At 43.5% G+C, this 51,012-nt stretch carries 42 protein-coding genes and 1 tRNA gene; 24 read left to right on the forward strand and 19 right to left on the reverse strand.

The annotated features are described in order from the left end of the window. Window positions 1-121: 121 nt before the first annotated feature. Window positions 122-856, reverse strand: coding sequence for a tRNA pseudouridine(38-40) synthase TruA (gene truA, locus RB622_RS26240; RefSeq protein ID WP_308049753.1), 735 nt, complete (start codon window positions 854-856; stop codon window positions 122-124). A gap of 223 nt (window positions 857-1,079) precedes the next feature. On the opposite strand from truA, the gene RB622_RS26245 reads away from it, so the two are divergent. From RB622_RS26245 to RB622_RS26270, 6 genes are all read left to right on the forward strand, one after another. Continuing rightward, a complete protein-coding gene (locus tag RB622_RS26245) occupies window positions 1,080-2,753 on the forward strand; it encodes a glutamine--tRNA ligase/YqeY domain fusion protein (RefSeq protein WP_308049754.1) in 1,674 nt (557 codons plus the stop codon). Between the two features lie 150 nt (window positions 2,754-2,903). Continuing rightward, window positions 2,904-3,485, forward strand: a complete 582-nt coding sequence (locus RB622_RS26250; protein WP_308049755.1) for a hypothetical protein — start codon at window positions 2,904-2,906, stop codon at window positions 3,483-3,485. Between the two features lie 137 nt (window positions 3,486-3,622). Continuing rightward, window positions 3,623-3,970, forward strand: a complete 348-nt coding sequence (locus tag RB622_RS26255) for a hypothetical protein (protein ID WP_308049757.1) — start codon at window positions 3,623-3,625, stop codon at window positions 3,968-3,970. Between the two features lie 112 nt (window positions 3,971-4,082). After that, window positions 4,083-4,607 (forward strand): ferritin, encoded by a 525-nt coding sequence (locus RB622_RS26260; protein WP_308049758.1) that lies wholly within the window; start codon window positions 4,083-4,085, stop codon window positions 4,605-4,607. A 134-nt stretch (window positions 4,608-4,741) separates the two neighbouring features. Next, window positions 4,742-5,188: a MarR family transcriptional regulator gene (locus tag RB622_RS26265; protein WP_308049759.1), complete on the forward strand. Its 447-nt coding sequence runs from the start codon at window positions 4,742-4,744 to the stop codon at window positions 5,186-5,188. 29 nt (window positions 5,189-5,217) lie between these two features. Next, window positions 5,218-5,655: an organic hydroperoxide resistance protein gene (locus RB622_RS26270; RefSeq protein WP_308049760.1), complete on the forward strand. Its 438-nt coding sequence runs from the start codon at window positions 5,218-5,220 to the stop codon at window positions 5,653-5,655. 192 nt (window positions 5,656-5,847) lie between these two features. Here RB622_RS26270 and RB622_RS26275 read toward each other — a convergent pair whose 3' ends face one another. The 4 genes from RB622_RS26275 to RB622_RS26290 are packed head-to-tail and all read right to left on the reverse strand — an operon-like array spanning window position 5,848 to window position 8,849. Then, window positions 5,848-6,405: a GNAT family protein gene (locus RB622_RS26275; protein WP_308049761.1), complete on the reverse strand. Its 558-nt coding sequence runs from the start codon at window positions 6,403-6,405 to the stop codon at window positions 5,848-5,850. Between the two features lie 11 nt (window positions 6,406-6,416). Then, window positions 6,417-6,899, reverse strand: a complete 483-nt coding sequence (locus RB622_RS26280) for a GNAT family N-acetyltransferase (RefSeq protein ID WP_308049762.1) — start codon at window positions 6,897-6,899, stop codon at window positions 6,417-6,419. Between the two features lie 36 nt (window positions 6,900-6,935). Further along, a complete protein-coding gene (locus RB622_RS26285; protein ID WP_308049763.1) occupies window positions 6,936-8,222 on the reverse strand; it encodes a chloride channel protein in 1,287 nt (428 codons plus the stop codon). Between the two features lie 45 nt (window positions 8,223-8,267). After that, entirely contained in the window at window positions 8,268-8,849 is a 582-nt protein-coding gene (locus RB622_RS26290) for an HPP family protein (RefSeq protein WP_308049764.1), read from the reverse strand. A 198-nt stretch (window positions 8,850-9,047) separates the two neighbouring features. Here RB622_RS26290 and RB622_RS26295 point away from each other — a divergent pair, with 198 nt between their 5' ends. After that, window positions 9,048-11,285, forward strand: a complete 2,238-nt coding sequence (locus RB622_RS26295; protein WP_308049765.1) for an FUSC family membrane protein — start codon at window positions 9,048-9,050, stop codon at window positions 11,283-11,285. Here RB622_RS26295 and RB622_RS26300 read toward each other — a convergent pair whose 3' ends face one another. Beyond that, window positions 11,286-12,464, reverse strand: coding sequence for an MFS transporter (locus tag RB622_RS26300; RefSeq protein WP_308049766.1), 1,179 nt, complete (start codon window positions 12,462-12,464; stop codon window positions 11,286-11,288). It lies immediately after the preceding gene. A gap of 424 nt (window positions 12,465-12,888) precedes the next feature. On the opposite strand from RB622_RS26300, the gene RB622_RS26305 reads away from it, so the two are divergent. The 3 genes from RB622_RS26305 to RB622_RS26315 all read left to right on the forward strand — a co-directional run bounded on the left by RB622_RS26305 (window position 12,889) and on the right by RB622_RS26315 (window position 16,211). Then, a complete protein-coding gene (locus RB622_RS26305; protein ID WP_308049767.1) occupies window positions 12,889-13,089 on the forward strand; it encodes a YwbE family protein in 201 nt (66 codons plus the stop codon). 12 nt (window positions 13,090-13,101) lie between these two features. Further along, the gene (locus RB622_RS26310; protein WP_308049768.1) at window positions 13,102-13,962 is read left to right on the forward strand and encodes a DMT family transporter; all 861 of its coding nucleotides are present in this window, start codon (window positions 13,102-13,104) and stop codon (window positions 13,960-13,962) included. A gap of 104 nt (window positions 13,963-14,066) precedes the next feature. After that, the gene (locus RB622_RS26315) at window positions 14,067-16,211 is read left to right on the forward strand and encodes a family 10 glycosylhydrolase (RefSeq protein WP_308049769.1); all 2,145 of its coding nucleotides are present in this window, start codon (window positions 14,067-14,069) and stop codon (window positions 16,209-16,211) included. Window positions 16,212-16,307: 96 nt separating this feature from the next. Here RB622_RS26315 and RB622_RS26320 read toward each other — a convergent pair whose 3' ends face one another. The 3 genes from RB622_RS26320 to RB622_RS26330 form a co-directional block, all read right to left on the reverse strand. Continuing rightward, window positions 16,308-19,508 carry a PAS domain S-box protein gene (locus RB622_RS26320; RefSeq protein WP_308049770.1) on the reverse strand — a complete coding sequence of 1,067 codons (3,201 nt, stop codon included), beginning with the start codon at window positions 19,506-19,508 and terminating at the stop codon, window positions 16,308-16,310. 72 nt (window positions 19,509-19,580) lie between these two features. Continuing rightward, window positions 19,581-20,027, reverse strand: a complete 447-nt coding sequence (locus RB622_RS26325; protein ID WP_308049771.1) for a response regulator — start codon at window positions 20,025-20,027, stop codon at window positions 19,581-19,583. 217 nt (window positions 20,028-20,244) lie between these two features. Continuing rightward, window positions 20,245-22,635 (reverse strand): TonB-dependent receptor domain-containing protein, encoded by a 2,391-nt coding sequence (locus RB622_RS26330; RefSeq protein ID WP_308049772.1) that lies wholly within the window; start codon window positions 22,633-22,635, stop codon window positions 20,245-20,247. Window positions 22,636-22,974: 339 nt separating this feature from the next. On the opposite strand from RB622_RS26330, the gene RB622_RS26335 reads away from it, so the two are divergent. The 5 genes from RB622_RS26335 to hslV all read left to right on the forward strand — a co-directional run bounded on the left by RB622_RS26335 (window position 22,975) and on the right by hslV (window position 28,799). Further along, window positions 22,975-24,210, forward strand: coding sequence for a DUF819 family protein (locus tag RB622_RS26335; RefSeq protein WP_308049773.1), 1,236 nt, complete (start codon window positions 22,975-22,977; stop codon window positions 24,208-24,210). Between the two features lie 49 nt (window positions 24,211-24,259). Next, on the forward strand, window positions 24,260-26,047 hold the full coding sequence (gene lepA, locus RB622_RS26340; RefSeq protein ID WP_308049774.1) for a translation elongation factor 4: 1,788 nt from the start codon (window positions 24,260-24,262) through the stop codon (window positions 26,045-26,047). 117 nt (window positions 26,048-26,164) lie between these two features. After that, a complete protein-coding gene (locus RB622_RS26345; RefSeq protein WP_308049775.1) occupies window positions 26,165-27,811 on the forward strand; it encodes a pyruvate dehydrogenase complex dihydrolipoamide acetyltransferase in 1,647 nt (548 codons plus the stop codon). A 25-nt stretch (window positions 27,812-27,836) separates the two neighbouring features. Continuing rightward, complete coding sequence (locus RB622_RS26350; protein ID WP_308049776.1) at window positions 27,837-28,115, forward strand: hypothetical protein; 279 nt, start codon at window positions 27,837-27,839, stop codon at window positions 28,113-28,115. A gap of 138 nt (window positions 28,116-28,253) precedes the next feature. Then, on the forward strand, window positions 28,254-28,799 hold the full coding sequence (gene hslV, locus RB622_RS26355) for an ATP-dependent protease subunit HslV (protein ID WP_308049777.1): 546 nt from the start codon (window positions 28,254-28,256) through the stop codon (window positions 28,797-28,799). A 50-nt stretch (window positions 28,800-28,849) separates the two neighbouring features. Here hslV and RB622_RS26360 read toward each other — a convergent pair whose 3' ends face one another. Together RB622_RS26360 and dacB are read right to left on the reverse strand one after the other, a co-directional pair. Next, on the reverse strand, window positions 28,850-29,260 hold the full coding sequence (locus RB622_RS26360; protein WP_308049778.1) for a GNAT family N-acetyltransferase: 411 nt from the start codon (window positions 29,258-29,260) through the stop codon (window positions 28,850-28,852). Window positions 29,261-29,268: 8 nt separating this feature from the next. Next, a complete protein-coding gene (dacB, locus tag RB622_RS26365) occupies window positions 29,269-30,741 on the reverse strand; it encodes a D-alanyl-D-alanine carboxypeptidase/D-alanyl-D-alanine-endopeptidase (protein WP_308049779.1) in 1,473 nt (490 codons plus the stop codon). A 286-nt stretch (window positions 30,742-31,027) separates the two neighbouring features. On the opposite strand from dacB, the gene RB622_RS26370 reads away from it, so the two are divergent. The 7 genes from RB622_RS26370 (at window position 31,028) to RB622_RS26400 (ending at window position 38,489) form a co-directional block, all read left to right on the forward strand. After that, window positions 31,028-32,452 (forward strand): MBL fold metallo-hydrolase, encoded by a 1,425-nt coding sequence (locus tag RB622_RS26370; RefSeq protein ID WP_308049780.1) that lies wholly within the window; start codon window positions 31,028-31,030, stop codon window positions 32,450-32,452. Between the two features lie 26 nt (window positions 32,453-32,478). Then, the gene (locus tag RB622_RS26375; RefSeq protein ID WP_308049781.1) at window positions 32,479-33,432 is read left to right on the forward strand and encodes an acetyl-CoA carboxylase carboxyltransferase subunit alpha; all 954 of its coding nucleotides are present in this window, start codon (window positions 32,479-32,481) and stop codon (window positions 33,430-33,432) included. Window positions 33,433-33,450: 18 nt separating this feature from the next. After that, a complete protein-coding gene (locus RB622_RS26380; protein WP_308049782.1) occupies window positions 33,451-34,086 on the forward strand; it encodes an HAD family phosphatase in 636 nt (211 codons plus the stop codon). Next, a complete protein-coding gene (locus tag RB622_RS26385) occupies window positions 34,076-35,272 on the forward strand; it encodes a site-2 protease family protein (protein WP_308049785.1) in 1,197 nt (398 codons plus the stop codon). The genes RB622_RS26380 and RB622_RS26385 overlap by 11 nt, the downstream gene beginning before the upstream one ends. A gap of 39 nt (window positions 35,273-35,311) precedes the next feature. Beyond that, entirely contained in the window at window positions 35,312-35,896 is a 585-nt protein-coding gene (locus tag RB622_RS26390) for a 1-acyl-sn-glycerol-3-phosphate acyltransferase (protein ID WP_308049787.1), read from the forward strand. Window positions 35,897-35,976: 80 nt separating this feature from the next. Continuing rightward, window positions 35,977-36,984: a phosphotriesterase gene (locus RB622_RS26395; protein WP_308049788.1), complete on the forward strand. Its 1,008-nt coding sequence runs from the start codon at window positions 35,977-35,979 to the stop codon at window positions 36,982-36,984. A gap of 41 nt (window positions 36,985-37,025) precedes the next feature. Continuing rightward, complete coding sequence (locus tag RB622_RS26400) at window positions 37,026-38,489, forward strand: hypothetical protein (protein WP_308049789.1); 1,464 nt, start codon at window positions 37,026-37,028, stop codon at window positions 38,487-38,489. Here the strand turns inward: RB622_RS26400 and RB622_RS26405 are convergent. The 8 genes from RB622_RS26405 to RB622_RS26440 form a co-directional block, all read right to left on the reverse strand. After that, window positions 38,417-39,715: an ATP-binding protein gene (locus RB622_RS26405; RefSeq protein WP_308049790.1), complete on the reverse strand. Its 1,299-nt coding sequence runs from the start codon at window positions 39,713-39,715 to the stop codon at window positions 38,417-38,419. The two genes, RB622_RS26400 and RB622_RS26405, sit on opposite strands and share 73 nt — an antisense overlap. Window positions 39,716-39,730: 15 nt before the next feature. Next, a complete protein-coding gene (locus RB622_RS26410; RefSeq protein WP_308049791.1) occupies window positions 39,731-41,101 on the reverse strand; it encodes a sigma-54 dependent transcriptional regulator in 1,371 nt (456 codons plus the stop codon). A gap of 482 nt (window positions 41,102-41,583) precedes the next feature. Then, window positions 41,584-42,750, reverse strand: a complete 1,167-nt coding sequence (locus RB622_RS26415; RefSeq protein WP_308049792.1) for an FtsX-like permease family protein — start codon at window positions 42,748-42,750, stop codon at window positions 41,584-41,586. Window positions 42,751-42,786: 36 nt separating this feature from the next. Continuing rightward, complete coding sequence (locus RB622_RS26420) at window positions 42,787-44,031, reverse strand: ABC transporter permease (protein ID WP_308049793.1); 1,245 nt, start codon at window positions 44,029-44,031, stop codon at window positions 42,787-42,789. A 123-nt stretch (window positions 44,032-44,154) separates the two neighbouring features. Continuing rightward, window positions 44,155-44,817 carry an ABC transporter ATP-binding protein gene (locus tag RB622_RS26425; RefSeq protein WP_308049794.1) on the reverse strand — a complete coding sequence of 221 codons (663 nt, stop codon included), beginning with the start codon at window positions 44,815-44,817 and terminating at the stop codon, window positions 44,155-44,157. A 53-nt stretch (window positions 44,818-44,870) separates the two neighbouring features. Further along, a complete protein-coding gene (locus RB622_RS26430; protein WP_308049795.1) occupies window positions 44,871-46,319 on the reverse strand; it encodes a TolC family protein in 1,449 nt (482 codons plus the stop codon). A 5-nt stretch (window positions 46,320-46,324) separates the two neighbouring features. Beyond that, window positions 46,325-47,569 carry an efflux RND transporter periplasmic adaptor subunit gene (locus RB622_RS26435; protein WP_308049796.1) on the reverse strand — a complete coding sequence of 415 codons (1,245 nt, stop codon included), beginning with the start codon at window positions 47,567-47,569 and terminating at the stop codon, window positions 46,325-46,327. Window positions 47,570-47,747: 178 nt separating this feature from the next. Beyond that, window positions 47,748-49,010, reverse strand: a complete 1,263-nt coding sequence (locus RB622_RS26440; RefSeq protein WP_308049798.1) for an asparagine synthetase B — start codon at window positions 49,008-49,010, stop codon at window positions 47,748-47,750. Window positions 49,011-49,256: 246 nt separating this feature from the next. Here RB622_RS26440 and RB622_RS26445 point away from each other — a divergent pair, with 246 nt between their 5' ends. Both RB622_RS26445 and RB622_RS26450 read left to right on the forward strand, forming a co-directional pair. Beyond that, window positions 49,257-50,501, forward strand: coding sequence for an ABC transporter permease (locus RB622_RS26445; protein WP_308049797.1), 1,245 nt, complete (start codon window positions 49,257-49,259; stop codon window positions 50,499-50,501). Between the two features lie 115 nt (window positions 50,502-50,616). Then, a tRNA-Leu gene (locus RB622_RS26450) sits at window positions 50,617-50,700 on the forward strand. Window positions 50,701-51,012 lie beyond the last annotated feature (312 nt).

Genomic DNA, 51,012 nt, shown 5'->3' on the forward strand with positions numbered 1-51,012 from the left:
TTTAAAAAGTTAGAGGCAGTCCCGATGGACCACCCCTAAACAGGCTGACATAGTGCCGCCTAAAACATAAATTTATAAAAATAAATTAACAAGTGATTGGTTATTAACACAGAATCTCTCTTTATTCCGGATACCCCACCTCAACCAGAAACAAACCCTCCGGCGGAGCCTGCGGTCCTGCTTTGCTCCTATCCTGGGCCAGAATTATCTTTTCAAAATCTTCAATACTTTTTTTACCCGTCCCTACCTCCAAAAGTGTCCCGACCAGCGCACGTACCATTCCGCGTAAAAAACGATTTGATTTGATGCTGAATATCAGTATTCCATCGTTTTCAAACCATTCGGCCAATGTGATATCGCAGAGAAAATTATTTACCTGGGTATGAATTTTACTAAAACTTTCAAAATTTTTGTGCGTCAGTAACAACGCGGCAGCCGAGTTCATGCGCGCAATATCCAATGGCTTATGAAAAATATGTGATTCTCCGCTTAAAAATGGGTTTTTCCGTCGGACAATCCGATATTCATAACGACGGTATGAAGCATCAAAACGCGAATGTGCCGTTTCTTCTACCTCAAAAATACGATGAACCGCAATGTCAGCAGGTAAAAGACTGTTTAACCGGTAAGTCAACAAACCGGAGTCTTTGACCGCATTGGCCGTGTCAAAATGTGCATATTGCTGCTCCGCGTGAACGCCGGTATCGGTCCTGCTGCTGCCCACACTCTCGATGGTTTCTCTAAGGATCAGCGAAAGTGCTTCGTCAAGCAATTGCTGAACCGAAATGGCGTTGTTTTGCCGCTGCCAACCACTGTATTTTGTTCCCTTATAACTGAATTCAATAAAATAACGCATAGGACAAAAGTAAAAATTCGCCGATTATTATCTGGAATCTGGCACCAGATTTATGAAATACTTGTTAATTAGGATTAAGCTATACCTCAAAGTTGTGTATAATCATATCATTTTCACTTTACTTTCTTGAATAAAACAGATATTTCAGGGAAAGCCAATAAATTATTTCGGGGTTGACGTGAAGAACATTAACTTTGACAATTGAAATTATTTCCAGTACTGTATGATTACGGAAGAGAAAAAAGAAGAAAAAAGCCTGAATTTTATTGAAGAGATCATCGAGGCAGACCTGCAAGCGGGAAAGTACAAGGAAATCATTACCCGTTTTCCTCCTGAGCCTAATGGTTATCTTCACATCGGTCATGCGTCAAGCATTTGTCTGAATTTTGGGTTAACGAAGAAATTTCCGGGTTATACCAACCTGCGATTTGATGATACAAATCCTACGACGGAAGACACAGAATATGTTGAAAGCATAAAAAACGACATCCGCTGGATGGGTTTCGAATGGGAAAATGAGCTTTATGCTTCTGACTATTTCGATACTTTATATGGTTATGCGATTCAGCTGATTCATAAGGGTTTGGCATATGTTGACGATTCATCTTCTGAGGAAATTGCAACGCTGAAAGGAACACCGTCTGAACCGGGCAGAAACAGTCCCTTCCGTGACCGTTCCGTTGAAGAAAACCGCCTGCTTTTTGAACAGATGAAAAACGGCACATTTCCAGACGGAAGTCGTACGTTGCGGGCTAAAATTGACATGGCGCACACCAATATGCTGATGCGTGATCCTATTTTGTACCGTATCAAACATGCGCACCATCACCGTACCGGCAACAATTGGTGCATTTATCCGATGTACGATTTTGCACACGGACAAAGCGATTCGATTGAAACCGTAACCCATTCCATCTGTACGCTGGAATTTGTTCCTCACCGTGAATTATACGACTGGCTGATCGAACAATTAGGCATATATCCTTCACATCAATACGAATTTGCACGCCGTAACCTGAATTATACCGTAACCAGCAAAAGAAAATTGCTGCAACTGGTGCAGGAAAAACATGTCAACGGCTGGGACGACCCGCGTATGCCAACCATCAGCGGACTGCGCAGAAGAGGTTATACACCGGCAAGTATCCGCGATTTCTGCGACCGTATCGGTGTGGCCAGGCGTGAGAACATGATCGACGTAGGTTTGCTTGAGTTTTGCGTGCGTGAAGATTTGAACAAAACTTCACTGCGTAGAATGGCGGTTCTTGATCCATTGAAAGTGGTGATCACCAACTTCCCGGAAGAACTTTCGGAAACTTGTCTGAGCGAAAACAATCCGGAAGATATCGCTGCCGGCATGCGTGAAATTTTGTTCACCCGCGAAATTTTCATCGAACGTGAGGACTTCATGGAAGTTCCTTCTAAAAAATATTTCCGGCTTGCACCTGGTAAAATGGTTCGTCTGAAAGGCGCGTACATTATCCAGGCGGAGTCGGTCGTGAAAGATGAAAACGGAGAAATTACGGAAGTGCATTGTACCTATGTTGAAAACAGCAAAAGCGGACAGGATACCACGGGAATTAATGTAAAAGGAACGCTTCACTGGGTTTCTGCCAAACATGGTGTTCCGGTGGAAGTCCGTTTGTATGACCGCTTATTTTCCGTAGAAAATGTCGCTTCGGAAGAAGGCGATTTCAAAGATTATATTAATCCAGACTCGTTGAATATCATTACCGGTTATGCCGAACCCGCTTTGCGTGATGCCAAACCAGGTGAATCATTCCAGTTTTTACGTAAAGGATATTTCGCAGCAGATCCTGATGGCAGCACGGAAAAACCGGTTTTCAACCGTACCGTAACGCTGCGTGATAACTGGGCAAAGGCGGCTGAGAAGTAGCTGACAATAAATTTATTATTACATAAAAAACGTCGTTCTTTGAAAAAAGGAACGACGTTTTTTATTCGGCTAATGTTTATTTTTTATATTGAATTATTTTATATATAAAAATATCTATTATATTTGAATTTCCATTATTTCAATTCTATAATGAAGATTTTTTTATCCGTATTAATATTGATAGCTCTGGTTTCTTGCAAGGAAGAAAAAGACCATTATTGGAGTGATGTCACTTTTGATAATAAAATTTCAGCTAATCCATCATTCAAAAAAATGGATAAGGAAGAATTTGCGTCATCTTATAACAATGAAAATCTAAAAAGAACCAGCGATATAAAATATAGCAATGAAATCCTTGACAGAGCGAGTGGATTTGCCACAAATTACTCGCCCGTTAATTATGGCTGCACCGCTTATTTTGACGATAAATCCGATAAATTAGTAATTGATATTGGCCTACATGGCCCATTTGGAGGAAGCGGCTTTTCCCTTAATTATTTTAACGGAAAATTTTTCGCTAACCCATATAAATATAGTGATATACCCTTGGAGAATGAAACAGAACCAATTTATAAGGTCATTGTCCAAAAGCTAACCTTGGATAAATCTCACTTTCAGGTTGGCGACAGTATTTACGGATTAGTAAATTTTCGAATTATTGAAATTAAAGACAAGATATCGATCGGGCATACCGCCAAAGGTTTCTTCCGTACAAAAATCGCCAAAGAATAATTTGTTTGTACTTCATTAAAATTTAGAACAAAAACCACTCCATATAATTAGATTGGTTTTAAATAACTCTTGCTTCGTTAGCATTTACCCTTTATCTTTGTGCCAGATTCAGGTTTATATATAAAATGCCAGTTACAGTGAAGCACCCGAATGAATTGTTCAGTACCTCGAAAGGTTTTAGTTTTCAGTGTGATAATAGTTCAAGAATTGTAATTCATTTTGGAGAAATGGTTGCATCTTTCCGCATCCAGGATTTCCTGAACTTTCGCCGTTTTGTAAATAAAATCGATATCAAAAGCAGGTTATTCGACCTTTCGGATGAATCTGATTTCGAATTTGTTGAAGCTCCGCAACTGAATATCAATCAGAAGCTTACCCTTTGCGAGCTGATTCAACTACGCGAACTGGTTAACGGAACGCACTTCGCTATCGAGCTTAATTCTTTGCTTCATTCAATTCTTTATGTAGAGTCAGAATTAGTCTAAATAGCTGACGGCCTTCATATTAGACCAATTCCAAATTTATAGTTACGTCTTGTAATGACGAACTTTCCTCTGATATTTGTGCTTATTACTTCAAATGATAAACAGAAATACCATGAAAGACCTACTTAGAGCCCGCACTTCTTTAAAAGAAGAAATAGAAATATTATTGAACAACCAGGTTAAAATGGAAGCAGAAGCTTCAGCTAAATATTTAGCAATGGCTTCATGGTGCGACCGTAATGGTTTCAGAAATAGCGCAGCCTATTTCCTTAAACAAGCCGACGAAGAACGTGCACACATGATGAAAATTTTCAACTACATCATGACTGTTGGCGGGACTGCCGTTTCACCTGAAGTTCCTGCTGTGAAACAAGAATATGCTTCATTCAGAAGTGTATTTGAAACTGCGCTTCAAAGCGAAATCAGTGTAACACAATCGATCAACAGAATCGTTACACAGAGCCGTCGTGAAGAAGATTACGCCACAGAAAACTTCCTTCAGTGGTTCGTGAATGAGCAAATTGAAGAAGAAGATAACGCGCGTCGTGCGGTTGAACTTTTCGATGTAATCGGCGAAGAAGGAACTGGCCGTTACCAAATCGACAAAGCCATTATGAAAATCGGTTCAGGAGAATAAGGTTTAAAAATATTGATTTAGGAGCTGTATCGTGTGATACAGCTCTTTTTTTTGTGCTCAGTAGTAAAATAATCAGTCAAAAGCTTGCAATTAAATTGTATACAATTTAATTTTACACAATCAATATATAACGAATGGAACTGCTAAAACTATCGAATCAACTTTGCTTCCCGCTTTATGCGCTGTCAAGGAAAATTACCAGCCACTACCTTCCGATACTGGAAAAAATAGGACTTACTTATCCACAGTATCTGGTCATGATGGTGCTTTGGGAAGAGAGCGGGCTTTCGGTTAAAGAACTCGGACACCGTCTTATGCTGGACTCCGGCACGCTTTCTCCTCTTTTAAAAAAACTGGAAGACCGGGAAATACTGGTTCGCACACGCTTGAAAGAAGACGAACGTGTGGTTATTATTTCTTTGACCGGGACAGGTGAAAAATTAAGAGAAAAAGCCTCTGAAATACCTGAACAAATCAAATGCTGCCTGGATCTTTCCGATAAGGAGCTAAGAGACTTGCGGACGCTGGCCGCAGGTTTGCTGGATAAAATCAATAAACTGGAAGCTGTTCACAACAATTAAACAAATTAGTAAAACTAAAAATTAGCGTTATGGTTCAGGCAATATACACCGCCACTGCGACAGCAACCGGCGGAAGAAATGGAAAAGTTACGTCCTCTGACGGTATTTTAGATTTAGAAGTACGCCTTCCAAAACAAATGGGCGGTGCAAATAACAACTACACAAATCCCGAACAATTATTTGCAGCGGGTTACGCGGCATGTTTCGACAGCGCGCTAAATCTTGTTATCCAACGCAGCAAAGTGAAAACCGGCACGACATCCGTAACCGCGCATGTGGGAATTGGTAAAAATGAAGCGGATGGTTTTGGTCTGGCTGTTACCCTGGAAGCCAACATTCCCGGCGTTGAACAATCCGTGGCCGACGACCTGATCGCCAAGACACATCAGGTTTGTCCTTACTCAAACGCCACCCGCGGAAACGTCGAAGTGACTTTGATAACAACCGTTGAAGCATTCGCAGAATAAAGATTGGGCGGTCGGTTTTCGGCAGTCGGCTTTCAGATTTGGGGTATGGGGATGTTTACTCCAATCATTCTGATTTGTAGCAATATTTAAGTATAACCCATTGAAAAAGAGAAAGACCGCTGGTAACCTTAATTGCGGTCTTCTCTTTCATTTCTTTAAATCTTTCACTAAAATAGGAAATTATTAAGCCAATTACCGGTAATCGCTGGCGAGCAAAGAATAAACTTCCGTATCCCAAAACGCGCCTTCAAAAAATGTATAATCTTTAAAATAAGCCTCCTTCACAAATCCATGTTTTAAAGCCAGGTTAACCGATGCTTTATTTTTCGGGTTAATAACCGCTTCGATCCGGTGGAATTTCAGGTTATCAAAGCCATATTTCAATACGTCGGCCACAGCTTCGTTCATATATCCTTTGCCCCAATAGGCCGGATCCAGGGAATATCCAATTTCTCCGCGGTAGTTTTCCTTGCTTATTCTCGGATAACCCACCGTTCCGATCATTTCCGGATTTCCTTTAATCGTAATAGCCCAGCTGATACTGATTTTTTGTTCAAACAAAAACTGGTAATTCTTTACCAGATCCTCGGCCTCTTTCTTTGACTGGAGTAAAGGAATCGAGATATATTCCATAAGCTCTTTTCTGCTGCGCTGGTGAAACATCGCGACAACATCATCCTGAGAAATTGCTCTCAAAATCAACCGCTCCGTTTCCAGAACCGGAAATTTATCAAAACTTAAAGTGAGCATGTCTTTATTTTTTACAATTTCCTGAACATAATATGAGCATCCACATAGCCCAGCGTCAAATGATTAAATCCTTCGGGAATTGTCCCGATGATCTCAAAACCATGTTTCTGCCAGAGTTTAACGGCTACTTTATTGGTACTTACGACAAGATTAAACTGCATGGCCTTAAACCCGAAACGTTTCGCTTCGATCAGCGAGTGTTCACAAAGCAAATTGCCAATTCCCCTGCCCTGCGCTTTGGGATGCACCATGTAAGAACCATTGGCAATATGCGATCCCAAATCGATCTGGTTTGGTTTAATCACGTACGTCCCCAGTATTTCGCCATTATCTTCCAGAACATAGGTTTCCATGTAGGGGGCAAACCAAATTTTATCAAGATCCTCTTTGGGCGTATCAGGCGCGAAAACGTACGTGTCTCCGGTCTGAATTACCGAAGTAAAAATCTCCCAAACTTCATGACGATCCTGATCAATAGCTTTTCTGATATGCATAAACCGAGTAAACAAAATGAAAATATGATGTTCTATTTAACTGACTTTCAATAACGCCTTGGCCTTATAGGTGTAAACCGTATACGGAAAAATAAAATGTGCCACAAACCAGGAAATCAGCGAAGCAATCACAATGGGAACAAACAAGATGTAATTGTCCGCTATGGCACATACCAGAAAAATCGAGGTAAGTGGCGCATGGATACTTCCGCTCAAAACTGCCGCCATACCGATCACAATGAAGTTAAGCGGAATAAGATCGAGCTGAAAAAAATAATTTAAGGTCAAAGCGGTGATTAGCCCTAAAAATGCCCCGATAAACAAACTGGGTGCAAATACGCCCCCGTCGCCGCCGGCACCGAGTGTAATGGAAGTCGCAATGGGTTTAAGCAACAACACCACTACAAATGGCAAAAGCAGATAAATATTTTCAGGATGTGGGATAGAAGTCAGGTTTTTGATACCCGCATAACCTTCTCCATACAAACTTGGAAAAAAGAAAACCATCGTCGAAATAATCAGCGATCCTGCCAATATTTTGACGTAATCATTTCCCAAAGAGCCAAAAAACTTCTTGAAAAACAATACGCTTTTAGTCAGAAAAACGGAATTAAAACCGGCGAGAACGCCCAGCAAAATAAAATAGGGAAAGGCTTCCTTATGCCATCCGGTTATATCAAAAGTGAAAACCTTTTGGTAGAAAAAATATTTCGTCAGCAGGTAAGAAGTCAGGATTGCCGTGATCAGTGATGCCAGATGCGTCTTTTTTCTCCTTTTTGTAAAAACCTCAAAAGCAAACATGAAACCGGCAATCGGGGCGTTGAACAATGCGGTCACCCCTGCGGCCAAACCTGCACAAACCAGATCCGTACGGTACTTATTCAAGTGATTGACCTTATGGCTGGACAACGCGCCAATGGATGCCGTTGCCACCACGGTTGAGACTTCAATACCCGTGGAACCTCCGAAAATAACCGTTAAAAATCCGTTGAAATAATGTGAGGGAATTTTATACGCAGGCAATGTTTTCCCGTCTTTTGTGATCGCATCCAACACCTCCTTGATCCCTTTATTAGGCTTGTTACGAAACAGAAAATGTCTTAAAATATGAATTGTGGTGAAACCGATCAGCGGCAATAAAAAAATCAAATACTTATTCTCCTTCAGCCGGTGTACAAAATCATGTTCGTAGTGTTCTGTGATCACTTTCAGTGTGTCGGCAACCAAAGCTGAAAAAACACCGATCATTGCGGCGGCGCCCAACACAGCCATTGTCCTCCTGGCCTTTTTTAGCCGGTACGAAGACGGTGTACTTATAGTCATAAATCCTGAATCGTGTAAATCAAATTATTAAACTTTGCGGCGGGTCTATCTGTACTTGCGCTTCCAGATTTTGTACCACAATTTATTTTTAGGATAGGTCCGGTGAGAAGTCATATTATTAACGACCAAAGCAACGAGCAACAATATCAGTACGCCGGACAAAACCGGACTTAATACGTAAAGATACCCAAGACTGGTAACTTTCTCCGAGCCGATGTTGGCAATGAGCGCCGTGGCCCCACCCGGTGGGTGCAGGGTTTTGGTCATTTGCATGGCTACAATGGATAAAGAAACTGCAAAAGCGGAAGAAAGCCACACTTCGTTGGGAATGATATAATGCACGGTTACGCCTACGAAAGCGCAAATCACATGTCCCCCAACGAGATTTCTCGGCTGTGCAAGCGGACTGTTAACGATACCATAAATCAGCACCGACGATGCTCCAAATGAGCCGATCAAAAAAAGATTATCGGTGTGCGAGAAGTTCTCCTTGTTTAACAAACCAATTAAAGCGATACCCGCAAATGAGCCCAGAAAAGTCCAGAAGTGATCTTTAAAATCAATTAATGTTTCCTTGTAAATGACATAACGCGCCATCCTGGCGTGTTTTCTAAATCGTTTCCTCAAAACTGATACAAATTATTTTGCAAAATGTATTAAATAGAACCCCGTTCTCAAAGTTATGGTTCGGCTTCGTTTCTGCAAAATTTTATAATCTGTCCGCCACATGTCCATAAGCTGAAATTTATTCTAAAAAGGTATCGTTTTTGTCAAACATAAAGCGGATATTGGAAGCATAGAATTAGTCACCGTTTACCGTTTTGCATGAATTACCTTGATGAGTTTAGAAAATTTATTTCCAGCCATTATCTCTACACGGGCGTCAGGCTCACGTTGGGTGCCGTAATTCCATGTCTGATTTTCCATCATTACGGCATACTAAGTGATTTCATCGCATTTCCGCTAGGCACTTTGCTGATCGGCACAACGGATAATCCGGGACCTCTTCACCGCAGGAGAAATTCGCTGATGATCGCCATCCTGACCTGTTTTCTTGTAGCCTGCGCAACCGGTTATCTGCGGCATATCCACTTCATTGCCTTCTTTGAAATTATTCTTTTCGGGATGTTTTTCTCGCTGGTCGGCGTGTATGGCAACCGGGCAAACAGCATCGGACTGATTGCACTGCTGGTTTTTGTTTTCAATGTCGATAACCACATGAGCGGTGATACGGTTTTGAAAAACGCCCTGATTTTCTCAGCGGGCGGCATCTGGTACCTGATCCTTTTTCTTGTTCTTCAGACAATCCGCCCTTATAAGCTTATCCAGCAACTACTGGGGGAAAATTTTGTAGAGCTCGGTAAACTCCTTTCCGTTAAGGCCGGTTATTATTTTGCCAAACCCGACTACGACGAGTTATTCAACCAGATGATTCATCAGCAGGTTATTCTCCGCGAAAACCACGAAACATTACGGGAAATTTTGTTCAAAACCCGCCAGATTGTATCGGAATCTACCAATACCAGCCGTATTCTGATGCTGATGTTTCTGGATAGTGTCGATCTGATGGAGCGTATCATCAATTCCCAGCAAAATTATTCCAACCTGCACCGCGCTTTTGACCACAGCAAAATCCTCCGGCTGTTTGGCACCTACATCACCTGGCTGGCGGCCGAACTTCAGCATATCGGGCTGGCTGTACAAAGTGGTTTTCCATCCAAACCCAAACATGACCTGGATGAAGCTTTCAATAAATGTCAGCGGACTTTTGACAGTATTCGGGAGAGAACGATGACGCATGATAATATCGAAGATTTTATCATGTTACGTCAGATTCTGAACAGCTTACAGGACATTACCGAACGTGTGAAAAAATTACACCGGGCTACCAGATACGACTCAAATCTGGGCAATGAGTACAACCTGAACGTTGAGATCGATGATTTTACGACCAAACAGGAATATCATCCAAGAATTTTACTGGATAACCTCTCGCTAAAATCGAGTCATTTCCGGCATGCGCTTCGGGTCACGATCGGCTTAATCATTGGATTCCTGGTTTCCCTTTTCTTTAGTGTAGGCCACGGTTACTGGATTTTACTGACGATTGTCACCATCATGAAGCCTGCTTTCAGCATCACCAAACAGCGGAATCTTTATCGGATCGCCGGTACGATTGTGGGTGCGTTTGCTGGTTTCATGACGTTATATCTAATTAAGGATGATACTATTATCTTTGTCATCATGATGCTGGCGATGATTTCGGCATACAGTTTTCTTAAAATCAATTATTTCATTGCCTCCATCGGCATCACGCTGTATGTGCTGCTCTGGTTCAACTTTTTAAATCCTGAGCACATCACCGCGGTGTTGCAGGACCGGGTTATCGATACCGTCATTGGATCGATTATCTCCTATTTTGTTTCGTCTTATGTCTTGCCCGTTTGGGAGCACACACAGATTAACCAGTACATGCGGGCGGCACTGGATGCAAACCGGAAGTATTTCGATAACGTTGCACTGAGCTTCACGGGGGCTTCGCTGGATATTCATGAACTTAAACTGCACAGAAAAGAAGCGATCATTGCGATGGCAAACCTGTCGGATAACTTTCAGCGGATGCTGTCCGAGCCTAAAAAGCAGCAGGTTAAAATGGAAGAACATCACCAGTTTGTAGCCACTAGCCACATGCTTACTTCCTACATCGCCTCGCTGTCGACCTATGCCCAAACCGTGGGGCAAACCTATTTTTCAGAAGAATTCAAGCCCATGGTCCGGCAGATAGACCGCCAGTTCGAGTCAGCTATGCAGGTGTTGGATAAAAAGGAAAACGCGGGATTGGAAGTTATAAAAGAATCCCTTCCTCAAAACCAGAAACTTTTGCAGCTTTTGTCGGTCCGGAAGAAGGAAATCAAAGAAATGGGCATTGAAAAGTCTGCCCAGTCACCGGCCAGAAAAGCTTTGTCTGATTTTAAAACCATCAACGGACTCTTCGAACTGATCAGCACGATTACCATTGATGAAATTAAGATTCTGCATAAGATTTCTGGCGGAAAGGCTTGATTATGCCGGTTGCAATTGCGCAATTTCTTCCTTGCTCCGTTTGGAGTGCAGCATCAATACCAGCGAAACCAGGACACCGCCGAAGGCCATACCCGCCCCCACCCATTCCGGCGCATTATAACCCAAACCGGCCGCGATAGGCAAACCGCCAAGGTATGCGCCCAGGGCATTGCCAATATTGAAACTCGCCTGGCTTACAGAAGCAGCCAGCATCTCGGCACCTTTGGCCGTGTTGATCATCAGCATTTGCAGCGGAGAAAGCATCGCAAAAGCAACCGCTCCGGTAATAAATGTAGAGATCAGCGTCAGGATTTGATTATGTGATACAAAATAAACCATGGTCAGTGACAGCACCATAGCCAGCAGCAAAGCGGCCGAGGTGTAAAGCGGTGAGAATTTATCTGCCAGCCTGCCTCCAATGAAATTGCCAACGACCATACCCAATCCTGCCAAAACCAGAATGTACATAATGGAATCTTCATGAAACCCGGCAACTTCTGTCAGCAAAGGCGCGATGTAGCTATACCACGAAAAGAACCCGCCAGTCCCGATTGCAATGACCAACACGATCAGCCAGGCGTCAAGACGTGTAAAAAATTTCAGTTCACTCAGCAAACCTTTTGTATTGGTCACTGAAAGCGCCGGCATCCACAATTTAATGCTTGTGGTTGTCAGCAAACCAATCACACCAACGATCATAAACGTGATACGCCAGCTGATATGGTGACCGATGAAAGTCCCCAGCGGGACACCGATCAGATTCGCAATCGTAAGTCCTGCAAACATCAAAGAAACCGATCTTGCTTCCTTTCCCTCGTCTGCGAGCCGGCCAGCTACAACAGCCCCAACGCCAAAAAAAGCTCCGTGAGGTAACCCCGAAAAGAAACGTGATATCAACAGCATTTCATAACTCGGCGCAAAAGCCGATAACGTATTGAAAACAGTAAAAAGACACATTAAGACCAGCAAGATGGTTTTTGGCGGTTTGCTCCCCGTAAATCCGATTAATAACGGTGCCCCAACCACCACACCCAGTGCATACGCCGACACCAGATGGCCAGCTTCCGGAATTGTTATTTGCAAGGATTTAGCGATATCGGGTAAAATACCCATGATAACGAATTCCGTCATCCCTATACCAAAACCGCCAAGGGTCAATGTCAAAATACTCTTTTTCATTTCAATCTTCGATTACAAATAGATCACCAATCTTGGTTTTGTTAAAATAAACCAGTTCGTCACCTCGATCGCATATTCTGATTCGATCAAAGCATTTCATAACATCTGCGGCATAAACGTTTTCACTCAATTTGTAACGCATCAGGTTAAAAATGTGTTCAATTTGAAAAATTGAGGCAATTCTCTAAGTTTAAATTCATTTAAACATTTGAAGAACAGAAAGGATTTATCTGATCCGGCGAACGGATAACACAAAAAAGTGTTGGTGAACGATCGAAAAACCGGCGTTAAATTTGTTTCTAAAAATTGGAAAAATATAACTTTATACTAATTAGTGAATGAATCCCGACGAAGATTATGCCGCGGCGCCGATTTGTCTTACTTTTGAAAAAAAATTCATTAACAATTGTAAAAAATCGAAAGCATGAACGAATTATCGGGCACAGAACGGAGAAATATTAATCCGGGACTTTCCGTTTCTATTGTTTTAAAACAGGACCAACGTACTGGTAAATTGACAAAAGGCATAGTAAAAGACATCCTGACGAGTGCGCCAAAACATACACACGGCATCAAAGTGAGACTGGTTACCGGTGAAGTGGGCCGCGTAAAAATGATCGGATAACAGATAACGCCCATGATATTTAATCCTCGAATCAGCTTACTTATAGGTGTCATTGCTATCAGTATTTTCCCGGTACTTGTCAAATGGGCTCCCGTTTCGGGTATTTCTTCTGCATTTTACCGGATGGCTATTGCGGTGGTTTTTCTGCTGCCCTATGTTTTACTCAAAAAACAACTGCAAAAACCGGAGCGCTCGTTGTGGTTCCTGATTTTTATATGCGGGATCTTATTTGGGAGTGATATTGCCATCTGGAATCTTTCGATCCATTATTCAAATGCTACGCAAGCAACTTTACTGACCAATTTATCTCCCGTCTGGGTCGGTATCGGGTCGGCCGTTTTCCTGAATGACCATCCGGGCAGACACTTTTGGATTGGAACCATCGTGGCGCTCGCCGGCATGGTCATCCTGATGGGACTGGATACGTTTACCCAAATGAAATTTGACAAAGGATTTCTGATGGCCGTCATGTCCGGCCTGCTGTATGCAAGCTATATGATTGTCAGTAAAAGGGCTCTTAACCGGATGAATATTGTCAGTTTTATGACGTACAGTATGATCGTTTCGAGCCTATATCTTTTCATCGTCTGCCTTGTGATGCAAGAACCGCTATGGAATTTCACGCCAACCATTTGGGGCGTATTGAGCATTCAGGGATTGATCTGTCAGCTGCTTGGCTGGCTTACGATCAGTTATGCCGTTCAAAAACTCGACGCCCAACGGGTTTCTTTAAGTCTGCTGAGCCAGTCGATTGTAACCGGGCTCCTGGCCTGGATTTTTATTAACGAAAAGGTTTCCTTCCAGATGATCGTTGGCGGCATCATCATTCTGATCGGTATCGGAATTACTTTTATGAAGAAAAAAAGTCTTTAAAAGTCGTTTCATTTCTACCAGAGCGCTGTAAACGAGTATATTCCAGAATAAGCGTCTTTATTACATTTATTCCTTTTTGTCATAAAAAATCTAACAGACGCCTAATGAAAAGCAATTCGTTGCATTATCTGGCTTATTTTCTGCTGTGGAGCACGTCACTTTTTGCACAAAAAGCTGCAAAAATGCCGGTAGCAATTCAACAAACCGATACCACATCCTGGTGGAAAAGGAATAATCTACGCGTCATCCAGACCAATTTACCAGCTTATGAAGCGGCAACGCTTGATCCCGATTCCCTGCTAAAAGACCTTGAAAATTTTTCAGCCAATACCCTGCTGATCAACGCGGGCGGCATTATGGCTTTTTATCCTTCTGACCTGGATTTCCACTACCGGAATCCGTTTCTGAAAAACAATAATATGCTGGCGGATGTGGTCAGAAAATGTCACGAAAAAGGCATCCGCGTGATCGTTCGTTTTGATTTCAGCAGGGTCCAGGAAAGTATTTTCAAGGCACATCCCGACTGGTGTTATATTTCCCCGAATGGTGAAAGAATTATCAATACCGACATGTATGTGGTTTCCATAAACGCACCTTATGTACAGGATAGGGCTTTCAGGATCATCGAGGAAGTTATTGATAAATTCCCGATCGATGGTGTTTTTTTAAACATGCCGGGTTATCAGGTCAACAACCCCTATGAAGGAAAATACCATGGAATTGACCAGAACGAATATGACAAAAAGCGCTTTGCCGAATACAGTAATGGTTTGGCATTACCGACCGAAGAGAATAAGGCAGATCCCTTATTTCAAAAATACCTGGAATTTAAAAAATTCACCATTGAAGACTGGTCGCACCGGCTTAACACGCTGATCAAAAGTAAAAACAGCAAAATTGCGATTTGTACCTACATGGACAAATATGTCGATATCATCCGCCACGAGTCTCAAAGCAGCACAGTCTTGCCATATTGGCCTTACACGGCCTCTGATAATGTCACGAATGCCGTTAACTCCTACCCCAACCACGTGGTCAGCAACAGCAGCATCCAGCAGATTTCTTTCCAGTCGCGCTACAATGCCGTAGAGCCGGAAGAAGTTCGGATCCGTTTGTATGAAAACATCGCCAACGGCTCCGGACTCGATATCAGCATGATGGGCGATATGCGCGGTTATGAAGACGAGCGAAATTATGACGTGATAAAAGAGATTTATGCGCACCACAAGAAGCATGAGCCCTATTTCGGAAAATATAAGTCTGTTGCAAAAATTGCGGTGATAGCACCTGGCTCATGGCCAAGCGGTCCAACGATGCAGGAATACCGAGGTATTTTGCTGATGTTGAAAGAATCACATATTCCCTTTGATATCATTGAAGACGCGCAGATCGCTAATCTGGAAGCAAAAGTAAAAAATTACCGCGTGATCATTTTGCCCGAAATTACGTATCTGAGCAAGGAATCGCTGCGCGTTCTCAAAGACGCCGTGAAACAGGGAACCAACCTGATCGCCACCAACAAAGCTCTTTTTGACACCCCTGAAACTTTGCTTGATTTGTTCGGAGCAAAAATGGTGACTAGTGAAAATGAAGGAAGCGGAAATTATTTACAACCTGATAACAAATCGGTTTTCAAGCGTTTCTCAAAACAGAAAATGCTTTTCTGGAAATTCAATCTGGGGCTTTATGATTTCAAGGCGGCTGACCAAACGTTTCTGCCGATTTTATCCAAAGGAAGACCGGGACCACCGGAAATTATCGGAGGCCACGAGCCGACTGGCTATTTCGCAATGGGCATCAAAAATCACCCTAAAAGCAAGGCTGTTCTCCTACCCATTAATCTCGGACGACTTTATTACATGCATGGTTATCAGGAACATAAAAATATTCTTCTCGACCTTATTGATTACATCTATCCGGACGCAAACAAAATGGTGCAAACCAACGCACCGGCCAGGGTGGAGATAATTCTTCAAAAATATACGAAGAACACCGGGCAGCGAAGCACGTCAGCCAATGAAAACGGTATGATCATGCACCTGATTAACCTGACTGGTTTCAGCGGAAATACTTACTTCCCGCCGCTTCCGATGCAGCAGCTTAAATTCAGGATACAGTCCGATTTCAAACCATCCAAAGTGTTTTCCATGGTTAATGAACGCCCGGTAAACTTCACCTGGAAGGATGGTTTTCTGGAATTTAAAGTGGATCAACTGGAAGCCTTCGCGAGTATTGTTATCGATAAATAACTTTTCAGAGCCAACGGAGGTAGATTACACGAGGTTTTGTCACATTCAAAGCCAGGTCGAAAAATATGTTTTGTACTTCGATAACGTACGAAAAAATCAGCGCGGGAAGTAAATCACAAATGTAGCTCCCACGCCCGGCTTGCCGATGGCGGTGATCAATCCCTGGTGATTGTCGACAATTTTCTTACAAATAGCCAGCCCGATCCCCGTTCCTTCATACGAATTTTTACTATGCAGGCGCTGGAAGATCTGAAAAATCCGGTCTCTAAACTGAGGATCAAAACCGATACCATTATCTTCAAAAGCGATATAAAGATAATTTTTATCCGCGATGCTCCCGGAAACATCAATCAGGTTTCCAGAAATAAAACCGGAGGTAATCCGCATTTCCGGACGAACGCCAGCGCTTGCAAACTTCAAAAAGTTAGTGATCAGATTGGTAAATAACTGTTCAAACTGGTAAACAATCACGTGAAGTTCGGGCAATTTGGACGCCGTGATTATTGCACCTTTTTGCTGGATACTTTCCTGAAGCTGCTCGGTAACATTATGCAACAAACTGTTAAGGTCGGTTAGTTCGAAATTGCGCTCTACGGCGTTGGCCCTTGAAAATGCCAGCAGGTCAACAATCAACTGCTGCATCCGCGTTGACGCGGCCAGCACACGGTTAAAATAGTCCTTTCCCCGATCAGATAAATTATCCTTCTCCGTCTCTATGATCCGGGTGGAAAAAGTCTGTATTTTCCGGAGCGGTTCCTGTAAATCATGACTGGCTACATACGCAAACTGCCCCAACTCAATATTCGTTTTGACAAGCTCATCATTGATCACGACAAGTTCCCGCGTCCGCTGCTGAACTTTTGATTCCAGCGCGTCAATAAACAACTTACTGTCGTGAATATCCGTACTTGTCCCCACCCACATTTGGATAATTTCATGGCCGTCCTTCTGCGGAATGGCGTGGCTTAATTGCCAGCGATATGCTCCGTCAGCCTTACGAAAACGATGCTCGCAGATAAAATCATTTTTCATCATAACCGCCCTTTTCCAGAAACGGATCGTCATTTCCCGATCATCAGGATGAACAATTTGCAGCCAACCGTCTTTTTCAATCTGCTCATAAGTCAGCCCGGAATAGTTATAAACCGACTGGTTGTAATAATTCAGATTCCCTTCTGTATCTCCCGTCCATATAAACTGCGGCATAGAATCAGCGAGTGTCCTGAATTTACCTTCACTGGTACGCAGGGCAAACTCAGCCTCTCTCCTGTCTGTTATATCAATAACCACGTTCAAAGCACCCGTGATATTTCCGCTGCTGTCCAGAATCGGCTTCGCATTTTCGATCACGTGACGGATATTTCCATCCGGCCTTTTCACATAAGCCTCTACATTCAGCGCGCGTTTTTCCTTTAAAGCCAACCCCATCGGACAGTTTTCCTGCGAAAGCAGTACGCCATCCAATGTATACAGCTCATATGCTCCACACCATAATTCTTTCCCGAGCTCCGGTACACGCCCCCACAATTTGACCGCCGACACATTAAAAAGATTGATCAATCCGTTTTCATCCACAGTATAAACCGCAACAGGCAATGCCTGAATAAGGTCTCGGTACCGTTTTTCACTTTCCTCGATAATTCGCTCCGTCCGCTTTTGCTGGGTGATGTCCATCATCGTTCCGAGCATCCGCAAAGGCTTATGGTCCTGATCAAAAATAACTTTGCCATGCGTCCTGACCCAATGTTCCGAATGATCGGGGTGAATGACCCGTGCCTCATATAAATAAGTGCCGGTCTTCAAGGCAGTTTCAAAGGCTTTTTCAACAATATTTACCCGGTCGTCGGGATGGATCTGATCTCTTAAATTTTGATGTGTAAGCACCCTGGATTCGTTCTGTCCAAACAACTGGCTCAGGCGTGCTGTGTAAACGAGATGCCGGTTTTCAAGATTAAGATCCCAGGTTGCCAGCTGCGTTCCCTCGGTAGCGAGACTTAACCGCTCCACAGCATCATTGACCAGCAACCGCGCCTCCACTTTCTCGGTTACATCATTAACCGAAACCAATACGCCTGTCACCGCTCCTTCCAGATCAAACAGGGGTGCATACTGAAAATCCAGATAGTGTTTTTTCGTACCTGTCCTGCTTTCCACATAGGCAACCGCCTCATTTTCCCTGTGGGAAACACCTTTGGTATAAACTTCGTGTAATATTTTCGGGAATTTCTGATTTGTCAGTTCGGGAAAAACATCCAGCAGTTTCCTGTCCTGTACCTCGTGTAATTCTCTTTTCCACAAATCCCGGAGCATGGTTTCATTGGCAATCGTGATCACCATATCCTCTCCTTCAAAAACGGCTTTTGCAAAAGGCGACTGTGTAACCAGATTTCTGAACTGATTTTCGCTTTGCTGCAACGCATGTTTAGCCCTGACCTGCTGCGTTACTTCTGTTGCCACGACGATAATACCGCTGATCGAAAGATCGGTTTCCAGGAGCGGCTGATAAACAAAATTGAAATACGCTTGTTCCGGGCGACCAGCCCGAACCAGGGTAACCGCAAACTCATTGCCGTGATAAGGAACACCCGTTTGCAATACCCCCTCGATAACCGGTTTCACGACAGCTTTTACTTCTGGTAAAGAATCAAATAAGGGTCGGCCTACAAATTCAGATTCCAGCCGATCGACGATCTGAAGATATGTATCGTTCGCCATTTCCACCATCAAATCAGGGCCTCGGAGGATTGTGATACCCACCGGCGCCTGCATCATGGTATTACGAAATTTACTTTCGCTTTCCTCTGCCTTTTTTCTGGCCTCGTTAGCTTTATCCGCTTCTACCCTGATACGTTCATCAAGTGTCAGCAGCGTGTCATGCAATTGAAGCAATTCCTTATAGTTAATTGTCAGGCCACCGGAAATTTGTGTTTTCCCTTCCGCCCCGGATTTCAGTTTAAGTTCCACCACCGAAAGCAGCGTCATCAGATTGCTGGAAATCAATTCCATCGTTGCCAATCCTTCCCGCGCTTGTTCTACTTCACCTCGTTTGTATAACCGAACAAGCTCAAATCCATACCGATGCAGCTTCTCATGGACTCTTTCAAGATCCTGCATCTCCGGAACATCTCCATATTTTTCAAGCGCGTAACCGTAAATCCATTGCCCTACCGCACACGCACGGTGATCAACCACCGACTTTTCATCGCTGGTAATACCGTATAAAATAGATCTCAGATTGGTTTTAAATAAAAGGTGCGTTGCCTTGACCCTCTCAAAATCCAGCTCGGGTAAATCCATACATCAATCCTATTTTCCCTCTATAAGGAATAAGCGATAAATACCTACTGACATTCAGCCAATCGCGAGATTTTAAAATTGAAAATAGAAATTCTCTTTGAAAGTTTTGAAGTTATTTTTTGTCCAGTCAATAGCCAGAATCTGCTGGATAGCCATTTTTAGTTTAGGGAAAGAGCCCGGCTTTTTAATAAAATAGTTGGCACCTTGCTCATAAAGACGATCAATGGTTCCCTCTTCTCCCGTCGTTGAAAAAATTACCACAGGTATGTCTTTCAGGTTTTCTGAGCTTCGGATTTCCGCGAGACACTCGAATCCGTTTTTCTTAGGCATATTCAGATCCAAAAATATTACGTCTGGCGGCGGGACAAGTTTGCCTAAAATGGTCATAAGCTCTGCCCCGTCATTGGCCATCGTAAGCGCTGTTGAAGCACTTACCTCCCGCAACGCATCTTCGAACAAAAGGCAATCGTCCTCATCGTCATCAGCCAGGAATATATATTTTCTCGCCCCTTCATTCATAATCAGCCTATTAAGTTCTTTTAACGTTGCGTTGATCTTTCACCTGACAAGTTACCAGGCATCAGTTTGAATGCATCACAAATGGTACCGAAATGTGTGTATTTTGAAATAAAAAATACCGGCAATTAAATATCAACGATTGCTAACACAGCTTTATTTCGAACACATTCGAATTTGACACCCAAAAAAACCAGATCTGGTCACCCCAAAATATGGCCTAATACTCTCCCTCAACCAATTCTTTCTTTTTCTTGGCCTGATGTAAACGATAGTTCAGCGTCAGATTTATCTGCCTTAACCTTCCCTGTGAGCTTGTGGTTGTGTAAAAATTTGCCCCCTCCAATATGGACCGGTATTTCCGGGAATTGAAAACATCGGTGATGCTCAGTATCAGCGTTCCGTTGTTTTTTAAAATGTCGCGGCTTGCAGCCAGGTCCAGTGTCGCCAGAGACCTGCGTCTTCCCTGCGGAGTTTGCTGAGGGGCTTCATAGTTTCCACGGAATTGCAGATCGGTATTTTTCCATAACGTAAAACGGGAGGTCGCCCGCACAAACCAGCTGTATGTATCGCTTTTAAAGCTTTCGTCCAGTCCCGTGCCATTGGTTATCGCCCGGAAAAAGTTAAGGCTTCCATCCATTTTCCACCACTGATAGAAAGAATAAGAGCTCGTAAATTCCGCCCCGTAAGAATTTTCGGTTCCCAGGTTTTCAGGTTTTGTATAAGAATTCCCGTTTTCTTCAACCCTTCGGATACTAATAATTTTGCCGTTGGTATGGCGATAATACACCGAAGAGCTGATTGAACCCTTTTCCACATACTTAATATGCCCTAATTCAAACGCATTGGTAAATTCCGGATTAAGATCCGGGTTCCCGCTAAAATAATTCCGATTGTCACTATAAGTCATGAACGGACTTAAATCATTGTACTGAGGCCGGCGGACACGTCTGCTGAAACTCAACTGAAGGGCATGCTGGCGCGGCAAATCGTAGGTCACGTGGACGCTGGGAAACAAATTGGCATACTTCCTTTTGTTGATCTCATTGGTCTGCTTTAAAGTTGTTGTCACGCCCGTCCATTCCGCGCGCAACCCAACCTGGTAGGACAATTTATTGGTTTTATTCCCCATGATCCCATAAGCGGCATTGATATTTTCCTCATATAAAAAGTCGTTGGTAAGCCCTGGAATCGGCGTAAAACTTCCATCGTCATTTTTCTGTGTAACCGTGTAGTCATTGGTCATATCGCGGGAACTGCTCCTGGCCCCAGCTTCCAGTTTTCCGTTTTTGCCAAATGGGTGCACATAGTCAACCTGGAACAAAAGCTGCTTTTCAGTTTCATAATTAACCGCGCGCTGCAACGTTGGCGGCACATCCGAAGCACTGCCATCCGGCTTGAAAGACTTCTCGTTATAATACTGATCCGAATCTTCCCAGTTGTTCAGATACCGTACGTCAGCCGTCAACTCCTGCCCTTTTCTTTTGAAAGTCTTCTTATAATTTAATGCATATTCAGAATTCGGCTCCGTTTCGGTTTCATCCTGCGTCCGATAGGTTGTACTTTGAAGATTGCTTAAATTCGATAAATAATCACGGTAGTTAATCTCAGAAAACCGTTTTCCCTTACTCAAACGATAGGTATAGGATCCGGTTAATACATTTTTATCGTTAAAATAATAGTCAATTCCGGCACGCGCGCTGTTGTTTTGCCCCTTCAAATGACTTTCCATATTTTTAAGCGTGATGAAAGTCGAATCATTGCGGAACAGCTGCTGGTTTTGCGAATTCCGCCCCGGCGTATTGCGGTAGGAAACGGTATAATTCACGAAGAAATTCAGGTTTTTCCGGCGGTAATTCACATTCGCCGCCGCTCCGAAATTTGTCGGATGGCCGGTAATGATATCAAAAGAACCGTTAAAACCTTCTTTCCTTTCTTTCTTCAAAACGATATTGATAATGCCTCCCATACCCTCCGCCTCATAACGGGCAGAAGGGTTTGTAATGATCTCAACACGCTCAATCATACTGCCTTGCAACTGCTGCAAACCGCTGCCTCCTTTCAGACTCACCAGTCCGGAAGGTTTCCCGTCGATCAATATACGTACATTGTTACTTCCCCTTAAACTTACATTACCTTCCACATCCACGGCTACTGACGGGATATTGGTCAAAATATCTGCGCCCGTTCCGCCCGCATTGGCCAGGTCTTTTCCCACATTGAATATTTTTTTATCCAAAGCCAGCTCCATGGTGCTCTTCTCCCCCTGGACCACCACTTCATTCAAAGTTTTGGTAGATGCCGTCAACTTAATTATCCCAATATTGAGCGGAGAGTTTTTAGAAGACACAGTTATGCCGGAAGTTTTGCGGGCGTTGTATCCGATAAATTCCGACAACGCGTAATAATTACCCGCGTTCACTTCAATAACAAAAGATCCCGTTTCATCGGTAATACCGCCGGTAATAAAAGTGCTATCCGAAATATTAAACAAACGGACGCTGGCGTAACCCAGACCGGCACTGTTTTGGTCGTCTGTTACTTTTCCGCTTACGGATAGTTTATTGGTGTTTTGGGCAAATGAACGATGAGAAACAATAATCAATAGCATAAAAACTATGGATATACTGAAATACCGGTTTAACCGGTTATATTTTTCAAAAAAACCCCTCTCTTCTGAGCCTGCTATCATTTGTAACTGTGGATTCATTTAATACGCAATAGGTGTTTACATGCTTATAATGCTACTAAAACCCATAAAACCACTGGATTTACTCTGAATATTTATAGATAATAGCCGTACACCTCAATAAAAGCCTTTCCGTGCATATCACGGTCTGTTTTAACTTTACATTTTTCAGTGTTTTAAAATAATTCAACTTTGTCAGCGGCAAACCTAAGTTCCTATATTTGAGCTTTCAATTCCTGCAAACCCACCAAATGAAAGATTATGTTACAAAATGACGCTTCTGTTTTGGGGCTGTTGCTGGTCATCCTGGCCATGGTATTTTACACGGCGTCACTTCCGAAAAAGGGCTGGCAAAAGTTTTATTCCGTTTTCCCACCTTTGCTGTTATGCTATTTTATTCCGGGTCTTCTCAATTCTTTTGGCGTCATAAAAGGCGCAGACTCTCAGCTTTATCCGGTCGTATCCCGTTATCTCTTACCAGCCTGTCTGGTACTTTTCACCCTGGGAATGGACTGGAAACAACTGGCAAAGCTGGGACCGTCGGCTGTTATTCTGATGCTAGTCGGCTCATGCAGCATCATCATCGGCGGTCCTGTTGCCCTTTTCCTGGTCGGCAAGATCAGTCCCGAAACCGTTGCGGGTGAAGGTCCTGATGCCATCTGGAGAGGATTGGCGACCATTGCCGGAAGCTGGATTGGCGGAGGCGCAAACCAAACAGCGCTCCGGGAAGTGTTTAAACCAAGCGACCGACTGTTCTCGCAAATTGTTGCCGTTGATGTCATTACCGCTGAACTCTGGATGGCCGTTTTAATTTACGGTGCCGGTTTTGCCACAAAAATTGACCATTTCCTGAAAGCAGACAGCAGCCAGATCGACGAAGTAAAAAATCATCTGGAAGAATTTCAGCAAACCAACCAGCGTATTCCCGCCACACGCGACTACATTTATCTGTGTGCCGTGGGGCTTGGCGCCACTGGACTTGCGCATTGGCTGGCCGAAAAAATAACGCCTTATCTGGCCACCAACTATCCGGCACTTGAAAAGTACAGCCTTACGTCAAATTTTTTCTGGATCACCGGATTGGTCACATTGATGGGTATAATATTTTCCCTCACACCACTAAGAAAACTCGAAAATGCCGGGGCCTCAAAACTGGGAAGTGTGTTCCTTTATATACTGGTTGCCACCATCGGGATGCAAATGGATTTAGGCTCGATTGCGGATAATCCAGGGCTTTTTGCAATTGGCGCCATCTGGATGCTGGTTCATGCCGGAACGATTGTGGCGGTCGCGCGGTGGCTGAAAATCCCCTATTTCTTTTTAGCCGTGTCCAGCCAGGCCAATGTGGGCGGATCAGCATCGGCATCTGTGGTCGCGGCGGCGTTTCACCCTTCCCTTGCCTCGGTTGGAATATTATTGGCAATTCTGGGATATGCCATTGGGACTTATGGGGGCTATCTTTCTGCACTTATGATGCAGTGGGTTAGCGAAATGTAGGATTTGAAAGTTTAGGCGTGTAATTTTGTCAGCCTATATAATTAATTTCATGAAGAACATTCGTAATTTTTGCATCATTGCCCATATTGACCACGGAAAAAGCACGCTGGCGGACCGTTTGTTAGAATTCACCAAAACGGTATCCAACCGCGACATGCAGGCGCAGCTCCTTGACAATATGGATCTGGAACGCGAACGCGGCATCACGATCAAGAGCCACGCGATCCAGATGACTTATCTTTACAAAGGGGAAGAATATACACTGAACCTTATTGATACGCCGGGACACGTCGATTTTTCTTACGAAGTTTCCCGTTCTATTGCAGCTTGTGAGGGTGCATTACTGCTTGTCGATGCATCACAAGGAACCGAAGCGCAGACAATTTCCAACTTATATCTTGCCATAAATCATAATCTGACGATCATTCCGGTCCTTAATAAAGTGGATTTACCAGGCGCAAGACCTGAGGAAATCAAGGATGAAATGGTTGATCTTTTAGGCTGTGACCGTGATGATATCATTCCAGCCAGTGGAAAAGAAGGTATTGGCATCAAGGAAATCCTTGACGCTATTATTGAAAGGGTTCCTGCACCGGTTGGTGACCCGGAAGCTCCTTTACAAGCCCTTATCTTTGACTCGGTTTTTAACTCTTACCGCGGTATTGAGGTAATTTTCCGTATTAAAAACGGAAGTATCAAAAAAGGTGATAAGGTTAAGTTCATGAACACCGGCAAGGAATATTTTGCCGATGAAATCGGTACGCTGGGTCTTGTACAAATACCAAAACAGGTGGTTGAATGTGGTGATGTAGGGTATCTTATTTCTGGAATTAAAGTTGCCAAAGAAGTTAAAGTGGGTGATACCATAACGCACTTAAACCGTCAGGCTTCTGAATCCATCGTTGGTTTCTCCGAAGTAAAACCGATGGTATTTGCCGGTATTTATCCCGTTGACACCACCGAATTTGAAGAACTCCGCGATGCCATGGAAAAACTTCAGTTGAATGACGCAGCCCTGGTTTGGGAACCTGAAACATCTGCGGCACTTGGCTTTGGCTTCCGTTGCGGATTCCTCGGTATGCTGCACATGGAAATTGTTCAGGAGCGTTTGGAACGTGAATTTGACATGACGGTGATCACGACCGTTCCATCGGTTCAGTTTAGAATAACGAATACCAAAGATCAGTTGATCAACATCAGTGCGCCTTCCGAAATGCCGGAGCCTAACTTGATCAACTGGATTGAAGAGCCTTATATCAATGCCCAGATTATCACAAAATCTGATTATATCGGGCCGATCCTTACGCTTTGTATGGATAAACGTGGGATGCTGAAAAACCAGGTGTACCTGACTGCGGAACGTGTTGAGCTTCAATTCAGATTGCCGCTTGCAGAAGTTGTGTTTGACTTTTTTGACAAACTAAAAACGATTTCTAAAGGTTATGCTTCACTGGATTACGATTTGGCGGGATACGAAGAATCGGACATGGTAAAACTGGACGTAATGCTTAACGGTGAACCGGTTGACGCCTTGTCGGCCATTGTTCACAGGACAAAAGCCTACGAATGGGGTAAAAAACTTTGCGAGAAATTGCGCGAGCTGATACCAAGACAAATGTTTGAAATCGCGATCCAGGCTGCTATCGGACAGAAAATTATTGCCCGTGAAACCGTGAAGGCCATGCGTAAAGACGTATTGGCAAAATGTTACGGTGGTGATATTTCCCGTAAACGTAAATTGCTTGAAAAGCAGAAAAAAGGAAAGAAAAGAATGCGTCAGGTTGGTAACGTAGAAATACCTCAGGAAGCATTTATGGCTGTATTAAAGATTAATTAAAATGAATACAGCGTTATAATTTAATAACAAAAGAAAGTGCTTCGTAAGCCTTTTGTTGTAAATTTGACTCGAATCTATTTGTAATACCCAAGAAACTAAAATACGACAAATACCGATATGGCAGAAGTAATCCGTATGCCCAAGATGAGCGACACCATGGAAGAAGGTGTTATTGCAGAATGGCACAAACAAGTTGGTGATGTAATCAAATCCGGTGAAATTATAGCCGAAGTCGAGACCGACAAAGCTACTATGGATCTTGAATCGTATTATGATGGTACTCTTCTTTATATAGGCGTAAAAAAAGGCGATGCTGTTCCTATTGACGGGATTATGGCTATCGTTGGTGAAAAAGGCGAAGATTATAAATCATTACTGGAAGAAGGTGGTGGAAACGGAAAAGCGGAGGCAAAAGAAGAAGCCAAAGCTGCACCTGTAGAAACTCCTGCACCAGCGGCTGAAAAACCTGCTGCTGCACCAGCAAAATCTACTGAAAAAATTAATGCTGCCGTAGTTCGTATGCCCAAAATGAGCGATACGATGGAAGAAGGAACTTTGGTTTCCTGGCAGAAAAAAGTGGGTGATAAAGTAAAATCAGGAGATATTCTGGCGGAAGTTGAAACAGACAAAGCCACAATGGAACTTGAAGCATACGAAGATGGTACTTTGCTTTATGTAGGTATCAAAGAAGGCGAAGCAGTTCCTGTTGATGGAATTATCGCGGTTATAGGTGAAGAAGGATCGAACGTTGAAGCATTGCTAGCCCGTGAAAACGGTGAAGCTGAGCCGGAAGCAGCACCTGCTGCCAGGGAAGCTGCAACAGAAGTTGTTGCTGAAAAACCAAATTCGGTTGCTGATGCAGGAGACCGTATCAAGGCTTCTCCTCTGGCACGTCGTTTGGCTGATGAAAAGGGAATTAACATCAATCAGGTAGCAGGAAGCGGTGACAATGGCCGTATCGTGAAACGTGATGTGGATGAATTCAAACCAGCTGCGAAAACAGAAGCTGCACCTGCTGCGAAAGCTGCTGAAGCCGCACCTGCGAAACCAGAAGCACAGGCAGCAGCTGCGCCTGCAAACGGCGATTTCGTCGACACGCCGGTTTCACAAATGCGTAAAACCATTGCACGTCGTTTGAGCGACAGCTTGTTTACCGCACCGCATTTCTATGTCACCATGGAAATTGTGATGGATAAAGCGATGGCGTTACGTCCGCAATTGAACGAAGTTAGCCCGGCTAAAATTTCTTTCAACGACTTCGTAATCAAAGCTTGTGCGATTGCATTGAAACAACATCCTGCGGTGAACTCTGCATGGTTGGGAGATAAAATCAGAAAATACAATTATGTTAATATCGGTGTTGCCGTAGCGGTTGACGAAGGACTTTTGGTTCCGGTAATCCGTGATGCTGACAAGAAAAATCTTTCTACCATTTCGGCAGAAGTAAAAGATTTTGCCGGTAAAGCAAAAGATAAAAAATTGCAGCCTAAAGATTGGGAAGGAAATACATTCTCGATTTCTAACCTGGGTATGTTTGGTGTAGATGAATTCACAGCGATCATCAACCCGCCAGATTCTTGTATTTTGGCCATTGGTGGCATTAAGAAGGTAGCTGCTTTCAAAGAAGACGGAACTGTGTACCCTACTAACATCATGAAGGTTACACTTTCTGCCGATCACCGTGTTGTTGACGGAGCACTTGCTGCTCAGTTCCTGAATACTGTGAAGAAGCTATTGGAAGAGCCGATGAGCATGTTGGTTTAAGGCCATCATTATAATTACACACGCTATGGAATCAGAAGACCGCTTAAATCAGATCGAGCCGCTTATTGCTAAAATAAGTAGAAGGTTAGACGAAATGGATGGAAGATTAGATAAAATTGCCGGATTATTAGGCAAAATTATTGAAAAATTAGATGTGATAACGGAAAGATTAGATCGAAAAACGGATCGAATGGGTGGAAAGATGGGTACTAATTCTGATGAGATAAAGAGAAGACTCATTGAAAATGAGAACTCTAGACAGGAACTCAAATCCATCTTAAACTTCCTGCAAAATCTAAACTAGTTTTTCGAAATGATTTCAATTTAAAATACAATCATGTCAAAAGTGTCAGGTTTTATAACCTGGCACTTTTGTTTTAATGAGAGAATAAAATTTTTCTGCGGTGTAAGCAGACAATCATTCAGAATTCATAACGGGAATATGGAAAAAATACATGCAACCACCGTACTTGGTGTACTTCACAACGGTACCGTATCGCTTGGTGCGGACGGGCAGGCGACAATGGGAAATACCGTTGCCAAGAGTAATGTAAAAAAGATACGTACCCTGATGGGCGGCAAAATCCTGGTAGGGTTTGCAGGATCTACGGCTGATGCCTTTACCCTTCTTGAACGCTTTGAAGAAAAACTAAACGCATATGGTGGCAACATGAAACGTGCTGCCATCGAGCTGGCAAAAGACTGGCGTACGGATCGTTACCTGAGAAAACTGGAAGCGATGATGATCACCGCCAATAAAGAAGAAATTCTGGTGATATCCGGAACGGGCGATGTTTTAGAACCGGAAAACGGAATTGCAGCCATTGGCTCAGGGGGAAATTATGCCTTATCCGCAGCGCAGGCTTTGAAAAAACATGCTGCGCATTTAACGGCAGAAGAAATGGTTCGTGAAGGACTTACCGTAGCCGCTGATTTGTGCATTTATACCAACCATAACCTTACGATTGAGAAAATCGCTCAATCGTAAGCCTGAAAACGGGTGACGTGCTTTTCACTCACGTCACCCGTTTTACATGTTTATAGTTTTTTTTCAATCTTGTAATAATCAATTCCTTCTTTTACAAAGACTTCGGAAAATTTCTCAAAACCTACCCTTTCGTAGAAATTTAACGCGTCCGCTCTGGCGTCACACCAGATCCTTTTAAAATGGGCTTCTTTGGCATAATCCATGACAAACAGTATCATTTGCTTACCCAGGCCCTGATTTTGGAATTCAGGCAATGTGGCAAACTTTCTGAAACGTATACTTTCCCCTTCCCCAAACAATGAAATAATGGTTACCAGTTGTGCGTTCTGATACAGTCCAAAATGAATTCCCGCATCGTCTCCTTCTACCTTAACAAATTCAAAGGGTTTGTCAGGCCATAATACCGCATGCCGGATTGGCAGGACCTCATCCAGCATAACTTTTCTGATTTCAATTCCCATAAAAATGATTATAATTCAGCCAGCAATGTCATGAGCCTGACCAGCTCTTCCGATACAGTCCGGCTGCTTTCCTGTTGATATTTATTTGCGATCATGGCAAAACTCAACACCGCTCCGGATTTGGTCGTTACATAACCGGCATAGGCTCTCGTCCCCTCAATGGAACCGCTTTTTGCATGAATATTGCCTGCCGCCTTCGTGCCCTTCCCCAAATTCCTGACGGTTCCTTTAAGACCTAAAACGGCAATACTCTTATAAAAATCGGGATAGGAAGCCTCCTTGGTGACAAGGCTCAAAATATCGGTGAGGTTATGCGTTGTAATGGATCCCGACGGTGACAGTCCGCTTCCATCCTTGATAAAAAAACCTCGCATATCAGCCTTTCTGTTCAGCCAGTAGTTGGTTACCGCCCTGGCCGCATCGTCATAGTCAGATTTGCCTTCCAACTGTTTTCCCGCTTTTTTCAGAAATGCATCCGCATATAAATTCACACTCCAGAAATTAGCCTGCTGGCAGATATCTCTCAATGGCGGTGATTTGTATTCATCCAGAACCTTCTTACCCGTTGGCAGCAGCAAGCCTGAAATTCCCTTTACAGCTGGCGATTCAGCTACAAACGTGATGGTACCGGATAGATTTTGTTTTAAAGCATACGCTGCGTACGTCGCCGGATCCGGAATGGATCCTTTCACCGAAAAGCTCGCGAGACCTTTTGGTACAGTTCCCGTCAGTACAATCTGACTGCTCAACGGGTTTCCATAAATAACCGTTTTGTCCCCCGAACCTCTTTCGCCGGTCGTTACTCGATTGGTAAAAACAAGATAAGGTATGGCGGGTTCAATACCAAGCAAAGTCGTCGGGTCGCCTTCATCAACACCGGGTTTGAATTTAATCCGGTACTGGTTATCGTTAAAATTAAGTCCGGACACACCGGCTCCGTAGTAATTCCCCAGATCACCCCAGATCCAGCTGTCCGCCAGGGTACTGCTGTCGAAATAAGACGCATCAGCCAGAATATCTCCTTTGATGTATTTGATCCCCAGTTTCTGGATCGCGGCCGTCCACCGGTTTACAAGCTGTGTGCTCCCGGGGTATTCTTTAAAACGATCGCTGCCCAGCGAAGGATCTCCCGTTCCGCGGATATAAATATTGCCAACGAGCGTATCTTTTTTTATCAAACCATCATATTCCAAAAAAGTCTGGTATCTGAAATCACCTCCCAAAACAGAAAGAATTGTTGCGGTGCTCACTAGTTTAAGTATGGAGGCCGATGGCAAAGATTTTTCAGAATTAATCGCAAAAATAGTTTTCTTATCGGCCACGGATTTTACGCTTACAGACAATGTTCCGTTCCTGATCAGCTCACTGTTTTGGAGCTCAAGCACGGCATCGCTAAAACCCGTTAATGCCAAACTATCAATGGATTGAGCCTTTATCTCATGCAGGATCAGCATACAGAAAAAGGTAAATATTAATTTCATAAATCTTTATTTGGTCTGAGCCGATTAAAAAAAAGATGCATTCTCATGCTAAACTATATAGACTTCCGCAATTCTACGCCTCTTTTTTGATACTTTTGTAGTTAAATATTTAAGTTAAGTTGATTATATTCCGCAACAATTGCCGTGATTACATAAGCATTATTTTGCCGTTCACGTTTTTACTTCAATTTAATCTTTTTGATTGACCATTACGATTCGAAATAATATTGTTTTTTCTCACATGGAGGAAGATCATCATATAGATATTCACGGTATTACATAACACATGAAATTGACATTTTGGGGAGCCGCCCAACAAGTTACCGGCAGTATGTTTCTACTGGAAACAGACGACTACCGGATCTTGATCGATTGCGGCTCGGACTTTGATTTAGACGAAAAAGACAGAAGAACACGCTATGATGAACAAAAAAGTGTTTTCCCTTTTGATGCAAGTTTAATAAACACGGTGCTGCTAACACATGCACATATCGACCACTCCGGCAACATTCCCAACTTGTTTAAAGAGGGTTTTGAAGGAAGAGTCGTTTGTACAGAACCTACCCTTGCCCTTACATCCCTGCTGTTAAAAGATGCTGCCAACCTGCATCAGAAACGGTTGCATGCCCAAAACGGCTCTTCCAACAGAAAACGCGGCAGAAAAAAGAAGGACCTTCCCCGGGATTATTTCGTGGAAAAAAATGTCGTTGAAGCACTGGATAATTTTGTCCCGGTTTCCTTCGGCCAGCGCTACCGGATTGCTGATCATGTTTCGATTACATTTTATGCAGCCGGACACCTGCTGGGTGCGGCACATATTGTCGTTGAGATTACTGAAAACGGAGAAAAAAAACGGATCTGTTTTTCCGGGGACATTGGCAGAAGCAACTATCCACTGCTGATTGATCCGCAGGAAGTACCGCAGGTTGATTATCTTATTTGCGAGTCGACATACGGGAACCGTTTGCACGAGGACACCACCTCTCCGGCGACAGCCCTTGCGGATGTGATCAAACGCACCTGTGTTGACATTCCCGGAAGACTTATCATTCCCTCTTTCAGTGTTGGACGGACACAGGCTTTGCTTTACACGCTCAACAAAATTTACGCAGACCATGCTTTCCCTAACCTGAAAGTATTTTCGGATAGCCCGCTTGCACATAGCAGCACAAAAGTTTATCAGCGGTATGTACGGCTTTTGAATAAGGAAGCGCGAAATTTCCATACAGACAACGATATCCTGTTTGATTTTGAAAATCTGATATACCTCGAAAGTTCGGATGCCAGTCGTGCAGTATCCAATTACAACGAGCCTTGTATCATCATTTCTTCTTCGGGCATGGTGCAGGGAGGCCGCGTTGAACAACATGTGGAGGCCAACATCGGTAACCCATACGCAACCATCCTGATGATTGGCTATGCATCTGAAGGGACGCTGGGCTGGAGGCTTTTGAACGGGCAGGATAGCATTTCGATTCGCGGAAACAAGCTGCCTGTCTTGGCTAATATTGAAAAAATTGACGTATTTAGCGGCCACGGAGACCAAAATGACTTAATCCGGTTTGTGAAAATGCAGGATCCCGAGAAATTAAAGGCTGTCTTTTTGGTTCACGGAGAAGAACAAAGCATGTCTGATTTTCAAACTAAAATTAATGAAATCGGCTACAATACGGTAGAAATACCGTCAAGAGGACGTTCCTATGAACTTTAGTCCTGGCCACAAAGAAGAAATATAACATGAGAACATACCTTGATTTTGAAAAACCAATGGCCGAGCTAGAACGTAAGCTCGAAGAGATGAAGGCGTTAGCACAACAAAATAACGTTGATGTTTCTGATGCCATTTCCCTGCTGGAAAACAATATTACTGAACTTCGTAAGGAAATTTTCGGAAAGCTTACCAGCTGGCAGCGTGTGCAGCTTTCACGCCATCCGGACCGCCCTTATACGCTGGACTATATCCAGTTGATTTGTGATGAATTTATCGAACTTCACGGTGACCGTCAGGTACGCGACGATCCGGCTATGATTGGCGGACTTGCCAATATCGATGGGCAGACTTTCATGCTTATTGGTCAGCAGAAAGGCCGTAATACCAAACAGCGCCAGCACCGCAACTTCGGAATGCCAAATCCGGAAGGTTACCGCAAAGCTTTGCGTCTGATGAAAATGGCTGAAAAATTCAATATCCCCATCGTTACTTTGGTGGATACCCCCGGTGCATTTCCCGGAATGGAAGCCGAAGAGCGCGGACAAGGGGAAGCCATTGCGCGTAATATCAAAGAAATGTTCCTGTTAAAAGTACCGGTTATCTGTATTGTGATCGGGGAAGGTGCTTCCGGCGGAGCGATCGGTATTGCCATCGGCGACCGCGTTTTGATGCTGGAAAATACCTGGTATTCTGTAATTTCTCCTGAAAACTGCTCGACCATTTTATGGCGCAGCTGGGATTTCAAAGAACAGGCTGCCGAAGCGATGAAGATCACAGCCAAGGATATGAAAAATAATAAGCTGATTGATGGTATTGTTCCTGAGCCACTTGGCGGAGCACACCTGGATCACGCATGGATGGCTGCCGAACTGAAGAAAACCATTCTGAATAATTTTAAAGAAATTTCTTCTATTTCTCCCCAGAAAAGAATCGATCAGCGTATCGATAAATTCTGTGCAATGGGTGTGGTTGTAGAATAAACAAGCTTATAGCCGTTCATGAAAAATAGCCGTATTAAGAATATAGTTTTTGACCTCGGTGACGTCATCCTTAACATTGACGTCCCTCTTGCTTCCAGTAATTTTGGCCAACTAAGTGGTAAGGAACAGCATGAAATCCTGACACTTTTCAAAGAAAAGGAGCTCTTCCGCTTGTTTGAAACCGGATTGGTGGATGAAGACGGATTTAGGAACATGATCAGGGAACTGCTTGAATTCCCCGACTGGTCGGAAGAAATTATTGATACGGCATGGAACAGCCTGTTACTGGATATTCCCCCGGCACGCATTGAGCTGATCAAAGCATTGAGCAAAAATTACCGTTTGTTCCTGTTGAGCAACACGAGTTCAATTCATATCAAACAGGTGAATAAAATTTTGCATGCAGCATCCGGTGTTGAAAAGCTGGATGATTTATTTGAAAAAGTTTACCTCTCCTATGAAATGGGGCTGATGAAACCGAACCCTGAAATTTACCTTCAGGTGCTGCGCGAATCGGGTCTGGTAGCAGAGGAAACGCTTTTCCTTGACGACAATGCAGACAATATAACAGCAGCTTCCAAATTAGGCATCGACACAATTCTCGTACAAAAGCCTGTCACAATACTGGACTATCTTAAAGATTATGTCGCCTAATACCCGTACCCACCTGATTCAGGGATTGCTTTTTCTTGCCACCATTATCACCACCACCATGGCGGGTGCAGAATGGATGTTTGGCAATATTTTTTCCTTCGTAAGCTCGGCTGTTCATTTTTTAGCCGAAAAAATGTCAGGAAAAAATATACCACTGACAGGCACACCCATGGGCTGGACCCAGTTTTTCGCCGGTTTTCAGTTCTCAATCCCGTTTTTGGCTATTCTGACGATCCACGAGTTCGGACATTATTTTACAGCCAAATCGCATCAGGTTAAGGTTACGCTCCCCTATTACATTCCGTTGTGGTTTGGGATTTCTCAAAGTATCGGTACGATGGGTGCTTTTATTCGGATTACATCGGTGGTTCGTTCCAGGTTGAAGTTCTTTGATATTGGTATTGCAGGGCCTCTGGCCGGGTTTATTGCTGCGCTGGTGGTTTTGTATTATGGCTTTACACACCTGCCGCCTCCCGAATATATTTTTACCATCCACCCGGAATATGCACGTTACGGATTAAGTTATCCGCAGTTTGCCTATGAAAATGCCGAAGGAAACTTAGCCCTGGGCGACAACATCCTGTTTTGGTTCTTTAAAACCTTTATTGCCGACCCTGCACGTTTGCCCCATACCTATGAGATCATTCACTATCCCTATATTTTCGCCGGATATCTGGCGCTGTTTTTTACCTCATTAAACCTGATTCCGATCGGACAACTTGACGGTGGCCATATCCTTTACGGAATGATCGGCAAAAAGAAATTCGACGTTGTAGCGCCTGCGCTTTTTATCGCCTTTATCTTTTACGCGGGTTTGGGCATGTTCAGGGCTGAGGATTTCGCGATCAGCAGTGATGCAGTATTTTACGAGCATTTGCTTTCCCTGTTCATCTACATTTATTTCCTTTATATCTGTCTGAGAAAAATCAGCGATAATCCGGCAAATGCCATTATGCTGAGTCTGATGATTGTGGTTGCACAGTTCGGCGCCACATACATCCGTCCTGACTGGGAAGGTTATTCAGGGTTTCTTCCCTTCGTTTTTATTCTGGGACGCTTTTTAGGAATCCGTCACCCCGAAACCGAAGATAATAAACCCATCGGAACGGCCCGGATGGTCCTCGGTATATTTGCACTGATCATCTTCATTATTTCGTTTAGTCCGAAACCATTCATTGTTCTCTGAACTAACTGACCGGGCTAATTACCTTGTTATGTCAAACCGATGCTAAATTCCTTCGCGGCATTCATCTTTCGCATCGCCGGTTGGAAAATCATCGGCAGGCCGCCGCATGAAATCAAAAAGGCTGTCTGGGTCGGGGCGCCCCATCATTCCAACTGGGATTTCATGCTGTGTTTGGGCGCTCGGGGAGCAATAAAAATCAACATCGGTTTTCTTGCTAAAAGTCAGCTTTTCAAATGGTATTCCGGCTGGCTGTTCCGTGCCCTGGGGTGCTATCCCGTTTACCGGAATAAATCCACCAATATGGTTGATGCGGTTGTAAATCTCTTTAATGAAAATCAAAGCCTGCATATTGCCATAACCCCGGAAGGGACAAGAAAAGATGTTGAAAGACTCAAAACAGGCTTTTACCACATCGCTCTTAAAGCACGGGTCCCGCTGATTTTAATAGGGTTCGACTATCCCCGAAAAGCTCTGGTGATCAGTGAACCGATATTTCTGACAGGTAATCTGGAAACCGATCTGAAAAAAGTATACGATTTTTACAGTAACATTCAGGGGAAACATAAAACCTGGCTTCGGGAGTACGCACGGACGGGCCTGATCATAACACATCAAAAAGACTGACCGAAGTGCAAAAGGCATAATTTATTAATTGTCAGTCCATCAATTAATATTACATTGCACAGGATTCAATGTCTAAGCGTATGCAATCTCGCCGGGAATTTCTTCAATCCTGTCTGGCTACTCCTTTCCTTTTGAATAATCTACATTATTCAGATGAAAAAATCATCACCGTTCTTGGCGAAGTAACCGCCGCACAACTAGGTCCCACGCTGATTCACGAACATATACTGGTAGATTTTATCGGTGCCGACAAAATCAGTTCAAATCGTTGGGAACATAGTCAGGTTATCAGTAAAGTGCTGCCTTATCTTGCCGAGATCAAAACAAGAGGCATAAAAACGGTTGTCGAATGTACGCCTGCATTTATTGGCCGTGACGTATTGTTGCTGGAAAAAATTTCCACACAAAGTGGTATCAATATTCTTACCAATACCGGATATTACGGTGCATCAGATAATAAATACCTCCCGTCATGGGCGTTCACCGAAACGGCCGGTCAGCTGGCAAAACGCTGGATATCTGAATTTGTCAATGGCATTGAAGGGTCGAAAATCAGACCAGGATTTATCAAGATCGGGGTCAATCCCGGTGCTTTATCACCCATACATCAAAAACTGGTTAAAGCCGCGGCGTTAACCCATCTCGAAACCGGCCTTACCATTTGCTCCCACACCGGACCATCCATCCCTGCTTTTGAACAAATTGAGCTATTGAAAAAGGAAGGTGTCCATCCCAGTGTTTTTGTTTGGGTGCATGCCAACAGCGGCGACAGCAATGATTTTATAAAAGCAGCAAAAATGGGAGCCTGGATAAGTCTGGATGGGATCAGTGAGGATAGTCTGACAAAAAATGCGGCAACCATTCATTTACTCAAAACTGAAAATCTTCTGGATAAAGTGCTCATCTCCCATGATGCCGGCTGGTATAAACCAGGCGAAGAAAACGGAGGAGAATTCAGAGGTTTTACGACGATTTCAGATCAACTGATTCCGTTATTAAAAACAAAGGGATTTACAAAAGCCGATCTGGATCAACTGATGATCAAAAACCCTGTTCAGATGCTTTCGATCAGGGTTCGTAAAACGTAGCCAACCCCAGTAACTCGTATTTCAACTCACTCTGACAACGCATGACATCATTCTCTACCCTACATCCAACCCAAAAGAAAATTGCCTTGCTTACCCTTACAGGCTTTGCATTTCTTTATTTTATCTGCTCCGCTGGTATTAACGGCTCCAACGATGGCAGTCATTTTGCGCTTGCAAAAGCGGTTTACCAAAATCATACAACCGAGATCAAACCTTTTTTCAACTATGTAAAATGCTGCGATTTTGCTGAAAAAGATGGGAAAATATACTCCGACCGACTCCCTGGAACCGCGCTGCTCATGCTACCCTTTCTGGCCTACGCAGATTTTGTGGGATGGATTGGCTTGCCTCACCTCGGACAATTTTATGAATCCGATGTTGTTGCAATCTCCTTACTTCCCAACCTTTGCGCTTTAATAAGTCTGATCATCCTATTTCTGTTATACCGGCAATCCGGTTTCAACTTTGCATTTGCACTTGTCAGCACGATCATTTACGGTCTGGCGACCTTGCACTGGCTTGAAGCTACCCACGCATTTTCGCACATGTCTTCTGCGATGTTGATTTTACTGGCTGTCTACTACGCGGCGAACGTGAAGGATATACGAAAAAATCAGCACGTTGTTTTTCTGATTACCGCTATCATCAGTTTCTCCACCCTGATTGAGCTTCAAAATATCCTGTTTCTTGCCCCCTTTTATATTTATCTGTTTATTAACTCCACCAACCGTGATTACAAAACCTGGATTACCGTTCTTGCAAAATCTACGGTTATAGCCGCATTTTTCGTTGGCTGTCTTTTGGCATACAACTACATCACTTTTGGCGAATTGATTTTAAAAAGTAATACCTACAATCCGAATTTTCCGGAAGAAAAGACCTTATCAACCTCGCTTGGCGGCAATTTCACCCTGGGACTGGACAAATTACTGACCAGTTTTTCCAACATTGAAGTTTACTACAAGTGGTATAAAGGTCGCAACAACGACACGCCGGGCATTTTTGTAAGTTCGCCGGTCATGCTTATTGCTGTATACGGATACTTTCTGTTTATCAAAAAAGCGCGCAGCAAGGCACTGCTTTTCATCTCCATGATTGTCATTTCAATACTGATCGCAGCATTTCACAAAACCACCCTGACCAGGCATATTTTTACCATCACACCGTTTTTCTTTTTCCCTTTTATTTACGTACTGCAAGCGGTGTGGCAGTCAAAAAAATACCGGTTTGTCGGGCTTTCGATTATTACTCCAATCGTTTTGCTGAGTGTTATGAGGGTATTCTATATCAATGTCACGTATTGGGAACACGGTGTGAAGGGTTTTCCAAGATATCTGACTGAGCTACCTTTTTTCTTTGCGTTTTATATTCCGCTGGTAATTTTTATTGTTCTATTGAAGAAGTCAACCAAGTTGCATTGGTTTTCAAACATTCACGCTATTTTCCCAATCAGGAAAGTCGTCCATCCGGCAGCATCCGATAACAGCGAGAACGAAAATCCGTGATTTAACAGAATCTCCCTCGTCAGGGTCAATCCAATGCCCTGGCCATCTTTTTTTGTACTAAAAAACGGATTAAATAACTGCGCAGCCGTTTCTTCGGAAATAGGCTCGCCGTTGTTTCTGATCGCGATATGATTTTCAAATACTTCCAGCTCGATCCTATCTCCCGGCTGACAGGCATCGATTGCATTTTTAATCACATTGACAAAAACCTGCTCCATTTGCCCGGAATCAATACGTGCCCAAAGCTGCTGACTTTCGCTGACTTTAATATCCAGACTTAATCCTTTCTGTTCCGCGAGCGCCCGCATAAAAATTCCGACGCTTTTCACCAGTGCAGCGACATCCGTATTTTCCGTTTGGGGTGAAGGCAAACGCACGACATCAGCAAAATTCCTCATAAAAACAGCCAGTTTCTGATTCCGTTCCGAGGCAATTTGAAGCGCTTCCCGCAGATCCAGAAAAGAATCTTCGGAAAGATAATTCCGCGTCGTTTGCAGAATCGAATCCGTTGCGCCAAGCGTATTATTTACCTCATGGGCCATCATCCGGATCACTTTCCCGTATGCCTTTTTCTCCGATTCGAGGATATCTTCGGTTAATTCTTCAATCATTAAAAATGAGCGCCGGAAGCCCTGATCCATAAAATGGGAGCGCTGGACCTTGTAAGTTTCGACAGCATTTATCTTTACTGTTTTCGAATCTCCGTCCTGTAAATCTTCCAGCTGATTGAGTAAGGACAGATCGAGTTCGTTCAGCCTTTTACCAATAAAAAACGTTGGCTCCCGTTGGAATTGTTTTCTTGCCTTTTCATTGATCTGAGAAATTTTTTCATCGAAATCCAGGATCAGAATGGCAATGGGCGATGCCTCTATTAACTTTTCCAAAAAGAAATGCTGCTCATTGAGTTTGATACGCTCTTCCCGCAACTGATCGATCATCAGGTTATAGACTTCGATCAAAATATCTACTTCTCTTTTTCCAGTCGGGACAAATTTTATGGTAAAATCCTTATCCTTGATAGCCTCAATGCCAGAGCGGACAAAATCCATAGGCCTGGAAAAATCCCGGTAGATTTGTACAGAGATTACGATTGAAATAACAATTAAAACTTCGGAAGCTATAAAATACGCCTTGTTTTCACTTAGCCACTTGAAGGCAAGAAACACCAACATGCCGTGGAGTGTGCCTATGAAAATGATATATTTATAACGAAGCGGTAATTTCATGAATGATGATACAAATTAATTTTCAGATTCGTAAGAAATATCATATTTCTCCAATCTGCGGTATAGTGCAAAGCGCGTAATTCCCAAAGATCTGGCCACCCGGGAAATCTTTTGTTGATGAAATTCCATCGCCCGGATGATCATTTGATACTCCATTTCTTCAAGTGTTAGAGTACCCACTTCCGGTAAAACGCTCTTACCCGATGGCTGCGGATCCGGATTAAGATTTCTTTTGAAATCATCAATATCCAGAATATCCTGTGCAGACAACAACACTGTCCGCTCGACAATATTTTTCAACTGACGAATATTTCCCTGCAAGGTTAATGTTTTCAGCCATTTCAGGGCCGAAATCCCCAATTGCAAATCAGGACGCTGGTAAATTACTTTCAGGTTATTGACAAAAAACGCAGCCAGGATGGGGATATCCCCGGGACGTTCACGAAGTGCCGGGAGTTTTACAGTGATCAGATTGACCCGGTAAAACAGATCTTCCCGAAAAGTACCCTGTGTTACCATTTCTTCCAGATTACGATTGGTGGCACAGATCACCCGGACGTCAACTTTCCGGCTTTTGCTGCTTCCGAGCGGTTCAAAAGTACGCTCCTGCAACACCCGTAATAACTTCACCTGGCTCGCAAGATCCAACTCACCGATTTCATCCAGGAAAATCGTGCCGCCATGCGCCATTTCGAAACGCCCGATGCGGTCCGCCTTCGCGTCCGTAAAAGCACCTCTGACGTGACCAAATAGTTCACTTTCAAACAATGTCGATGAAATGCCTCCCAGGTTAACCTTAACAAAAGGTTTTGATTTTCGCTTGCTGTTAAGATGAATAGCCTCCGCGATCAGTTCCTTTCCGGTACCGCTTTCGCCGGTTATCAGCACGGGTGCATCGGTTACTGAAACTCTACCTATCGTTTCAAGGATTTCCAAAAGCCTGGGATCCTCTCCGACAATATTTTCGAAATGATAGGTCTGTTCCAGTTTCCGGCGGTTGGCCGACTGCGGTGTTTGCTGTGCAAGATTCAGGATCGTTTTAACGGATTGCAGCAAATAATCATTTTGCCAGGGTTTCGTGATAAAATCCCTGGCACCTTCCTTCATCCCCTTAACCGCCAGGTCAATCGTTCCCCAGCCAGTAATCAGTATCACCGGAATGGCTGCATTAAGCTTCCCGATGCGCTGCAACAAATTCATCCCCTCTTCACCGGACGTTTCGATAGAAAAATTCAGGTCCAGCAGAATTAATTCCGGGGTTTCCTTATTCAGAATATCAATGGTATCCTCAGGAGAAGCCGCACCCCTGACACTAAATCCCTCTTTTTTAAGGAGGAGCGCCAGGGAAGTACGGATGGCTAAGTCGTCGTCAACAATGAGGATCATAAGGTTTACAATTGTTTTTACCCGAAACTACTAATATTTTGAAAAGACATTACATTTTTGACTAATCCTTGCCCCATTGGGGCATCCTGTTTATAGAAATATGATTTGCCTCATCTAACTCCCTGCTCAGGAGGAGTTCTCTATTTAATTTTCAATCAGAAAACATGTCTCGCCGGAAATCAAGAGGCTCCTACAGAGCCAGATACTCTTATCAATCCTAAATTTCTATAAACAGGTAGCTCTTAAAAGAGCTGGTCCTCAATTTAAAAAGTCATTATATTCTCTCCCCTTGCCCCATTGGGGCATCCTGTTTATAGAAAAAAGTTTCTCTGCATCTCAGCGCACTCCATAGGAGTGTCCTGCTAAATTGTCGAGGATAAAAAATATCCTGCTGTCAATCAGGAGGCTCCTACAGAGCCAGATATTGTGATCAATCCTAAATTTCTATAAACAGGTAGCTCTTAAAAGAGCTGGTCCTCAATCTACTCCTCATGCAAAGCAACCGCCGGATGAATGCGGGAAGCTTGCCGACTTGGATACCAGGCACACAAAGTTACGATAAGGAAAATGATCAGAATGGCTGCCAACACGGCTATGGCGTAAGTATTTACCGGAACGTCAAATACACCCAACAATGGAAACTGCATCGCAAACAACAGTCCCAGTACAATACTAAATATGGCCAGAACCCAGACCTCTCCTAAAAATTGCGTGGTGACATCCGCCTCGGTAGCGCCCATTGCACGTCGTAATCCTATTTCACCGCGTCGTTTGGCGATATTCAAATTGAGAATGCCGAAAAGCCCCAGCGCTACATTCGTTAGCAAAAACCCGCTGACAATAAGAAATATCATGACAGGTACCAAAGTTATTTTATGACGATTATTTCTTGAATCTTTTAGATAACTTACTTCAATCCCCCACCCCGGCAACATTGTGGCCATGTCTTTAACCAACCTGGCTTCAAAATTCGCGTCAGTCCCTGGTTTTGTTTTTATCATCATGTTCGAATTCCAGTTGTCATCTTTTCCAATCATGCGAAACATGCCCGGTTCATCCGCTGAAAATTCGCCGTGTGACTTAAACTTGTCAATTATACCAACAACCTTATAGGATAACTTATCGTCTACCTTAATAACTTTTCCAAGCGGATTATCGCCGGTAAATAATCCTTCCTTCATTTTTTTATTAATAATTATAGAAACATATTTCGACACTTTGTCTGATTCATCAAACCACCGGCCACTTTCAACCGATAAATCAAGTGTTGCACGCATTGCTTCATCCGTATAATATTGATCAGCGAGCACGTTTATCTTATTATAGTCAACCGAATTATTCATCTGACTGGCTGAAAATGGTGCATTACTGCTCATGCGAGAAGCAGATGCAACCTCCGAATAGGACCGGACACGCTGTAAAGCTCTTTTCAGTTTATCACCCACATCAATCGTGTCCTGATTGTTTTTCAGGTCCAGGTTCCAGACCTGCTCATATTGAAATCCTATGGGCTCCAGGTAATTGGTGAAATTGTAGACGATCATTGAAAGTACACCAAACAACACCATAAAAGACGCCCAGATCTCAATGATCAGCAAAGCATGTGTACCTCTTTTATTCCATATTAATTTAATCAAATGACGTATCATAGCAATAATTTTAAATAACAGAATAACGATTGAATCCTAGCCTTTCAAGGCATCCACAATTTTTAATCTTGACATCCGGAAGGCAGGTAAAACACCCGACAGAAATCCAAACATCAGGCACACGCCTACACTGATCAAAAACACGGCAAAGTTGATCGTAAGATCCGCGTACGGTATCCAGCCACTGGAGTTGATAAGATAAATAATCAGATAAGATAACCCCAATGCCAGCACGCCGCCGATACAGGTGATAAAAATATTCTCAATAATGAACTGCCATAACAATGCTTTTGACGGCGCTCCAAACGCTTTACGAACACCAATTTCCGAAGCCCTTTCCAGAATCCGGCTCACATTTACATTCACCAGATTGATAGCAGGCAAACCGATGAACATCAGAATCACCAATGCGGTCATGCTATAAAGCATAAGTTTATCCTGATCCCTTCTTGCGAACGTGTTCAGGAAATGGTCAAAATACTCTTCCGCTTTTATGATCAAAATATTAAATTTTCGCTCTCCCCGAATCTCCGACATCGGAATGGATTTAATACCGCTATCAAACTCTGATTGAATGGCAGGAATATCCGTTTGGTCCTTAGCCAGGGCAATAGCGATGTAGCTACCTTGCATGCCTTTATTCTCATAATTACTTTTCGGTGCGGTATAGGGAAAATAAACGTCACTATAAGTGTATAACCTCGTAGCCGGACTCCCCTTTACAATGCCAATTACTTTGTAATCGATCCCCTCAATTTCAATATTTTGACCAATAACCGTCTGCCCTTTCTTCTCAAAATACTGGTTCCGGAGATCATCCGTGATTACCACCACATGCTCGCCGCTCTTTGTATGTTGCTCGTTGTAAGGTTTTCCCTCCAAAAATTCAAAGCCCATGACATGCCAAAACGCTGCATCTGTATATTTTGTATTCAGCTTTATTTTTTTCCCATTGATATACGTATTGGAAAAACTGAAATTCGAAATAATCGTTACATTTTCGGGCGTTTTAAGTGATTTTGCATACCTGGATAAAAATCGAAAACTGGCAGGTCCGGTGGACATAGAAGTTTCGGCTGAATCCGTCAGCATCATGGTAGCGATGTAAAGCGACCTGTCCCTATTATTTTCAGGATAATGCGCTCCAAAAAGATGATCTAAAAAAGACGTCAGAACCATCAGCACTGTCAGTGTCAGACTTATCCCGAACAATGTGATAAAGGTATAGAAAGGATGCCGCAGCAAAACCTTCCAGGCGATTTTTATGTAGTTTGAAAGCATGGCAACGGGAATATTTTAGATAAAACTGACTGATGAGATGGTAGAATAAGTGAATGATAGATTGAGAGAATGGTCGAATATTTTCTACACGCAAGCACATTCTATCATTCACCCATTCAAAATTTATAAAACCTGTGTCCCGTCAAATAACCTGATCAGTCTGTGTGTTCTTTTTGCCATGGCATCGTCGTGGGTTACCATGACAATCGTGGCACCGTTTTCGTTTAGGGATTGTAAAATGTTAATAATCTCATTTCCCATGGCGCTGTCCAGGTTTCCGGTGGGTTCGTCGGCTAGGATAATCTCGGGTTTCCCGACAATAGCTCTGGCGATTGCCACGCGCTGTTTTTGCCCGCCTGATAGTTGCTTCGGAAAATGTTTCATACGGTTAGCCAATCCAACTTTTTCGAGTGCTTCTTCCGCAAGTTCTCTGCGCTGTTTTGCATTGTTGGACCGGTAAAGCAATGGAATTTCTACATTATCAATCACCGAAAGATCATTGATCAAATGAAAGCTCTGGAAGATAAATCCCAGCATTTTGTTTCGCAAAGGAGCGATTTCCTTATCGTTAAACCGCTCGACTTTCCGTCCGTCAATTTCAATAATGCCCTTCGAAGGCGCATCAAGCAGACCAATGATATTCAACAAGGTACTTTTCCCGCACCCCGACGGTCCCATGATGGATACAAATTCACCCTTTTTTACATCCAGATTGATGTTGTTAAGCGCAAGCGTTTCTATCGAACTCGTCCGATAGACTTTTTCAACATTTTGAAGTTTGATCATGGCCAATTTTTTATTGTTTAAAATTTATGTAGGCGGGACGGCTCCCCTTACCCCTATGCCTCAATTTTCTGATTTCTTTCAAAGTCATACAAGGTTAACAAACGCAGGGTGTAATAGGACTGCCAGTAGTCCCGCAATGCCAGGATATAATCCCTTTTCGCGCGGTCCTTTTCCTGCATGGCAATCCCAAGATCGGTCACACTTAAATTACTCAGTATAAAACGATCCTGTGCGATCTGATATCGGTTTGCGGCAATTTGATCCGCCAGTTTCGTCAGTTTCACCTGTTTTTGTAACATTTGCAAAAGCGTTACCTGCGTAAAAATTTCCTGTTCAAAGGTAAGTTTATCCTGCTCCACCGACTGCTGCGCAAATTCCTGATTTGCCTTAGCAACTTCTGTTCTGGCCTTGTTACGTCCCCAGGTCATAATGGGCAGCGTAAATTGCAGTTCAACAAATTCCCGATCCTGCGGTTTCACATAAATATCACCCGGCCGCGGTCCCTGATTGGATAATCCGAAAGTAGCGCTGACCGATGCATTCAGGCCATTTTCCTTTTTTGCCTGCACAACGTCCCGGGTGGCTTCCAGTAATCTGCGCGCAAAGGTAATCGCATCGGCGCGGTTGGCGAACGCTTCGTCCAAAGCCCTTTGCGGATCAATGGTAAATTCATCCAATTCCTGCGGCACTTCCAGTTCCAGTGCGCGCTCATCCCGTGAACTCAGGAACATTTTCAGTTTCAAAGAAGCCACTGCTGCCGATTGGTTTGCGGACGCAAGATCTTTCTGCGCCGTCAACAATCCCATTTGAAGCTGCAAGAGATCATTCTGAGATATCTTGCCAAGTTCCAGTTTATGCCCGGCGATCTTGTAAAGCGTATCGCTATTACTCCTGTTTTTATCGGCGATCTGTAAATTTACCTGTGCTACGAGCAGATCAAAATACAAACCGGTGGCCGCCAGCGCAACCTGTTCCAGGTCTCCGATGTATTTCTGATTACCTTCCTGAAACTTCAACGGCTCAATTTTCCGGTCCCACTTCATTTTATTAAAACGGAACAAAGGCTGATCGATTCCAAATTCGAAAGGAATACCATTGTAGCTGGTTTTATTCCCCGCAAAATCGTCAAACCGCTGCATTTGCTGTTGCATATAAATGGTACCGCCCGTGAGCGCGACGCTTTGATTCAATAAAAGGTTAACGGTGGAGTTATTATTTGAAACCGATTTAAACGAAACCGTTCCGTCGGGCTGCACCACCTGAATATACGAATTGGTGAAACCCGGCACCGTGCCATTCAAACTGAGCTGCGGTTTGAAATCCGCCAGAAAGGATCGGTACTTCCAGTAATTCGTTTTCTTTAATGTAACGGCCTGTTTGGAGGCAACGGATTGTTCCCTGGCCTGCTGCACGACCTCAGTCAATGATAACCGCAGCGCCTGTGCACCGGAAAAATGTGTCTGCAAAACAAACAGGAAAAAGTATAAATATCTCATTTTCATGCCCCTTATTGAATTGAGATTTCTTCCAGATTTTCAAACTGACTCATGTCGGTCAGGATCACATTTTCGCCCTTTTGCAGTCCGCCTTTAATCTCAACATAATCGAAATTAGATAACCCAACCTCTATTTCACGCCGTTCGGCCACACCATTTTTAAGGATGTAAACAAATTGTTTTCGCTTCCCATTAAATGCAGGACCATTTGCGACACGAAGCGTTTGCGCACTGCGACTGGTGATGATAAAAACTTCCACCTTCATATTCGGCCTGAGCGATTCGTTTTTCGCGTTATCGAGTTGTACGACAAATTCGATAATTCCGTTTTTGATAGAAGGCTTTACCTGTGAAATGATTCCGCGCAATACCGTTTCATTCATTTTAACAATAACCGATAAACCGGTTTTGACCTGATCTGCGTATACGTCTGAGCAGGAACCATCAATTCTGAAACTACCCAGATCCGCAACTTTTGCCAGCATTTCCCCCTCATTTACAGCGGACCCGATATTTTCATTGACCCATGTCAACACACCTTTGCGATCGGCAACAATGTCCGCCATTTTTAGCTTATGCAATAGTTCTTTCAAATTATTACCTTCAATCTGTTCACCAAGCTGTGTTTCTTTCAAACTTGCACCCATCGACTCCCGGTTATACGACAAATCGTTTTCCAACTGTTTCTTTTCCAGTTCAGCAATCCTGAGCGCATTTTCAGCGCGGGTTATGTCTTCGCCGGTACCGCCGCCTACTTTTTGCAAACGTTTCGCATCTTCAAAATCCGCACGAAGTTTGTTGATGTTCAAGGATTTGATCTTGTCGTTGATCTCCGCATCAAAAAGATTTTTATTCAGCTTCATCCGCAGCTGTTCGATGCTGTTGCGCTTTAATTCCAGCTGGTCCTTAAACTTCTCGGATTCAATTTCGGTTAGCGATTTATCAAGATCCACAATGGCTTGTCCAGGCATAACCGGTGTTCCGGGCGTAATCAAAATTCGACGGATGCTCGCACGAATAGGACTCGTGATAATCTGTTCGTAAGCGGGAATAATTTCTCCGGAAGCCGTCAGCGTATTTTCAACATCACCAATTTCCACTATGCTGCTGCGAATGCGCGAAGCCTCCACGGTACCTTTTAATGATTTGCGCAAAAAATAAATCCCGGCAAGCAAAACGACAATACTGGCAATTGCGATCAACCACCGGCGGTTTTTCTGCTTTTTTAGATAATCCGGTTCAACTTCCCGATCCATTTTGTAAAGTTTAAGATATAGACTATTTCCTTTTCATGGCTAACTATATCTTTTACTTACAGAACTATGCCAAAAGTTAAATAATTAATTATGAGCTATTTAATTTAAAAACAAAAAGAAAAAACCGTGCGATAATGCACGGTTTGTGTGTTATTGAACGTCAATGCTAATCCGCAGATCAGGTTTTCATTTTTTTCTTTTTCGCAGCCGGAAAAAGAATGTTGTTTAAAATCAGGCGATAACCTGCCGAGTTCGGATGCAGATTCAGATCCGTGGGTTCCTCTCCCACCCGGTGCTGATAATCCTCGGGATCGTGTCCGCCATAAAAAGTAAAAAATCCTTTTCCATGCGTGCTGTGAATATATCTGGCTTCCTGAGCCGTTTTATTTTCAGCGAGAATCACCACCTCAGGTTTTACAAAACGATTTTTAAACGCAGTGGTTTGGCCTAAAAATCCTTTGATAATGGTTTGGTGATTTTGTGTCAGCATGCTTGGTACCGGATCCCATTTGGCAGAAAACTGGAAGAGCGAAAAGAAATCGTTTGATTCATTCAATCCCCGTTCATCCGGCTGGTTATCAATATCCGAAAACTCCACCTCGTAAGGATAAGGTATCGTTTTAAAATTCTGAAAAGCGAAAGTATTCCCAAAATTGAGTTTGCTGTTAGCGGTCGGATCCGCCGGGGAGCCATCGTACATGGTTTCAACAATATCGATACCTTCCGCAGCCAAAGCGATGTCAAACGTGTCCGTCGCGTTACACATCGCAAACATATACCCTCCGCCCGACACAAATTCAGAAATTTTCTTGGCAACAGCCAGCTTCATCTGTGGGACATTGGCAAACTGAAATTTGTCGGCAACACCTTCCGCCTCCCTTTTTTGTTCACGGTACCAGGGGTAGTCCTTATACTGAAAGAATTTCCCGAACTGGCCTGTGAAGTCCTCGTGGTGCAAATGTAGCCAGTCATATTCGGGCAGTTTTCCGCCTAAAACCTCATCATCGTAAACCACATCGTAGGGAATTTCTGCGTAAGTCAACACCAGCGTTACCGCATCATCCCAGGGTAATTTTGATTTGGGGGAATAAACGGCCACTCTTGGTGCCTTTTGCAACTTCACGGCATCCATATTCACATCCGGCGCACTGATCTGGTTTAAGATCTGCCCGGCCTGCCCTTCTGATATGACCTCAAAACTCACCCCGCGCACAGTCATTTCAGAAGCGAACTGCTGATTATAGGCAACCATAAAACTTCCGCCACGATAGTTCAGCAGCCAGTCCATTTCCATTTCGTAGCTTTTCAAGATCCAGTAGGCTATACCGTACGCTTTCAAATGGTTTTTCTGGGATTCGTCCATCGGAATCAACAGTCTGTTGCCAAGACATTGGCCAGAAATGGCTAAAAAAATGATAAACGGAGCAAAGAGCCGTACCATTGGTTTGATTCTTTCACGCATCATGTGCAGCTTTACGAATTAATAAAAACAGGTGGTCTTTAACCAAAAAAGGTGGTTGCGAAGTCATCCTGATAACAGATTAGAATCCCTAGTTATTTGCGTTATGGCCATTTGCACGGTCATAATTTCTCTGATTCATAACGAAAGATACGCTTATCACCGCGCATTTTTTATCCGAATTAATGTAATTTTATTAAATATGGCACGTAACGCACAATTTATACAATGAATATTAAGGAAAATGTAGACGAGGGCTTACGTTCCATTCAGTCGAATCTGCTTCGTACGGTACTGACTGCGCTCATTATCGCAATCGGTATTACCTCACTGGTGGGAATTCTAACAGCTATTGAGGGCATCCAGAATTCCGTAAACAGCAGTTTTGCAGACCTTGGAGCCAACACATTTACGGTTAAAAATCATGAGGAAAACAATTTCCGAAATGGCGGGCGTCGCGGGAAACGCTATCCGGTGATTAATTACCGCGAAGCATCCGAGTTTTCACAGCGTTTCAGAGATGAATATGAAGGAACGGTATCGCTATCGGCCATGATTGGCGGGGCGGTTCAGGCCAATCACCTTTCAAAAAAAACCAACCCCAACAGCAGCGTGATCGGTGCCGACGAACAATACCTCGGGATTAACGGATATAAAATAGATTTTGGCAGGAACCTTAACAAAAACGACCTCGAAAACTCGTTGAATGTGGCCATTCTGGGACAGGAAATCGCGCGAAACCTGTTTGATCAGATTGATCCGGTCAACAAGGAAATTACGTTTATGGGGTCAAAATACAAGGTTGTTGGTGTGCTGGAAAAGAAAGGATCTCTGGGAGGCGGTACGGACTCGGACCGTATTATCATCATTCCGCTGGACAACGGACGCGGACTGGCTGCCAACAGGACTTTAACTTACAACATTACGGCCTCTGCCGCCAACATCACCGACGGTGAATTTATTATTGAAGAAGCTCGCGGCCTGATGCGCCGTATCCGCAACGACAAACTTGGAAATGAAGATTCCTTTGTACTGGAACGCGCCGACGCCATGGCCAAGGATTTCGAGAATATTTCCGGTTATTTAAGAATTGGCGGATTTGGGATTGGCATTATTACACTGCTGGGCGCATCCATTGCCCTGATGAATATCATGCTGGTTTCCGTTACCGAACGTACCAGAGAGATTGGCATAAGAAAATCACTGGGTGCAACGCCGAAAGTGATCCGTTTTCAATTTTTGATTGAAGCGATCGTCGTGTGTATCATTGGCGGAATTGCCGGCCTTTTTCTTGGCATCATCATTGGTAATATCATTTCCAACTCCATCAGCGAAGGCAGCTCTTTTGTCGTGCCGTGGTTGTGGATGGCGTTAGGAATCATTGTTTGTATTGTTGTAGGTGTTCTTTCCGGAATTTATCCGGCCATAAAGGCTTCGAGACTCGATCCTATCGAAGCGTTACGCTATGAATAACCTTATGACAGTCAGCACAGTTATAAATACCACAAAAAATTATGTAAAATATTTAGTGTAAAAGTTTGGGTAATCCGATTTTCTCCCTACTTTTGCACTCCCAACACAACACAATGCCCGGATGGCGGAATTGGTAGACGCGTTGGTCTCAAACACCAATGAGGTTACACTCGTGCCGGTTCGACTCCGGCTCCGGGTACAAAACGGAACTTAGATGACATTTCATTAAAAGTTCCGTTTTTTTTGTTTCTACCAGCTTAAATCTATTATCTTCTGTACCTGATAACAAAGTCATAATTATTATCGAAGACCAGGGAAGATCTGTCATAGGAAACACCTATACTAAGTCCTTTATACACATCGACGTCCAAAGTTATCACACTCTTTAATTCGGATCAAGCTGAAAAGTTGGGGGGAATGAAATAAATTATTTGCTTTGTAGCCCGAACCAATCCCGTTTGTGTTGAACGAATCTTATCAAGCCTTAGTCCGTATCCTTTTGCCAGAAGGC

Source organism: Dyadobacter sp. LHD-138, from assembly GCF_030929615.1.
Lineage (GTDB): Bacteria > Bacteroidota > Bacteroidia > Cytophagales > Spirosomataceae > Dyadobacter.

Bases quoted from the DNA above. Each gene is read 5' to 3' on its own strand.
- RB622_RS26440 (WP_308049798.1), bottom strand. From the start codon at position 49,010: ATGGTACGGCTCTTTGCTCCGTTTATCATTTTTTTAGCCATTTCTGGC.
- RB622_RS26280 (WP_308049762.1), bottom strand. From the start codon at position 6,899: ATGCATATCAGAAAAGCTATTGATCAGGATCGTCATGAAGTTTGGGAG.
- RB622_RS26435 (WP_308049796.1), bottom strand. From the start codon at position 47,569: ATGGATCGGGAAGTTGAACCGGATTATCTAAAAAAGCAGAAAAACCGC.
- lepA (WP_308049774.1), top strand. From the start codon at position 24,260: ATGAAGAACATTCGTAATTTTTGCATCATTGCCCATATTGACCACGGA.
- dacB (WP_308049779.1), bottom strand. From the start codon at position 30,741: ATGAAATTAATATTTACCTTTTTCTGTATGCTGATCCTGCATGAGATA.
- RB622_RS26400 (WP_308049789.1), top strand. From the start codon at position 37,026: ATGACATCATTCTCTACCCTACATCCAACCCAAAAGAAAATTGCCTTG.
- RB622_RS26405 (WP_308049790.1), bottom strand. From the start codon at position 39,715: ATGAAATTACCGCTTCGTTATAAATATATCATTTTCATAGGCACACTC.
- RB622_RS26260 (WP_308049758.1), top strand. From the start codon at position 4,083: ATGAAAGACCTACTTAGAGCCCGCACTTCTTTAAAAGAAGAAATAGAA.
- RB622_RS26345 (WP_308049775.1), top strand. From the start codon at position 26,165: ATGGCAGAAGTAATCCGTATGCCCAAGATGAGCGACACCATGGAAGAA.
- RB622_RS26320 (WP_308049770.1), bottom strand. From the start codon at position 19,508: ATGGATTTACCCGAGCTGGATTTTGAGAGGGTCAAGGCAACGCACCTT.
- RB622_RS26350 (WP_308049776.1), top strand. From the start codon at position 27,837: ATGGAATCAGAAGACCGCTTAAATCAGATCGAGCCGCTTATTGCTAAA.
- RB622_RS26385 (WP_308049785.1), top strand. From the start codon at position 34,076: ATGTCGCCTAATACCCGTACCCACCTGATTCAGGGATTGCTTTTTCTT.
- RB622_RS26305 (WP_308049767.1), top strand. From the start codon at position 12,889: ATGAACGAATTATCGGGCACAGAACGGAGAAATATTAATCCGGGACTT.
- RB622_RS26360 (WP_308049778.1), bottom strand. From the start codon at position 29,260: ATGGGAATTGAAATCAGAAAAGTTATGCTGGATGAGGTCCTGCCAATC.
- RB622_RS26430 (WP_308049795.1), bottom strand. From the start codon at position 46,319: ATGAAAATGAGATATTTATACTTTTTCCTGTTTGTTTTGCAGACACAT.
- RB622_RS26265 (WP_308049759.1), top strand. From the start codon at position 4,742: ATGGAACTGCTAAAACTATCGAATCAACTTTGCTTCCCGCTTTATGCG.
- RB622_RS26330 (WP_308049772.1), bottom strand. From the start codon at position 22,635: ATGCTATTGATTATTGTTTCTCATCGTTCATTTGCCCAAAACACCAAT.
- RB622_RS26445 (WP_308049797.1), top strand. From the start codon at position 49,257: ATGAATATTAAGGAAAATGTAGACGAGGGCTTACGTTCCATTCAGTCG.
- RB622_RS26285 (WP_308049763.1), bottom strand. From the start codon at position 8,222: ATGACTATAAGTACACCGTCTTCGTACCGGCTAAAAAAGGCCAGGAGG.
- truA (WP_308049753.1), bottom strand. From the start codon at position 856: ATGCGTTATTTTATTGAATTCAGTTATAAGGGAACAAAATACAGTGGT.
- RB622_RS26245 (WP_308049754.1), top strand. From the start codon at position 1,080: ATGATTACGGAAGAGAAAAAAGAAGAAAAAAGCCTGAATTTTATTGAA.
- RB622_RS26415 (WP_308049792.1), bottom strand. From the start codon at position 42,750: ATGATACGTCATTTGATTAAATTAATATGGAATAAAAGAGGTACACAT.
- RB622_RS26370 (WP_308049780.1), top strand. From the start codon at position 31,028: ATGAAATTGACATTTTGGGGAGCCGCCCAACAAGTTACCGGCAGTATG.
- RB622_RS26275 (WP_308049761.1), bottom strand. From the start codon at position 6,405: ATGCTCACTTTAAGTTTTGATAAATTTCCGGTTCTGGAAACGGAGCGG.
- RB622_RS26375 (WP_308049781.1), top strand. From the start codon at position 32,479: ATGAGAACATACCTTGATTTTGAAAAACCAATGGCCGAGCTAGAACGT.
- RB622_RS26335 (WP_308049773.1), top strand. From the start codon at position 22,975: ATGTTACAAAATGACGCTTCTGTTTTGGGGCTGTTGCTGGTCATCCTG.
- RB622_RS26395 (WP_308049788.1), top strand. From the start codon at position 35,977: ATGCAATCTCGCCGGGAATTTCTTCAATCCTGTCTGGCTACTCCTTTC.
- RB622_RS26410 (WP_308049791.1), bottom strand. From the start codon at position 41,101: ATGATCCTCATTGTTGACGACGACTTAGCCATCCGTACTTCCCTGGCG.
- RB622_RS26390 (WP_308049787.1), top strand. From the start codon at position 35,312: ATGCTAAATTCCTTCGCGGCATTCATCTTTCGCATCGCCGGTTGGAAA.
- RB622_RS26315 (WP_308049769.1), top strand. From the start codon at position 14,067: ATGAAAAGCAATTCGTTGCATTATCTGGCTTATTTTCTGCTGTGGAGC.
- RB622_RS26295 (WP_308049765.1), top strand. From the start codon at position 9,048: ATGAATTACCTTGATGAGTTTAGAAAATTTATTTCCAGCCATTATCTC.
- RB622_RS26380 (WP_308049782.1), top strand. From the start codon at position 33,451: ATGAAAAATAGCCGTATTAAGAATATAGTTTTTGACCTCGGTGACGTC.
- hslV (WP_308049777.1), top strand. From the start codon at position 28,254: ATGGAAAAAATACATGCAACCACCGTACTTGGTGTACTTCACAACGGT.
- RB622_RS26250 (WP_308049755.1), top strand. From the start codon at position 2,904: ATGAAGATTTTTTTATCCGTATTAATATTGATAGCTCTGGTTTCTTGC.
- RB622_RS26310 (WP_308049768.1), top strand. From the start codon at position 13,102: ATGATATTTAATCCTCGAATCAGCTTACTTATAGGTGTCATTGCTATC.
- RB622_RS26425 (WP_308049794.1), bottom strand. From the start codon at position 44,817: ATGATCAAACTTCAAAATGTTGAAAAAGTCTATCGGACGAGTTCGATA.
- RB622_RS26270 (WP_308049760.1), top strand. From the start codon at position 5,218: ATGGTTCAGGCAATATACACCGCCACTGCGACAGCAACCGGCGGAAGA.
- RB622_RS26325 (WP_308049771.1), bottom strand. From the start codon at position 20,027: ATGAATGAAGGGGCGAGAAAATATATATTCCTGGCTGATGACGATGAG.
- RB622_RS26420 (WP_308049793.1), bottom strand. From the start codon at position 44,031: ATGCTTTCAAACTACATAAAAATCGCCTGGAAGGTTTTGCTGCGGCAT.
- RB622_RS26300 (WP_308049766.1), bottom strand. From the start codon at position 12,464: ATGAAAAAGAGTATTTTGACATTGACCCTTGGCGGTTTTGGTATAGGG.